General features: G+C 52.3%; 44 protein-coding genes and 3 pseudogenes. 18 read left to right on the top strand and 29 right to left on the bottom strand.

The window, feature by feature from the left end:
* Positions 1–29: 29 nt before the first annotated feature.
* Positions 30–2,336 (bottom strand): calcium-binding protein, encoded by a 2,307-nt coding sequence (locus tag H1D41_RS17625; RefSeq protein ID WP_228850161.1) that lies wholly within the window; start codon positions 2,334–2,336, stop codon positions 30–32.
* 467 nt (positions 2,337–2,803) lie between these two features.
* Here H1D41_RS17625 and H1D41_RS18525 point away from each other — a divergent pair, with 467 nt between their 5' ends.
* The 7 genes and pseudogenes from H1D41_RS18525 (at position 2,804) to H1D41_RS17590 (ending at position 7,462) form a co-directional block, all read left to right on the top strand.
* A complete protein-coding gene (locus H1D41_RS18525) occupies positions 2,804–3,055 on the top strand; it encodes a transposase (protein WP_394355423.1) in 252 nt (83 codons plus the stop codon).
* Positions 3,027–3,587 (top strand): annotated as a pseudogene (locus tag H1D41_RS17615) (IS3 family transposase); the annotation flags it as partial. The gene H1D41_RS18525 and the pseudogene H1D41_RS17615, both read left to right, overlap by 29 nt.
* Before the next feature lie 455 nt (positions 3,588–4,042).
* Positions 4,043–5,239, top strand: a complete 1,197-nt coding sequence (locus tag H1D41_RS17610) for a pyridoxal-phosphate-dependent aminotransferase family protein (protein ID WP_228850160.1) — start codon at positions 4,043–4,045, stop codon at positions 5,237–5,239.
* A complete protein-coding gene (locus H1D41_RS17605) occupies positions 5,236–6,003 on the top strand; it encodes a CDP-alcohol phosphatidyltransferase family protein (RefSeq protein WP_228850159.1) in 768 nt (255 codons plus the stop codon). Before H1D41_RS17610 ends, H1D41_RS17605 begins: the two co-directional genes overlap by 4 nt.
* 1 nt (position 6,004) lies before the next feature.
* Positions 6,005–6,844 (top strand): phosphocholine cytidylyltransferase family protein, encoded by an 840-nt coding sequence (locus H1D41_RS17600; RefSeq protein WP_228850158.1) that lies wholly within the window; start codon positions 6,005–6,007, stop codon positions 6,842–6,844.
* Positions 6,845–6,913: 69 nt separating this feature from the next.
* Positions 6,914–7,108, top strand: a complete 195-nt coding sequence (locus tag H1D41_RS17595) for a hypothetical protein (RefSeq protein ID WP_228850157.1) — start codon at positions 6,914–6,916, stop codon at positions 7,106–7,108.
* Positions 7,109–7,180: 72 nt separating this feature from the next.
* On the top strand, positions 7,181–7,462 hold the full coding sequence (locus H1D41_RS17590; protein WP_228850156.1) for a hypothetical protein: 282 nt from the start codon (positions 7,181–7,183) through the stop codon (positions 7,460–7,462).
* A gap of 312 nt (positions 7,463–7,774) precedes the next feature.
* Here H1D41_RS17590 and H1D41_RS17585 read toward each other — a convergent pair.
* Positions 7,775–8,002: pseudogene (locus H1D41_RS17585) on the bottom strand (transposase domain-containing protein); the annotation flags it as partial.
* 136 nt (positions 8,003–8,138) lie between these two features.
* Here H1D41_RS17585 and H1D41_RS17580 point away from each other — a divergent pair.
* Entirely contained in the window at positions 8,139–9,014 is an 876-nt protein-coding gene (locus tag H1D41_RS17580) for a lysophospholipid acyltransferase family protein (RefSeq protein ID WP_228850164.1), read from the top strand.
* A gap of 239 nt (positions 9,015–9,253) precedes the next feature.
* On the opposite strand, the gene H1D41_RS17575 is transcribed toward H1D41_RS17580, so the two are convergent.
* The 3 genes from H1D41_RS17575 to H1D41_RS17565 form a co-directional block, all read right to left on the bottom strand.
* Complete coding sequence (locus tag H1D41_RS17575) at positions 9,254–9,925, bottom strand: RES family NAD+ phosphorylase (RefSeq protein WP_228850155.1); 672 nt, start codon at positions 9,923–9,925, stop codon at positions 9,254–9,256.
* 52 nt (positions 9,926–9,977) lie between these two features.
* Positions 9,978–10,358, bottom strand: coding sequence for an antitoxin Xre/MbcA/ParS toxin-binding domain-containing protein (locus tag H1D41_RS17570; RefSeq protein ID WP_228850154.1), 381 nt, complete (start codon positions 10,356–10,358; stop codon positions 9,978–9,980).
* A 102-nt stretch (positions 10,359–10,460) separates the two neighbouring features.
* Positions 10,461–10,781 (bottom strand): SbcC/MukB-like Walker B domain-containing protein, encoded by a 321-nt coding sequence (locus H1D41_RS17565; protein WP_228850163.1) that lies wholly within the window; start codon positions 10,779–10,781, stop codon positions 10,461–10,463.
* Positions 10,782–10,946: 165 nt separating this feature from the next.
* On the opposite strand from H1D41_RS17565, the pseudogene H1D41_RS17560 reads away from it, so the two are divergent.
* Positions 10,947–11,582, top strand: a pseudogene (locus H1D41_RS17560) (IS3 family transposase); the annotation flags it as partial.
* Here the strand turns inward: H1D41_RS17560 and H1D41_RS17555 are convergent.
* The 14 genes from H1D41_RS17555 to H1D41_RS17495 all read right to left on the bottom strand — a co-directional run bounded on the left by H1D41_RS17555 (position 11,579) and on the right by H1D41_RS17495 (position 23,313).
* Complete coding sequence (locus H1D41_RS17555; protein ID WP_228850153.1) at positions 11,579–11,923, bottom strand: helix-turn-helix domain-containing protein; 345 nt, start codon at positions 11,921–11,923, stop codon at positions 11,579–11,581. The pseudogene H1D41_RS17560 and the gene H1D41_RS17555 sit on opposite strands and share 4 nt — an antisense overlap.
* A gap of 244 nt (positions 11,924–12,167) precedes the next feature.
* Positions 12,168–12,332, bottom strand: coding sequence for a hypothetical protein (locus H1D41_RS17550; protein ID WP_228850152.1), 165 nt, complete (start codon positions 12,330–12,332; stop codon positions 12,168–12,170).
* Between the two features lie 25 nt (positions 12,333–12,357).
* Positions 12,358–12,657: a HigA family addiction module antitoxin gene (locus tag H1D41_RS17545; protein ID WP_228850151.1), complete on the bottom strand. Its 300-nt coding sequence runs from the start codon at positions 12,655–12,657 to the stop codon at positions 12,358–12,360.
* Between the two features lie 9 nt (positions 12,658–12,666).
* Positions 12,667–12,942, bottom strand: coding sequence for a type II toxin-antitoxin system RelE/ParE family toxin (locus H1D41_RS18520; RefSeq protein WP_394355422.1), 276 nt, complete (start codon positions 12,940–12,942; stop codon positions 12,667–12,669).
* 209 nt (positions 12,943–13,151) lie between these two features.
* Positions 13,152–16,883, bottom strand: a complete 3,732-nt coding sequence (locus H1D41_RS17540; protein WP_228850150.1) for an AAA family ATPase — start codon at positions 16,881–16,883, stop codon at positions 13,152–13,154.
* A 1-nt stretch (position 16,884) separates the two neighbouring features.
* Positions 16,885–18,117, bottom strand: a complete 1,233-nt coding sequence (locus tag H1D41_RS17535; RefSeq protein ID WP_228850149.1) for an exonuclease SbcCD subunit D — start codon at positions 18,115–18,117, stop codon at positions 16,885–16,887.
* A 220-nt stretch (positions 18,118–18,337) separates the two neighbouring features.
* Positions 18,338–19,009: a L,D-transpeptidase gene (locus H1D41_RS17530; protein WP_228850148.1), complete on the bottom strand. Its 672-nt coding sequence runs from the start codon at positions 19,007–19,009 to the stop codon at positions 18,338–18,340.
* 54 nt (positions 19,010–19,063) lie between these two features.
* Positions 19,064–19,348, bottom strand: a complete 285-nt coding sequence (locus tag H1D41_RS17525) for a hypothetical protein (protein WP_228850147.1) — start codon at positions 19,346–19,348, stop codon at positions 19,064–19,066.
* Positions 19,345–20,544 carry a M23 family metallopeptidase gene (locus H1D41_RS17520; RefSeq protein WP_228850146.1) on the bottom strand — a complete coding sequence of 400 codons (1,200 nt, stop codon included), beginning with the start codon at positions 20,542–20,544 and terminating at the stop codon, positions 19,345–19,347. The genes H1D41_RS17525 and H1D41_RS17520 overlap by 4 nt, the downstream gene beginning before the upstream one ends.
* Positions 20,541–21,167, bottom strand: a complete 627-nt coding sequence (locus H1D41_RS17515; protein WP_228850162.1) for an SCO family protein — start codon at positions 21,165–21,167, stop codon at positions 20,541–20,543. The genes H1D41_RS17520 and H1D41_RS17515 overlap by 4 nt, the downstream gene beginning before the upstream one ends.
* Positions 21,167–21,631, bottom strand: a complete 465-nt coding sequence (locus H1D41_RS17510) for a copper chaperone PCu(A)C (RefSeq protein ID WP_228850145.1) — start codon at positions 21,629–21,631, stop codon at positions 21,167–21,169. Before H1D41_RS17510 ends, H1D41_RS17515 begins: the two co-directional genes overlap by 1 nt.
* A 5-nt stretch (positions 21,632–21,636) precedes the next feature.
* A complete protein-coding gene (locus tag H1D41_RS17505; RefSeq protein ID WP_228850144.1) occupies positions 21,637–22,302 on the bottom strand; it encodes a DsbA family protein in 666 nt (221 codons plus the stop codon).
* On the bottom strand, positions 22,292–22,720 hold the full coding sequence (locus tag H1D41_RS17500) for a disulfide bond formation protein B (RefSeq protein ID WP_228850143.1): 429 nt from the start codon (positions 22,718–22,720) through the stop codon (positions 22,292–22,294). The genes H1D41_RS17505 and H1D41_RS17500 overlap by 11 nt, the downstream gene beginning before the upstream one ends.
* The gene (locus H1D41_RS17495) at positions 22,714–23,313 is read right to left on the bottom strand and encodes an SCO family protein (RefSeq protein WP_228850142.1); all 600 of its coding nucleotides are present in this window, start codon (positions 23,311–23,313) and stop codon (positions 22,714–22,716) included. Before H1D41_RS17495 ends, H1D41_RS17500 begins: the two co-directional genes overlap by 7 nt.
* Before the next feature lie 176 nt (positions 23,314–23,489).
* Here H1D41_RS17495 and H1D41_RS17490 point away from each other — a divergent pair, with 176 nt between their 5' ends.
* Positions 23,490–23,918, top strand: coding sequence for a MerR family transcriptional regulator (locus tag H1D41_RS17490; protein WP_228850141.1), 429 nt, complete (start codon positions 23,490–23,492; stop codon positions 23,916–23,918).
* Here H1D41_RS17490 and mntR read toward each other — a convergent pair whose 3' ends face one another.
* A complete protein-coding gene (mntR, locus tag H1D41_RS17485) occupies positions 23,919–24,365 on the bottom strand; it encodes a manganese-binding transcriptional regulator MntR (RefSeq protein ID WP_228850140.1) in 447 nt (148 codons plus the stop codon).
* 110 nt (positions 24,366–24,475) lie between these two features.
* Between mntR and H1D41_RS17480 the strand changes: the two genes are divergently transcribed.
* From H1D41_RS17480 to phnE, 4 genes are read left to right on the top strand one after another with little or no spacing between them, the layout of a single operon-like run.
* Positions 24,476–26,329 (top strand): cytochrome c peroxidase, encoded by a 1,854-nt coding sequence (locus H1D41_RS17480; protein ID WP_228850139.1) that lies wholly within the window; start codon positions 24,476–24,478, stop codon positions 26,327–26,329.
* Positions 26,329–27,189, top strand: a complete 861-nt coding sequence (locus tag H1D41_RS17475) for a phosphate/phosphite/phosphonate ABC transporter substrate-binding protein (RefSeq protein ID WP_228850138.1) — start codon at positions 26,329–26,331, stop codon at positions 27,187–27,189. Before H1D41_RS17480 ends, H1D41_RS17475 begins: the two co-directional genes overlap by 1 nt.
* Positions 27,186–27,971 carry a phosphonate ABC transporter ATP-binding protein gene (locus tag H1D41_RS17470; protein WP_228850137.1) on the top strand — a complete coding sequence of 262 codons (786 nt, stop codon included), beginning with the start codon at positions 27,186–27,188 and terminating at the stop codon, positions 27,969–27,971. The genes H1D41_RS17475 and H1D41_RS17470 overlap by 4 nt, the downstream gene beginning before the upstream one ends.
* Positions 27,968–28,711, top strand: coding sequence for a phosphonate ABC transporter, permease protein PhnE (gene phnE / locus H1D41_RS17465; RefSeq protein ID WP_228850136.1), 744 nt, complete (start codon positions 27,968–27,970; stop codon positions 28,709–28,711). The genes H1D41_RS17470 and phnE overlap by 4 nt, the downstream gene beginning before the upstream one ends.
* Before the next feature lie 801 nt (positions 28,712–29,512).
* Here the strand turns inward: phnE and H1D41_RS17460 are convergent.
* Positions 29,513–30,469, bottom strand: coding sequence for an AraC family transcriptional regulator (locus H1D41_RS17460; RefSeq protein ID WP_228850135.1), 957 nt, complete (start codon positions 30,467–30,469; stop codon positions 29,513–29,515).
* Positions 30,470–30,607: 138 nt separating this feature from the next.
* Between H1D41_RS17460 and H1D41_RS17455 the strand changes: the two genes are divergently transcribed.
* Positions 30,608–31,132 (top strand): DUF4142 domain-containing protein, encoded by a 525-nt coding sequence (locus H1D41_RS17455; protein WP_228850134.1) that lies wholly within the window; start codon positions 30,608–30,610, stop codon positions 31,130–31,132.
* A complete protein-coding gene (locus H1D41_RS17450; protein ID WP_228850133.1) occupies positions 31,129–31,473 on the top strand; it encodes a plastocyanin/azurin family copper-binding protein in 345 nt (114 codons plus the stop codon). Before H1D41_RS17455 ends, H1D41_RS17450 begins: the two co-directional genes overlap by 4 nt.
* A 312-nt stretch (positions 31,474–31,785) precedes the next feature.
* On the opposite strand, the gene H1D41_RS17445 is transcribed toward H1D41_RS17450, so the two are convergent.
* Genes H1D41_RS17445 through H1D41_RS17415 form a run of 7 tightly spaced genes read right to left on the bottom strand, consistent with a single transcriptional unit; the run spans position 31,786 to position 37,823 of the window.
* On the bottom strand, positions 31,786–32,130 hold the full coding sequence (locus tag H1D41_RS17445; RefSeq protein WP_228850132.1) for a RidA family protein: 345 nt from the start codon (positions 32,128–32,130) through the stop codon (positions 31,786–31,788).
* A gap of 12 nt (positions 32,131–32,142) precedes the next feature.
* Positions 32,143–33,258 (bottom strand): NAD(P)/FAD-dependent oxidoreductase, encoded by a 1,116-nt coding sequence (locus H1D41_RS17440; protein ID WP_228850131.1) that lies wholly within the window; start codon positions 33,256–33,258, stop codon positions 32,143–32,145.
* Positions 33,255–34,658, bottom strand: a complete 1,404-nt coding sequence (locus H1D41_RS17435; protein WP_228850130.1) for an FAD/NAD(P)-dependent oxidoreductase — start codon at positions 34,656–34,658, stop codon at positions 33,255–33,257. Before H1D41_RS17435 ends, H1D41_RS17440 begins: the two co-directional genes overlap by 4 nt.
* Positions 34,658–34,960 carry a (2Fe-2S)-binding protein gene (locus H1D41_RS17430; RefSeq protein WP_228850129.1) on the bottom strand — a complete coding sequence of 101 codons (303 nt, stop codon included), beginning with the start codon at positions 34,958–34,960 and terminating at the stop codon, positions 34,658–34,660. The genes H1D41_RS17435 and H1D41_RS17430 overlap by 1 nt, the downstream gene beginning before the upstream one ends.
* A 56-nt stretch (positions 34,961–35,016) precedes the next feature.
* On the bottom strand, positions 35,017–36,009 hold the full coding sequence (dctP, locus tag H1D41_RS17425; protein WP_228850128.1) for a TRAP transporter substrate-binding protein DctP: 993 nt from the start codon (positions 36,007–36,009) through the stop codon (positions 35,017–35,019).
* A gap of 40 nt (positions 36,010–36,049) precedes the next feature.
* Positions 36,050–37,348, bottom strand: coding sequence for a TRAP transporter large permease (locus tag H1D41_RS17420; protein WP_228850127.1), 1,299 nt, complete (start codon positions 37,346–37,348; stop codon positions 36,050–36,052).
* Entirely contained in the window at positions 37,341–37,823 is a 483-nt protein-coding gene (locus H1D41_RS17415; protein ID WP_228850126.1) for a TRAP transporter small permease, read from the bottom strand. Before H1D41_RS17415 ends, H1D41_RS17420 begins: the two co-directional genes overlap by 8 nt.
* A 136-nt stretch (positions 37,824–37,959) precedes the next feature.
* On the opposite strand from H1D41_RS17415, the gene H1D41_RS17410 reads away from it, so the two are divergent.
* Entirely contained in the window at positions 37,960–38,880 is a 921-nt protein-coding gene (locus H1D41_RS17410; protein WP_228850125.1) for a LysR substrate-binding domain-containing protein, read from the top strand.
* A gap of 107 nt (positions 38,881–38,987) precedes the next feature.
* Here the strand turns inward: H1D41_RS17410 and H1D41_RS17405 are convergent, their stop codons facing one another.
* Positions 38,988–39,947: a LysR family transcriptional regulator gene (locus H1D41_RS17405; RefSeq protein WP_228850124.1), complete on the bottom strand. Its 960-nt coding sequence runs from the start codon at positions 39,945–39,947 to the stop codon at positions 38,988–38,990.
* 653 nt (positions 39,948–40,600) lie between these two features.
* Here H1D41_RS17405 and H1D41_RS17400 point away from each other — a divergent pair.
* Positions 40,601–42,193, top strand: a complete 1,593-nt coding sequence (locus H1D41_RS17400; protein ID WP_228850123.1) for a Hint domain-containing protein — start codon at positions 40,601–40,603, stop codon at positions 42,191–42,193.
* Positions 42,194–43,207 lie beyond the last annotated feature (1,014 nt).

Genomic DNA, 43,207 nt, shown 5'->3' with positions numbered 1-43,207 from the left:
ACCCGCTGGTCGTCGCTATGCGAACCGCATCACGTCTGAACTCGTCGCTGTATCTTGGTGCCATGTCTTGTCTCCTTCATTGCGAATATCGCTCGAAAGAGGCCGGAACTAAATCGGGACAAGACCAATGTGCCATCTGCAAAACACATCACATTTGTGTTGTCCGACGTCAGCGCACTGCCCGTTACAGCCACACCCGCATTCAGCAATGTTAGGTCAACACCACCAATCTCAGCTGAATAATCCGTCCCATTGATGATCCCATCAACCTGACCATCGGCTGCATCCGCCCGCAGCATAGCCAACTCATGGGTGAAATCATTCGCAGTGTCTGAATCAGATCCATTAACACTGGCCAGTGTCGTTGCGTTGTAAAATGCGCTTAGGTCCACAAAGTCATTGTTGGCCTGATCACCATCATCAATCGAACCCGAGTTTCCAGTGCCAAAATCCTCAATCGTATCAGCGCCATCACCTGCGACTTCGACGAAAATATCGTCGCCTTCGCCACCATTCAGCGTATCATCCCCTGCCCCGCCGGTGATCCTGTCATCCCCGACCATGCCGTAAACCACATCATCGCCATCGCCACCATCAATAACATCATCACTGCTGACAATCGGGGTAACTACTTCGTCGTCCAGTTCTCCGGGTCCGAAAGAATACCCTGTGGTCGCCCCTCGTGCAGCCGCCGTGAAGGTTATCGAATCTTGGTTCTCAAAATAGGCTGTTAGCCAGGCGTTTTGATCCGTAGGAACGGAGTTCGTTGTCCCGGAGATCACCGTAGAACCATTTGATGACGAAATGTTCAGCGTGTTTGAATCCGTCACCCCGAATGCGCTGAAACTGTCATCAGGAAGAGTCAAAACTTCTGTGCCATTAGGGGTCTGGTCAACATCCGTAAAAACCGAATGCCCATTCAAGGAAATGGGTTGATCCGTCGCAGTATCAAAAAAACTCAGCTTAAAGGTCGCGGTTTCTCCGGCGACAGAAGGGTTATTGATACCGTTCAAGCGAATATCAAGAAATTGGTTTCCGACGAGATCTACCGTCAGGTTGGGGTCAGATTTTTCGACCAATTCCAGCTTGCCATAAATGACGCGCCCATCTTCCGTGACGCCAATATTGTCAAAAATGACCGTGTCACCTGCGACGGCTTGGTTCACGCCAGATTGTGTCGCAGACCCGCTGCGAACATCCATGTAGCCAATGTCAATTAGACCGGCATTCACCCCGACGCCACTTTCTGGCAACTCATCGCCATAAATGATATCGTTGTTGTCACCCCCGGAAATTGTATCCGAACCAGCACCACCAGCAATTGTATCATTCCCTGCGCCGCCCAAGATGGTGTCATCCCCGCCCCGACCATTGATCAGGTCATCACCGGTACGCCCTTCAAGGATATTGCTTTCATCTGTGCCGCTGATCTGGTCATTTCCCTGGCTACCGATTACGTTCTCAAAACCAATCACTGTTTCGGTGCCTGAGACACCTCCATTCAGCGCCGCAACATTATTCAAAAGATCAACATTTACAAATTCAGATGAACTGCCGAAGGATTGCTGAAAACTGACGGTATCATTACCTTCACCACCATTCAGTGTGTCCAACCCAAAGCCACCATCGATAAGATCGTCTCCTTTACCCCCATCAACGATGTCCGCCCCCAAACCAGCGTGGATGGTGTCATTCCCGCCATTGCCGTTGATCACATCATTCAGCCCGTCAGGCCCGTCAATGATATCGCCGCCGCCATTGATCGCCTGCCCGCTATCATTGTAGCCAGGCCCCATAGTATCATCGGTATTTTCACCATCCACGACCCCATCCGGGATCGCGCTTGCCAAAAGCGTGTCGTCATAAGCAGCAAGTGGCAGCGTGTGCATCACGGGCGTAATAACGGCAGCATCAAGGTTAATTGTTTCAACCGGTTTGTTGAAATGACTTTGCTGGCTTTCCGGAACAAGCAAAAAAGTATCACCATCAATGGTCTGTATAAGCTGGAGCGTCAGGCCCAAAGTTGCCGATCCGTCACTATAGGTAATTGAACCTTGATATGATGCAATTCCGTCCGCAGTATTGGCAATGGGACCAGCACCCGTGTCATATGAAATCGATGAACTGCCTGAAGCAATCGGATTATGATCCGTTGTCAATTGACTTATTCCACTGCCAAGCACCTCAACCTGTGCTTGACTGTTATACAGAGGGGAAGCCACTGTACCATAAGTTCCCAATACGCCGAATATGTTTTCATTCGCGCCAGTCGCCCCGTTTTCCACAGGGTCAATAATTGCAAGGTTTCCAAGATAGAACGTATTCAGAATGGTCATTGAGAGACACCCCGTTTCGGCAGTTTGTTGGGAAGAAAAAGAGCTACTGGCACCACACCCCAGTTTCCCCATATGGAGAAAACAATTGGGATTTCATTTCCGGAGGTTGTGCAATTTTCATTCCCCAAGAACAAATGAGATTTATTTTTGAAAAGATGAAATTTACTTCAGCTGAATTGAGCAGATGGAATAACAATTATCCCAAATTCTGCGGCGACCAAGGTTTCATGCTGCATATGAGTACTCCGGTTTAAATGAAGGGTATGATCAGGCCCACTGCTGAGTGAAGCTGGTTTATACAAACAAAATAGAAACTCAGAGCGTTCTGAAAATAGGCGCTGGCGCAATGTTTTGTTTCAAGGGAGTAGGCCGCAGAGGGCATGACGTTGGTCCGTGAACTTACGCCAGCCAATTTGAAGTTAAAGGCATATTCTGACAGCTGAAGTGGTCCGGTAAATTTTAACAGCATGCTAAGGTGTATCCAACATGATAGAATGGATACGGGAATGACGAAGCGACGGAATTTTTCAGACACGTTTAAGGCAACCGTGGCGCTTGAAGCGTTGCATGGCGGCAAGACGGTGCAGGAGATCGCAGAGAAGTACCAGCTCCATCCTACGCAGGTTACACCAGATACGGCATGGGTTTCCCCCTCTCGCCAGGTTTTCTATGAAAATCGCCTGTCGGGCAACGGATACCACCTATATCAAAACCTATGAGAGGTTCTTGTATCTGGCTGTTGTCATCGACCTTTACTCTCGCCGTGTTGTTGCCCCCTCATGGTTTGTTTCAAACCATTGCCCGGTAACAGCTGGGCCACACAATCACGTCAGGCTACGGACCTTGTCTTGCAGGCTTTACTGATGGCGGTATGGCGACGAAAGCCAAGACAATCTGTCCTAATTCATACCGATCAGGGGGTGCAGTATACAAGCCGGGATTGGGCCGCATTTCTTCGAGCACACAACATCCAACACTCGATGAGCAGACGCGGAAATTGTCACCCCTCTTATGCATGTAAACATGCATTGCCGGGCAACGGATAACGCCGTTGCAGAAAGCTTCTTCAACCTGCTCAAACGCGAGCGCATTCGTCGTCGGGCTTACAAAACACGTGAACAAGCCAGGCAAGGCATCTTCGACTACATCGAAATGTTCTATAACCCGAAACGTAAACATGCGAGGAATGGGATGTTGTCGCCCATCGACTTCGAAAACAGACAACGAAATGTGAACCAAGAAGGTGTCTAGGAAACTAGGGGCTATTCACATTATAGATTTACCTTGCTATCGAACCTCTCGGTAGGTAGGAATGATCACGTACTCTGGGAGGTACTTAGAGTCGCGTGACTTCGACTTCGTCAACAAATTGAGCCACGAAGAGTGAAGTTACTTTTCGGAATTTTGGCTCAGTGTCAGCTTAAAGCAAAATCCTAAATCATCCAGACTATTAGTCTGGTGCGCATCTAGTATGCAAATCGCCGCCCACCATCTGTCATTTTTGGCATGGGGTTCAGAAGGGCTGCCTCATGTTTAAAATTATTATGTCAGATTATTTTTTTCGCAAAGAATACCCCAGTCGACCCCAATTTGGTGTTGCCCTACCCGTCGATAAACGTCCTCTCGACAATGCGGTTCAGATATCTGAACTGTAATTCTCATGGGCTCAAAACTTAGCAATCTACGCGCACGGCAAAGTGGCGTAGATGGAAAGATACATCGTTTTGAACGCGCAGTTTTTATTCACACCCGGCCCTGTAAATGTGGCGGAGAACCTTCGTTCTGCGGTCATAAAATCCGATATTTGCCATCGCGAGCTGGAGTTCGACACCCTTTTGAGCAATATCGAACATAAGATTCTTTCATTATTTCAGATCGAAAAACGTAACCGATATAGAGTAGTTGTGATCACTGGGTCCGGGACTGCAGCAAATGAATCGATGTTATCGTCAGTTGCTGGTCAGGGTGACGTACTGATCTTATCTAATGGTGAGTTTGGGGAGCGGCTGGCAAATACATCGAAAATTCACAATGCCCATACCCATGTGATCGAGAAACCTTGGGGCAAAGGATTTGACCTGTCACAAATTGAGGCATTTCTAGATGCGCACAAGGTTTCGGTAATCGCGATGGTTCATCATGAAACCTGTTCTGGGATGTTGAATCCTTTGCATTTGATTGGTGCGCTAGCACAGAAGCACGGGGCCTTGTTCATCGTTGATGGAGTTAGTTCTGTTGGGGCGGAACCTGTAGATATGGAAGGTTGCAATATTGCTTTTTGTTCTAGCTCAAGTTCAAAGGCGATAGGGTCTTATCCGGGCCTGTCGTTTGTCATCGGACAAACAATACAGTTTGAGAAATTGAAGCATCATAAACCCAAAACGACCTACCTAGATTTGGCACTTTTTTACAGATTTCTAACCACGACTGGTCAGACACCAAACACACCTGCAATACCTTTGTTTTTTGCTTTGGATCAGGCGCTTACAAATATATTGTCCGAAGGTGTGGTGAAGCGATTTGATGTTATCCGACAGCGCGCAAACGATCTGCGACGCGGAATGCTTAAATTGAACCTGAAGTTTTTGATCGACGAAAAAGATATGTGCTCAATTTTGACAACTGTGCATGTGCCATGGTCCGTCAATGTTTCCGACTTGCGTCGAAGGCTGCGTGAAAACGGGATCATCATTTATGAAGGCAAAGGGTGTTTCAAAGATAAGGTCTTTCAAGTCGGGAATATCGGCGAGATGACCGACCTAGACATCATTTTTTTCTTGCAGAATCTTGAGGTTGCCCTGTTGAAGTGCCAAGCTGGTGGTAATGACGACGTCGATCCAATTCGAAAAAGTTGGCCAACTTTAAAGCTCCTCGATCAATCAGAAGAGCCGGCAATTTCATGAATGAGAAGTTCAAAAATCTTTGGGAAACCAAAACAAAAAATGATGAATGGTGGTCCTCATTCGTAACGGCACCTTTGGGCATTGTGTTGAACTATATTGCGGTTGAATACAAATGTATCACGCCTAACCGAATTACACTGGCGTCATTTCTAGTAGCCATAACGGCGGCCATTTGCGTTGTGGCGGGCGGTTCGTGGAACTTCGTTATCGGGGCAATTCTCATTCACTTCAGCCATGTTTTAGACTGCATGGATGGGCAAATAGCGCGTTATAGGAAAGTATCCTCAAGCGTCGGGAGCTATTTCGACAGGCTGACAGATCAAATTCAAGTGATCATTTGGTTTGGGGCTGCTGGCTATTCGGCCTCTGTTCAGTCAGGCAATGCCATGCCGATTTATCTCTCGTTTATCGGCGTCACTTTTTACAGTCTGCGCGGCTACGCCAAATATGTCGCAATTGAAATTGAAACCGCTAATGACCCAAGTTTTCCAACAAAAATGGCACAGGTCACAAACCAACCAGCAACAGCCGGTCTAGGGTTCAGCGCAAAAGAAAACCTCATCTGGTTTGCAAGAGAACAACCTAAAATCCTCGCATTTAATGAAGGGGTGTTCATCTTCATGCTGAGTGCCGGGTTGGTACTGGATGCTTTGACACCAATGCTTTGGATCTTTGCCCTGAGCCAACTTGCCCACGGTCTGTTCCGTCCCCTTCAACACGGGTGCCAGATTAGTAAAAACTCCAAATCCCCCGTCAGGAAATAATATGAAAAAACAACCTCCCAAAACTGCCCCCAACATTCCCAAAGTTATCATCCTTGCTGCTGGTGTTGGGTCACGCATTCGTCCGCTCACCAACGATTGTCCCAAAAGCCTGTTGAAGGTGGCTGGCACACCTATTCTTGAAAGAATGATCACTAATTGTCAGGCTTGTGGGTTGACCGAATTCGTTATCGTTCTGGGGTATTTGGAAAACAAAATCCGAGCGTTTGTTCAAAATCGTTTTCCCCAACTGAATGTGACGTTTATCGTCAACGATCAGTATGAAACCACCAACACGGGTTATTCTTTGATGTTGGCGATCAATGCGAACTCTGGCGCAGGCTTTATTAAATTTGATGCCGATGTAGTGTTCGATCAAAAGGTTCTACAACGTTTGATGGCCCACAATGCCGAAAACACCTTGTGTATTGACCGCATCATCAAGTTGGAGGCCGAAGAGGTCAAAGTCGTATTCGACATGGACCAACGTGTGCAGCAAGCCAGCAAAACGGTCGATCTCAAATCCGCGATGGGTGAATCTATTGGCATCGAAAAGATAAGCGCTCAAACCTCTATGCTGCTAGTGGCCGAACTCGAAACCATGATGCGGGAAGAGGCACATAGACAGGATTACTATGAAGCAGCCTACGAGCGTCTTATCGCTCATGGTGTGGCGTTCCACATTACGGATATCACCGATTTGGATTGGGTTGAAATCGATACACACGACGATTTCGAGGCGGCAAATTCAATGTTCGGAAAATCAGCTAAACGGGCCATGCGTCCCCCGTCATACTTGCACCTATCGGATGCAGGTTCCATCCAAAGTTTTAGACGAAAATAAACTTCCCGCAACAGAAGGAAACGAAATGTCCAAAGGTAACAAACGCGGTAACAAAGAAGGAGACGCCAATTGGTGAAGCTCACAAAAAAGAATGTGTTTAAAGCTTATGACGCTAAACCAGAGACCCCAATGGATAAGACCACGCGTATTGTCAGAACGATGGTTGATGAAGAAGCGGAAGAGCGGCAAGCCAAAATTACCAGGCTTCGCAAGGCCCGTCTCGAAAGAGAAGCGAACACACCGCCAGGAACCACAGCTCAATAGCACGCAAAACGCGTTGATCTTAGGCTGCTCGTCAATTTTCTTATCGCCTTCGCTGCCTCTTAGGATAAATCCATGACAAACTCAGAGCAAACCGCAGAAAAAATTCACTACATCTGCCAGACATATATTGAAACGAAGGCTGGGCGCGATGGGCAGGTGGGTCTCAAAATTGCTAAGCAATTTGAATATTCCACAGCGTCGGAAGCGAAAAACAGAGCCGAACGAGAAGCTTTATCCGAGGATTGCTCGGGTGCCGACGCATATATGGTCAGTGAAGACCCTAAAAGTGGAGAAGTTGGAACACCAAATTTCCTTATAAGACTGGGCAATGTTCCGGAATTCGACGATTTCTAGACTTCTAAATATCGCCATAACTTTTGTGGATGGCTCCTGCATAGCAAGTCATTTCTGGTGTGATTTATAATTGTCCGATGCGGTCATTTGCCTCGCCTGTTCGTGCGGGGCACATGACCATTGGCTTTGGTGGTGTCTACAAGCCAAGTCCCATCCTGTACATCTAGCAGTGAACGTTCCGGACAAAGTACGGTGTATATTGGTTCTCGAGCTGACTAAATTCCCATCAGTTCATCGGCTTTGCTATCTCTGTGTTTCGTTTAGTCTCAGATGGCTCTAACTTTGCAAGGTTCATTGTAAGCGGTGCTCCGATCACACGGATTTGGCGTGGTTCCACGGCAGCAGCGCAGTGATGTCGGATTGTTTGTGTCCGTCGGCAATGACGGTCAGCACCGCGGACTGATAGCGGTGGGGGGCGATCCCATTGAGTTTGCAGGTATCGATCAGGAACGCGATGACCGCCCAGTTCTGCGCCCCGGCATCATGGCCGGCGAAGAGAGCGTTTTTGCGGTTCAGGGCAATGGGGCGGATGGTGCGTTCGAAAAATGCCCGAAGGGCATGTTAACATACACGAGACAACGATGCAAGCAATTTTATGCGCCATGGCCACAGCAGCCTGCTTGCCTCGCTCACGTTTTCGATTGGTTTTTCTGCTGAGCTCGATCATACAGATGAGATGCTTACCTCATCTCTGAAGTCAATTTTTCATCTCGCCAGATACGTCCCCTTGTGGTCAGCGTTGACAGCTGTCCGATGGCGAACCTTTAATTTACGCTCTCGTGGATTGGGAACAACATTGGCAACGGTCATGCGTTGGTTTCCGCCGGCACGGATCCGATTTAATCGCGAGGCCAAGCGCGTTTTTCCTAACATGAAGCGCAGGGCGCGCGCGAAGCTTGGTCACGATATGGGGCGGCATATGGGGCGAACACTATTTGAAATTTATCACGGCACTGAATTTCAAAATCAGCACCATAAATTCATCGCTTCTGGCCCTGGCCTCACCGCGCTAAAAGAAGCTCAGGCCGCGGGCAAAGGCGTAATTATTGTTTCCGGTCATTTTGGACAGTGGGAAGCAGTTCGCGCTGTGATTAAAATGCACGGCCTAGAAAGCGGAGCAGTTTATCGACCTCATAAAAACAGCCATTACGAACGCCGCATTCGTGCTGGTATTGAGGCAGGAGGGAAGCCTATTTTGGCTACTGGCCGCGTGGGAACCAAAGCCCTTGTACGTCACCTACGTGATGGCGGCATTATCTCTATCTTGCTAGATGAAAAATATTCAGAGGGTGAACGGATACCGTTTCTTGGACATGACGCCTACACATCTCTCTCGGCGGCTCAGCTTGCTCTCAGATACGATCTTCCCATGATAGCTGCATACGGTATTCGTTCTGAAGATGGGAACGCGTTCCGTGTGGAATTCGAAGCCCCAATCCCACACACGAATACCATTACCATGACACGTGCTTTTAATGACAGTCTATCTGCACGGATCATGGCCAATCCAGAGCAGTGGTACTGGATGTTGCGACGTTGGGATATTGTGTGAGGGTACAGTAACAGCAAAGAATTTCTGGCACGGGGCAAAACATGGGAGGATAAAACACCCTTGCGGCAGGGGAACAATCTCTGTGCCCCGTTCGCCGAGTGACAAGAGGAGTTTTCAAAACTTCAAGCGCGATGTGAAAAGGGTATCGGAAATTTCTGCCACACCCTGAATCCTGAAAGGAAGGGATGAACTTCCACATCCAGCCATTATATTCAACATTAGAAAATTGAGCGCCGCTTTCAGCGCTCCCACGTCATTCCCTTCACCCTTGGGTCAAAATCAAATGCTTCACAGCCATATTCCATTCCTAAACGAGGATAGTCTCTAACAGCTTGTGCCCCAGATTTACTGATGCGGATACGCCAACTTTGACGGTCAACAGGGATTGCATCCTGAAACGCAGCACATGTCAGAACGGCCAGATTTGCACCACCTTCTGGATCGCGAACAGACTGAAAACGAATAGCTTCAGCCCCGGTTTTACGCGCAGTTCTAGCCAAGTCCTGACAGACAGAATAGTCTGTCGGATCGGTCCAAATCTTGTGATCTTCTGCAAGCGCACCATCAGTAAGGTCCAACGCAACTTCCGTTCCTACCCCTACACAAAACGCAGTGTAATCCGCCGGATTATCAGGGAATGAGGTTGCCGGGCTCTCTGCGTAAAACAGAAAGCGATAGAATACCATTTCAGCCACGGCAGTTTCTGGCTTCTCTGCCCCATACCACACCCCGGGCGTTAGACCTGCTTTACGAAACCGCGACCCATAAGGATAGGGCCGATAGCGAAACGGGGTACTGAGAAGATAATCAAGGTGCTGACATTCCACGGGAACCGGCGGTTTGCTCTCTTCTAGAATATCCTCAAGAAGATTTTGCTCGTCCAGATTATCGACTAGATTAAGTGTGGACACCACGTGCTGGGCCTCAACCAAGCGCCAAGCTGACGTGTGCAGAGGGCGCAGCTCAGATCGGAGCGCGTCTTGCGTCCAGATAGGTGACGACATCAGCAAGCCCCTGTATTGAAACCATTCTATCGATCGGGCGCGCGCCCAAAGCCGTGTTTTCAGATGTGATCCACGCCCTGGCAGCAGTTTCATCCCCTCCGACAATCCCATCAAGCGAGCGGAACACCCGCACCAACAGCGCCGCAAGTTCAAAGGCTTTGGTGTTTTCACCGAGATCAGCTTCGCCGTTGCGCATGCGCGAGACCTGCGCCTCAGAAAGGCCCAGAACATCCGAGAGCAACTTTCCCGATAAGCCAAGCCGTGCGCCCGCCCGCATGGCGGCTTTCGTTAAAACAGCCCCTCTGGCGGGAGCTGATTGATTGATCGCATGATTTGTCATGATTTCCTCCATTCACACAGAAACTATAGCTCAAGAATATTCCACAAGAAAGAATATTCTATAAACACCCCATTCTGGCCTCTTTGACACGGTATTTTACCTTTATGCTGCAGTGATCAGGGCCACAGTACTGGCCCCTGCCCCATGGCGACTGACGCGCACCTGCACCGGGATCCGGTCCTTCATCGCTTCAACGTGGCTGATAACCCCGATGGTGCGGCCCTGCGCCTGAAGGTTTTCAAGGGCATCCATGGCCATATCAAGACTTTCAGCATCAAGTGACCCAAATCCCTCATCAATAAACAGAGTGGCCGCCAGTCCGCCCTGCCCGCCCATGCCGGAAAAGGCCAGAGCCAGGGCAAGAGACACAAGGAAACGCTCTCCACCGGACAGAGATCTCGTGGACCTCACCTCATCGCCCATGTCCCGATCGATGATATGCCTGTTGGCGCGCTCCACAAGCAGTGACAAGGTTACGCTTTGCGCGATCTGCGCAAACTTGCCGCCCTGCCGGGATCCAACGGCCTCATTGACCGCAAGCCATGTATCCCGGACTTCAGATGCTGTGGAGATTTGTGCTAGAATAACCATCTGTGTGGCCGCCATCGCGTACGACGCCTGATGCGCCTCATGCGGTTGGTGCCGATCTATCAGGAGCCAAACACCAGTAAGAAGCACCCACAGCATAAGATCTGGCCATATCTGCTGCGCAATGCGGTGATCGACCGCCCGAACCAGGTCTGGTGCGCGGATATCACCTACATCCCTATGCGGCGCGGCTTTCTGTATCTCGTGGCGATCATGGATTGGCACAGTCGCAAAGTGCTTTCATGGAGGCTATCCAACAGCATGGATGCAGACTTTTGCGTCGAGGCCCTGAAAGAGGCTTTGGCCATGCACGGCACGCCGGAGATCTTCAACACCGATCAGGGCAGCCAATTTACCAGTGGCGCGTGGATCGACGTACTGACGGACGCAAAGATCAAGATCAGTATGGATGGCAAAGGCGCGTGGCGCGACAACCGGATGATTGAGCGGCTTGGGCGATCACTGAAGTATGAATGCGTTTATCTGAATGCCTTTGAGACAGGTTCAGAAATGCGGACTGGGATCGGCAAATGGCTGACCTACTACAACGCTGAACGCCCACATTCGACCCACGGCATATTGACCCCCGATGAGGCCTATGTCAGCAAAACAGAACCGATGAGGTTAGCAGCCTAAATGAAACCCTGATCCATCTTAACAAGGCTGCAAACTGGTCGAAAATCTAGGACCACCTCTGCAGCCAGAGTGGGGCCGAAATCGCGGTACTTCTCACGCACCAGATCCATCGCATAAGTACGCTTGGAAACCGCAACTTTGTTGTTGGGCGGCTTTCCACGCGCTTTGTGGCTTAGAGCTGAAGGCCCATCTTCGCGAAACCGGCGCAGAAGACGAAAGATCTGGCGCTTCGTTAGCGCCAGCATGTTTGCCGCGCATTCCGCAGTCAGGCGACCATCCACAATCTGCGAAATTACCTCAATTCGGTTTAAGTCGCGTTCACTCATCATAACCCATCCCATGCCAGTCCTCCGCGTTGCGTCAACAGCGACAGAGTGACACTTCTGCTTTGCCAATGGGTGACATTATAGCTTTGCGGCTACAACCTATATTCCTATGAATTTCGTTATGTTGTAATGAGGGAAACCGTACTGGCCCCTGCCCCATGGCGACTGACGCGCACCTGAATCGGGATCCGACCTTAGATTTAGAGGAGTTGTTCCAACGCTGACCTGCTAATGTAGCTTTGGCTTCACGGATCAAAGTTTACCCAACTTGAATAGCGTATTCGGGAGACACAAAGGTAAATGTTCCCCCTTCAGGATTGTTAATATCGAAGTCCAGGCACCCCTCCTTCTCAACAGCATGGCTTTCGATGCCAAACACAGTGATGCCATCTACATGAGGGATGTTTCGTAGATCATCTGTCATTGATCTGGACCTCTCTTGGACGTTTTCATTCAGCAGCGTGAAGAGTTGGAATGTTAGACACATCGACGTTACGGGTTGCGTTCCAAGCATCATATGCCCCTTGCAAACGCACCCAGAATAACGGGGCGTTACCAAACAGTTTTCCGAGTCTTACTGCGACCTCTGCGCTGACTGGCTTGCGCTCGGAAAGAATGTCGTAAAGGTGCTGTCGCGAAATGCCCAGCATCCGTGCCACTTCAGCCTTCGGCTTTGCGGTAGCTGGAATTACATCTTCGCGAAGAATTTCACCAGGATGCGCAGGGCAGCGATCTGTAAAGCGGGTCATCTGTCTCTCCTAATGGTATTGCTCGAAATCCAAAACATGGGCGTTGCCATCCCGGAACTCGAATGTGATGCACCAAGGGCCATTTACATGAACCGTAAAGCGCGTTGGTGTATAGCCTCGCAAAGGGTGGAAGTCGAAACCTGGAAGGTTCATATCTTCTGGTTTGGTTGCCGCATCCAAAGCATCAAGCCTTCGGAAAATTCGACTGTGCATTCTGGCGTCAATTCTCGACTTTCCAGTTTCCCAAAGTGCTTTTAGCTGTTTGTGTGCGAAGCTTTCTATCATTCATTACGTGTAAGCTATACGCCTTCATATGTCAACACTTAGCTTACACACCGATGTAAGCTAATCCGCACCTTTTTTGGAAGTTTCACTATGGCCCACTGAAATCTACTGACAGGGTGTCTTAGCTCCGTTGAAACTTCAACTCCAAATGCAGGTTGTGAGGTCAGTGCTCAAAAATCAGCATTAGGAGTTACTTTCTCAGCTTACCTTTATGCTGCCGTAATGAGGGAAACCGTACTGGCCCCTGCCCCATGGCGACTGACGCGCACCTGCACCGGGATCCGGTCCTTCATCGCTTCAACGTGGCTGATAACCCCGATGGTGCGGCCCTGCGCCTGAAGGTTTTCAAGGGCATCCATGGCCACATCAAGACTTTCAGCGTCAAGAGACCCAAAGCCTTCATCGATAAACAGAGTGGCCGCCAGTCCGCCCTGCCCGCCCATACCGGACAAGGCCAGAGCCAGGGCAAGAGACACAAGGAAACGCTCTCCACCGGACAGAGACCTTGTGGACCTCACCTCATCGCCCATGTCCCGATCGACAATATGCAGGGAAAGATCATCACCACCCTGAGAAAGCCTGTACCTGGGCTTGAGATCGACGAGATGTCTGTTGGCGCGCTCCACAAGCAGTGACAAGGTTACGCTTTGCGCGATCTGCGCAAACTTGCCGCCCTGCCGGGATCCAACGGCCTCATTGACCGCAAGCCATGTATCCCGGACTTCAGATGCTGTGGAGATTTGTGCTAGAATACCCTTCAGCCGCTCGCGAATGACATCATCAGCGTTCAGTTGGCCGGTAATTGCCCCTGTTCTTTCACGCTTTTCATCCCGATGGCCTTCAAATTCTGCAAGATTGTCTCTGAGATCCTGCTCTTCCTTATCCGGAATACCGTCTGCCATGACTTTTTGAAGGTCGATCTCACGTTGCCGGACTGCTGATTGACTTGCCACAGCGGCGTCATCGATTAACTTCAACCTCGTTTTAATGCGCGCAGCTTCATCCCGGCCCTGCGCCAGGAGCTCTGTCAGCATGATGTGAGACAGCCCGGCTGCTTCGAGTTTCTCCTGAAGATCGCTTCGGGCGCTTTCCTCTTCGCTGATAGCCGCGCCATTGGCCGCATTCAGATCTGCAATCCGGGCCTTCAGCGCGCTGAGGGATGATGTGCAATCAGACAATGCCTTCTGGGCCAGCTCCTGCGCCTCTTTGCTTTTCAGGCGCTCATTATTGTGCCGTGTGCGATGCGTCTCTGTGTTCTCACCCCCAAGAAGCTGAGATCTCTTATCAAGAACATCCTGATGGGAATTCCGCCGTTCCTGCAGCGCAGTTTCGCTTTTCTTCACATCCTCATCTGCGGCCGACAGATCTGACCGCGCCGCGCTTATCTCAGGCGCGATATTCCGGAGCTTCAGATCCGCTTCATCCCGGCGCCTGATTTCAGCGCGCCAAGCTTCAACAGCCTGCGAGAGCTTCTCGATGACATCGCCGGGCTGTTCATCCAATTGATCCAGAGAAACCTTAACACCTTCAAGGGTATCTTTGATTTTTGCATCGATATTCAGAATTTGTTTTTCAGACTGACTTATAATTTGTTCTGACAACCCGATTTTCTTTTCAGCATCAGACAGGCGCGCCCGCAGGGCTTCCCGCTCAGCTTCCCGCGCGCCGATAGTCCCGCGCAGAACATCAATTGCCTGACGATCTGCTGTGATGCTGCGCGCAAGATCATCCTTTTCCTGAATAAGGAGCTCGATCTCACCTTTTCGGGTCTCAATCTGCTGTAGCAGCACATCAAGATCATCCCCGGCGTCCATCGCGTTGACAGGCAGGTTTTTCAGGCCGGTGCTTTCAGCTTTTGATCTGGCTTCCGTGAATTCAATTTGTGCATCCTTAATTTGTTGGCGCGCGGCCTGAAGGCCGCTTTCATCAGATTTGATCGAGATGTCAGCCGCATCGATCTCCCGCTCAAGGGAGGACTTGCGCTTGCAGGCCTCTTCCACCCCCGCGCGCGCGGCCTCCAGCTGCGCTTTCAGATCCCGGGCCATTCTGGCCAGGGCTTCATCCGCAGCCACCGGGTGCTCCGTTGCCCCGCATACGGGACAAGGGCATTCTGGTTCGAGCCTGCGTCTGAGATTTGCTGCTGCCTCAGAGGCTGCAGCGGCAGCCTGATCCGCAGGAGAAGTAAGAGCAGATACGGCAGCTTCTGCCTTAATGATGTCTTGCTGCGCGACATCAAGATTTGAGAGAGATTTTGTTTTTTGTTCTTTTGTTTTATTGATTTTATTGGTTATTTTTGAATCGGATTCAGAGAGAGCACTCGTGTGGCGGACGAGGCGTGACATTTCCATAATGTATTTCTGACCAGTATGAAGATTATCAAGCCTTTTCCCAGGATCTCTTTCCAGAATTTCAGCCTGCCTTTTCTCTAATGCTGAGATTTTCTCTTCTTTTTCTTGGATGGTACCCCGGTCTTCCAGATCAAGCTTATCAAGCCCTTCTTTTCTGCCAGTCTCACTGATCATGGCATTGCGCGCGCCCTGGAGTTCAGCTTCACCACTGGCCACCGCCTGACGCAACCCGCTCCGCTCTTCGATCGCCGGGCCGACCTGGCTCCAGTTTTCTGCCAACACCTCAACACCACCGGCCCGGCCGAGCCGCTCAACTGCCAAATCATAGGCGCCCCGGGCCTCTCCCTCAGCGGCCTTTTTCAGAGCCAGAGCGCTCTGCGCTGCTGACCGCTTCGATCCGGATGCCTTGAGAGCATCCTCAGCCGTGTTCACCTCAACTGCTGTGCTCTGCACCAGACCATCCAGACGGGTTGCTTCACTCCACTGAGGACCAAGCAGCTTGAAGGCATCCTCAGCGTCTTGTGCGGCCCGCTCTGCCAGTTGATGAGCCTGTGTTCTGTCATTCAGATCAGATGTAAGTTTCACCTCCCGGGCCTGAAGTTCATCCGTATCTTTTTTGATCCTCACCAATTCTCTTGATGCAGCGTTCAGCCGGTCATTTTCAGACCGGAGATTGAGCGCCGCCTCAATGTTTTGCAGCGTCGCTCTTTCGCCATGACAGCCGGCCTGTGCCATCTTTGCCTTTGCATCCGCATCCTTTGCGGCCGCCAGCTGTACCTGCGCAGCCTTCAGGGCTTCAATCTTTTTGATGTCCTGCGACAGGGAGGAGATTTCCTGCAGAAGTGCTTTGATTTCCCGGCCCAGTTCATCCTGTTCTTCAGCCAGGACCTCCCGTTCATCATCCGTCAGGGACGGCGTTGCCTCGCGGATCTGATTGAGGCGCTCAACTTCGGCTTTTGCCTCTTCATGGCGCGCATAAATTCGCTTGGAAATCTCACGGTAGATTTCAGTGCCGGTGACCTTTTCCAGAAGAGCCGCACGATCTGTCGTATTGGCGCGCAGAAAGGCATCAAAATCCCCCTGTGCAAGAAGGCCTGTCCGGCGGAACTCATCATATGTCAGACCCGAAATTTCTGTAACCCGGTCGCGAACGGCGTTGATCTGGCTTTCCAGCACAACACCGGTATCCATACGGATCAGGGATCGGTCGACACTTTGCAGTCTTCCTTCCGCTCGACCCCGGGCCCGGCGGATCGCCCAGGTTGACTTGTAGATCAGCCCGTCTGGTGCTTTAAATTCCACCTCGGCATGTGCGGATGCGGTGCCGCGGCGCAGGATTGCACGCGGGTCACGTGATTTGATGGCATCCCCTGCCACATCAGGCACATCATCATTCACCCCCGCCCCACTCAATCGGGGACAATCACCATATAAAGCCAGGCACATGGCATCAAGGATGGTCGACTTGCCGGCGCCGGTTTCCCCCGTGATGGCAAACAGCCCAGCCGATCGCAAAGGTTCAGAGGTGAGGTCGATCTCAAAATTATCAGACAGGCTGGCGAGATTTGATCCGCGAATAGCTAAAATCTGCATTTCACTCTCCAATCATCGCTTCACGGAAGGCAGCCGTATGCCGCGCCCCCGGTGTCACGCCATTGGCTTTCACGAAAGCATCGTTAAACAGATCTTCAGGCGTTGTTTCTGATAGTGATTGAGGAGGTTCTTCATGTCGCTCAGTCACCTGACGCCGGACGCGCACCCCGGCTGTACGAAGCGGATATTTAGCAAGTAGTTTTTCTGCTTCAGCCAGAAGAACAGAAGCCGGGCCTTCCGCAGTGAGATTGACATAGACAAATGTCTGAAGATCACCGGGCAGCTCAGGATCAAGATCAAGGGCATCCAGTGCCTCTTCAAGCCGTGCAATATCCATTGCGCCCTCTGCGGGCAGGCGGACCATCGGAACTGGCCGATCTATTGAATGATGTCTGAGCTGATATTCCCCGCCCTCAAGATCAATAAGCGTGACGCCGTGATCATAAGAAACTTCAGCAGCGGACAGCGGGAAACAGGAGCCTGAATACCGGATCCTGCCGCCGCCCAATGTCTGAGGCCTGTGCAAATGCCCCAGCGCAACATAGTTGAACTCTTCCGGAAAGACGTCTTCCGGCAGCGCGTGTTCACCACCAATCAGAATGCGGCGCTCGGCGCTAACTTCACCAAGGGCGCTTTCAGTCGCGCCATGACAATGTAAATGCCCCATCGCCAGTATCGGGAGATCGCCTGCATGTTCCCGCGCTTTTCGCGCAATATCCAGATGGAACCGGCGCGCCGCATCCACAATCGGAGATCCTCGACCTTCACTTTGATTGAAGTTCAGATCCGGAAGATCTGCCGACCTCAGGAAAGGGATCGCGCAGACCCATGCCTGATGACTTCCGTTTTCATCCGGAATTGGAAACATATGGGATGCAATATCAATCTCGTCCTCAATCCGGCGAACACTTGCAACCACATGAACGTCCAGCCCCTCAAGGATTGCAGCGGGCGCTTCCAACCGGCCGGCGGGATCGTGGTTTCCAGATGTGATAAAGGTGAGCAAACCCGGGCGCGCGTCCTTGAATTTACGAAGGGCCGTGTAAAGAATGTGCTGGGACGCCCCTGAAGGATTGACCCCGTCATACACATCCCCGGCAACCAGAAGAACATCGATCTGTTCCTGCACGAGAACATGGGCCAGTTTATCAAGCCACGCCTGATGTTCCCCATCCCGGGCCCAGCCATTTAAGGTCTGCCCGATGTGCCAATCAGCCGTGTGCAATATGCGCATAAAATCCTGCCCAACTTATAAAAAATCAAAGAAGTCCTTTAAAAAATATATGGAACGTAAATACTAAGATTACCAGTGCCTGACCTGCCGCACTTAAACGCTATCTGTACTATCTCTTTGCCCCCGCGACATACAAATCCGAAAAAACAATATCGTTCGCAAAAGAATTCTGCCGACAATGAGTAGGGACGGCAGAACTTTTACTTTTTCAACAGATCATTCAGCTGTTGGCCGCTAAAGGTCCGTCGCCACCAGCAGGGTAAAGATAAGCGGTTACACCTGTACTGACCCGATCATAGAGATCATTGATATGTGGCATGATCATGCGCACGCATCCGGAACTGGCACGGGTGCCAATAGACCGTGGACTAGGAGTGCCATGAATGCGCAGATAAGTATCACGATTGCCAACATACAGATACAGCGCACGTGATCCCAGCGCGTTACGCGGACCCGGGGGCATACCATCTTCATATTGCTTATAAGCTGCGGGTTCCCGGCGGATCATATCCGGTGTCGGGGTCCAGCTTGGCCATTGTACTTTCCGGCGGATCTTATAGGTGCCAGGTTCATACAGACCGCTGCGCCCGATCGCCACGCCGTAACGCATGGCGGTGCCCCCTTCTTCAATCAGATAAAGATAGCGGGCAACGGCGTCCACGTGGATGTCTCCGGGTGTCAGCCCTGCGCGGGCTTCGACCCGTTGTGGCAGAAGCCGCGGATGTATGCCCCAGGGGTTGGTTGTAGCAAGGTCAAAATCAGGCGGTGTCACCTGCGCATCCCAGACCGAGCGCTGTGAAGCACTGGGCCGGGGCAAGGCAAATGTTGCGCCAGGAATGGCAGCGGAAAACATTGCAGTTGAAGTCGCAATAAAATGGCGTCGGGTCAGCATTGGAAAAATCCTGTTTACTTGTTACGGGCGATTGGCCCGCTGAAAAATCATAAGTCAGCTTGTGACAGGCGTCGCATCATCGCGCTGTACGCAGATCTTACCACCTCTGACACTGCGCAGAGGAATCATCGTCGCCTCAACCGGGCCCTGGTGGCGATACCAGTAACAGCTGTCTTCCGGGTTCAGGCGTACCATTGTCAGATCCTGCCAGGGTGCTGCCAGCGCAGTCACCTGTTCAGGCAACTCCCGGATATACCCGGCTTCCGTCAGAGGCCCCTCGGTCATGGTGCAGGCACTCAGTACAAATGGAACCGATAGTATGGAAAAAAAACGTTTCATGATTCAGAGGGTGTCCTTTGTGTTGGGCTCTGGTCCGTCATTAACTGTTGCAGGTCAGCCCGTGCCCTGACAAGGCGTTCCTGCGCTATTTCACCAGACTGTGTTGTCCGGGATATAGCAATATTCTGATCCTCCGACAAAGGATCTGTCGGGCGCCCGTTAACGCGCACCTCATAGTGCAGGTTCGGGCCGGTTGCGGTTCCGCTTGAACCCACGCTGCCTATTCTGTCACCTGCTGCGACCTGCTGCCCCTCACGCACCCCTTCAGGTATTGCGTTCAGATGGGCATAGCGGGTCATTGTTGATGAACCATGTGATATTTCAACCGTGCGCCCGTAACCGCCGCGCCGGCCAATAAAGCGGATACGTCCGGGTGCCGTTGCATAGACCGGCGTACCACGGGCGGCCGCGAAATCTACACCACTGTGCATCCGGATATCGCCGTAAACCGGATGCCTGCGCCGCCCATAAACAGAACTGACCCGCGCCCCTTCAACAGGCTGCGCAACCACGCGCATCACCTCGCCATTGCGATAAAGTGTTGCCGAGCCTGATGCCGCATCCGGCCATGTAACTTCGAACAGCGTGTCGTCAATCTTGAGTGCGGCAAAGGTCAGCTCAAAGTGGCCGATGCTTTCACCGTCTATCCGGGTTTCACGCCACATCATCTGCAGGGTTTCACCCCCGCTCAGATCCCGGCGAAAATCAACGGTGCCACCCAGAACTTCCGCCAGTTTCACCGCGAAACGTGACGGCACACCCGCCTCTTCCAATGCGACAAAGACCGATGTGTTGATCTGTAAACTGGCAGCACGCTGCAAAACCTCAGGTTCTGGCGCAATGACACGGGTGGCGGTATCCACACCAAAGCTGATCTCGATGCGCACCCCTTCGCTGACGCGCAACTCCGCCTGCTGCACCGTGCCACCAGGTGTCATATCAATCCGGAGTTCATGGCCGGGGCGCAATTTTCGCAAATCATATTCCGCCCCGAAGGCAAAAGCGATCTCCTGTCGTTCTGCTGCCCCAATGCCTGCCTGTGCCAGAAGCAGATCAAGGGTCTGCCCGGACGCAATTTCAAGCGTCTGTGTCTGTATCACAGGGAACTCAGCCGGTTGCGCCCGGGCGTTTAGAGTCAGGGAAAGGCAAAACGCAGCCCCCAACATAAGTGCTGCAAAACGGGTTGGAATAGTCATGTTCTTTCCTCTGTCACAGGTGTCAGAACGCGGCGGATCTTTGGCACGGCGAACTCCCGTGGTTCATGGTAATCAATAAGCGTGGCAAACCGGCCAGTTTCATCAAACAGAAAAACACCGGCTGTATGGTTCATCGTGTAATCCCCGCCGCCAAGGGGGACTTTTTCATACCGCACCCGGAAATCCCCTGCGGCACGGGCGATCTGATCGGGCGTCCCAGTCCAGCCCTGAACCAGGGGATGAAAATACCCGACATAATCGCGCATAATCGGAACCGTATCGCGTTCGGGATCAACGGTGATAAAGACCACATTCAGTTGTTCGGCCTCTGGCCCAAGTTCATGCAGCCAGTCCGCGATATCAGCCAGAGTGGTCGGACAGATATCCGGGCAATAGGTGAAGCCGAAAAAGACCATGGCCGGACGCCCTACAAGTTGTTCGGGGCCTGTGGGCGCGCCGTCATGACGTGTCAGGTTGAACGACATCTGATCAAGCGGCAAAGGCAGAACATCCTGTGCCTCGGGTGTTGTGCCCGGGTCCGTCAGGAACCTGCGCCCCAGAACACCGGCACCGGCGGCCAGAACCGCCACCGCGCCATATTTCAATGCGGCCCGTCTGCGCATCATTCAAGCGGCCCCCGCGCAGCCAAACCAAGCACCGGCACATCAGCGGTGACAGTGCCCCCATCGGAAAATTCAAAGGTCAGAGGAAAGCTTTCACCTTCCTGCATGGGTGTCTGAAGCTGCATCAGCATCGTATGCAGACCACCCGGTTCCAGAGAGACGCTTTCACCAGCGGCAATCGTGATGTCACCCGCGCGGCGCATGGAACTGATACCTTCGGCATTGGTGCTGGTCAGGTGAATTTCAGGACGCAATGCAAGAGGTGTTGTCACCCCCGTCAACGTGACGTCATCCTGCCCAGTATTGTGCAATGTCAGATAGGCCGCACCCGGGCGGTTCACTCCAATGCTGGCCCGGGCCCAGGGATCCGTCACACGCACGTCCTCAGCCCCGGCAAACCCGGGCGTCGCCGTCAGTAACAGGACAGCACACAGGGCGAGCGGTCGGAAATAACAAGTTTTCATCCGGGTCACTCCCCTGCCTGCGCAAGCGCAACTTCCTGCGCCACAAGCGCGCGCAATTCTGCATCACCAAAGGTTTCAAGCGGCTTGCCATTCACATAAAACGTCGGCGTCTGGCGCACCCCCATGGTTTCCACATCGGCACTGTCTTGGTTCACAACCGCCAGTACCGCAGGTGCCAGCATCTGTGTTGCAGCCGCCTCGGTATCCAGGCCGGCATTGCCTGCAATTTCAAGGATCAGCCCCGGTTCCGGCGCGCCATGTGAGGCCCAGCGGGGCTGTTCGCTCAGCAGAGCTTCCAGGACCGGTTCAAACACACCCTGCATCCGGGCGACTTCCAGAATGCGGATGGCCTCAAGTGACCCCTCGCCGTGGAATGGCGTATATCGGATCATAACCCGCACCGCATCCCCGTGTTCTGCCATGATACTTTTCACCACCGGGTAAAATGCGCGGCAGGCCTCGCAGGCCGGATCGAAGAACTCAACGATCGTAACCGGTGCTTCTTCGTTGCCAAGGATCGGGGAATAGCTGCGCATCAAAGCTTCAGACTGCATGGTCGCAGGAACAGCTGTTGCAACCTGCGGCGCGGGCTGACTGACATACCAGCTGGCAGAGGCGAACCCGACCAGACCAATGGCCAATACGGAAAGCAGAAGCGGTTTACGTGTCATGTGAATTGTCCTTCAGTGAAAGCGCCGACAGAGCCGTGATAAGGATGAAGGCAAGCAAAGAAAAAAGCGGAATGGGCAGGCCCAGGATGCGTTGGTTGTCATCGGTGCAGGAGGGGCCAGTTGCCGTGCAGGGCTGGATGGGTTCCGGAATGATCCCGACAAACAACCCCATATGCCAAAGCGCCACGGCCGCCCCCATCAGACCAAGCACCACGCCATAACGCCCGGCCTTCGGGTCATTCCACCACAACCCAAAGCCCAGGATAATCGCCAGCGGGAACATAAACGCCCGTTGATACCAGCACAGAAGACAGGGCATCTGGCCCAGAACCTCGCCAATAAACAAAACCGCCAGGGAAGAGGTCAGCGCCAGGACCCAGGCCCCGATCAGTGCCGGTTCACCACGTAGATTTACCATTGTTCCATCTGCTCCTTCAGGTCCGCCAGGATTTCCTCTGCCGGGGTGCCATATTGCCAGGATTTCGCGTAAACGGCAGAGGGGTCGAACAGGAACAACTGCGAAGAATGTCCCATCGTGTATCCCCCCGGGGCTGCGGCCTCTTCGATCTTCTCATAGAAAATATGAAACCCCTGCCCGGTCTGCTCAATCTGCTGCGTTGTGCCCGTCAGCCCGGTGATGCCGGCACCAAACAATGGCACATATTCCGCCAGGGCCTCTGGTGTGTCACGCTCCGGATCAATTGAGATGAACAACGGTGCGACTTCGGCCGCATCCGGGCCAAGGCCGTCCATGACTGCGGCAACCTCAGCAAGAGTGGTCGGGCAGACATCCGGGCAGTTGCTGAACCCGAAAAACACCAGCATCCAGCGACCGGTAAAATCTGCCTGCGTTCGCGTGATCCCCTGGTGATCCGTCAGTTCAAAACGCGCGGTAAATTGCGTCTCTGCGGTGGTTTTCTGATTTTCCGGCCACCAGATCAGCAGGCCATAAGCCAGCGAAGCCGCAAGGGCGAGCGCCCATAAAATCAGCTGTATCGTCCTGAGTCTCAATCCACTTTCCTCGGATTCGTGTCAATTTGGGGGCGGGATACATGCTCTAGCAGCTAGAGGTTCAAGAGGTTTTTTTCCGCTTATTTCACCTTCACAGAGATGTGATATGTGGCGGTTGATCCTTGAAGCCGGGGATTGCAGAACCTACAGTCTATGTAGATTTCAGGAGAGACAAAATGCTGACGATAGGCGCATTGGCAAAGAAAACCGGCACGAAGGTGCAGACGGTCCGCTATTATGAACAGATCGGCCTGATGCCCGAACCCGGACGCACAGAAGGCGGGCAAAGACGGTATCACACGGCGGAACTTGATCGTTTGTCCTTCATACGCCATTCGCGCCAGCTGGGCTTTACCTTGGATGCGATCCGGGAATTGCTGAAACTGTCTGACCAACCCGATAAATCCTGTCATGAAGCGGATGAGATCGCCCAACGGCAGCTGAACCAAGTTGAACAACGCATTTCACGCCTAGAGGCCTTGCGCAAAGAACTGAAACGCATGGTGAAGGAATGCAGCGGTGGCCATACGGGGGATTGCCGGGTGCTGGAAGTGTTGCGGGATCATTCAGAATGCCTGACAGATCACAATGAAATTGGAGCCTAATCAGGGTTTCTTGTCGTGGGTGAAAGCCCGAAACACGCGCAGTGTTTCATCACTGACGTGATGTTCGATCCCTTCGGCGTCGTGTTCCGCAACGCTAGGTGAAATCCCCAAGGCAATCAGGAACTCAACGACGGTGCGATGCCGCTTTCGGCAGGAACTGGCAAGCTGACGCCCCTCTTCGGTCAGCTGAATAGAACGGTAAGGTTCATGCAGAATTAGCTTTTCGCGTTTCAACCGGGCAAGGTTTTTCGTCACAGTTGGCTGCGCCACGCCAAAACGTTCGGCGATATCCTTTGGGCGGGCCGACCCGGTCAGATGGATCAGATCCGCGATCAGTTCGACGTAATCTTCGACCATTTCGCTTTGATGCGCAGTGCGCACGGATTCAAACTGGCGCACCTGTTCTTGGACCGAACGCGGGGCAGAATTGAAAGGTGGGTTGGTCATTGGATTTGGTCGCTTATGTTACTGAAGTTCTCTATGCCCGCAAAACGAGTGCTTGACAATATATTAGCCACGGCTAAGTAATTTAGCCAAAGCTAACTTTGAGTCTCCATATGAAACGATTTCTCGCTACAACGGCCCTGTGCCTGTTGCCCGCCATGGCTCAGGCCACTGCTTTAGAAGACGCGCCCTGGGCGCCGCGCGCCGCCGCCTATCGGTTGACATTGTTTCTGGGGAACCTTGATCCAATGCCATGGGACCTTCTGGACAGCAGCTGGACAACGCCGGTTGCAGGCAGCGCCCGGGATATTGCGGCCTTTGAAAACATGACCGAGTCTGAAACCCGCGGCATATCCCAGGCCCTGGAAGATCAGGACCGCCAGGCTCTGTTTCTGGCTGCAACCGATGTGATTGAAAACGGAATTCTGCGGTCTCTGGCAAAGGCTTCTGACAATTTGGGCACGCCCGAAGCCGCACAGCATATTGCGCGGGCGGAAACCTTATACCGGGCATTTGCGGATGGCATTCAGGCGGCAGATCGCAGTGGTTTTCACCAGAACGGTCGGGCTTGGCTTGCCCTAAATTCAGCCGTCGGCAGCGCGGGCTTGTCCCAGGCCGGTGCCCTTGAGGCGGATCGCGATGCTTTCAATGCCGCGCGAGAAACCATTGAAACATACCTGATGCAGAACTACACCGCTGCGGATTTCATGCCACGAAGCACGCTAACGACCGTGCCCGAAACAATTCATAGCAGTGGGGCTGAGATCGAAGTGCCTGTTGCCTTGCCGCCTGGATCAAACATTGCGGATCAACGTGAACTTCCCCGGCTTGTTCTGCAGTTTGAAGAAGCCGGTCTTGACGAAGCTGACATGCCCTTGGTGGCGTATGGCGATATGCTGTTTGACAGCCCGGAAATCTTTGGCGGCCCCGCCCGCGATCTGGGTATGGCCTGTTCGACCTGTCATAATCGATCCGATGTGAACCGCGATTTCTTTATTCCCGGCCTGTCCAGCCATGCAGGCGGGATGGATGTGGACGGGTCATTCTTCAACTCGATGTTCAATGATCGCACCGATGATCACCTGGACACGCCCTCCATGCGCGGCATTCGTTTTACCGCGCCTTACGGGCGGGATGGGCGCGAATCCAGCCTGCGCCGCTTCACCCGCAACGTCATCGTGACAGAATTTGCGGGCAAAGAACCGACGCCATTTCAGCTGGATGCGCTGATTGCCTATATGCGCCAGTTTGATTTCCTGCCGAACCCCAAGATTGATGATGCAGGTCGTTTAACCGACTTAGCGTCTGAGGCTGCAAAGCGTGGCGAAGCCCTGTTCAATACGCCTTTTGAGGGCCTGAACGGCCGCGCCTGCGCCACCTGCCACACACCGGATCGGAATTTCCGCGACGGGATGACCTATGATATTGGCAGCTCTGAGGCGCCCTTTGAAGGCGGCACGGTCACGCAATTTGACACACCCACTCTGCGCAATATTAACTTTTCCGCCCCCTATATGCATGATGGTTCCCTGCCGACCCTGGAAAGCGTCGTGGATTGGTTCAATGACAGCAAATCCCTTGGCCTTGATGACGCTGAGCGCGGCGATCTGACCGCCTATCTTTATGCGGTTGGGGATGGGGAAGACCCCTATCAGGTCTTTAAAGGTCGCGAGACCACCTTCCGGCTGGCATGGGAAGAACTAACAACCTTTGCTTCCACCCTGAACACGCTGATCCCAATGCAGGACGCTGAAAACATTGCGCTTCTGGTGGATACTGTTGCTGCGGACCTTGCTGCGGATGCCTCAACCATGGTGAACCAGGCCGCAAAAGCCGATGTTTACCGCCTGTCCTCCCTTCTGAGAGCCGCAGGTGATGCCAGCGCCGGTGACAACTGGGCGGAAGCCGCCGCGGCCTGGGACGCTTTCAAAACCCTGCAATCCGAACTTGATGAGGCGATGTACTGATGCTGAACCGTCGTAACCTTTTGGCGGGCCTCGCGGCCCTGGCCCTGTCCGCCCCCGCAGCTCTGGCGCAGGACGCTTTGAAAATCGCCTTCATCCCACAGGAAAACCCGGAAAAACTATTGGGTGATATTGATGTCATCACCGCCTGGATGGGCGAACAGATGGGGCTGTCCGTGCAGGGTTTTATAACCTTTGATCACGCGGCAGCCGTGGAAGCCCTGCGCAATGGGGACGCGGATATTTCCTTTATGGGCGCCCTGCCCTTTGTGCTGGCCGAAGCGCAAATCGGGGCGGAGCCCTTGCTGTCTGAAGTGTATAAAGGCGCGCCCAGCTATGCGGGACGTATCTTTGTGCGTCGGGACAGCGGCATTGAAACGCTGGCAGACCTGCAGGGCCGCGATATTGCTTTTGCCGACCCGGTCTCTGAATCCGGCTATCTTTATCCGCTGGATTTATTTGTCGAACAGGGGCTGTTCACCGGCACGGATGGCGCTGCGGATTTCTTTGGCAACAGTTTCTTTGCCGGGGGCTATCAGCAGGCGATGCAGGCCATGGCGAACGGTCTGGTCGATGCAGCCGGGGCCAGTCAATATGCAGATCTTCTGTTGTCACCCGAACAACAGGCTGAAATCCGGGTTCTGGCAGAATCCGTGCAGATCCCCAGCCACGCAATCATTGCCCGCCCGGATCTGGATGCAGGGATTAAGGCGCAATTCACAGAGGTGATGCTGACCCTCAATGAAGCTGAAAACAACCACCTTTTGGCTTATCTCTATGGGCCGGATGGCTATGTCAGGGCAGACTTGGCAGCGTATGATGGCGTACGCGATATGGCGACGAAATACGGGCTGCTCGAATGAATCATGCTGTCGCCCTTTCAGGTGTGTCCCATGCTTTTGCTGATAGTATCGCTCTGCGCAGTATTGATTTAACCGTGTCTGAAGGCGTGCGCATCGCATTGCTTGGCCCATCGGGTGCTGGGAAATCCACATTGCTGGCTCTGCTGGATCGGCGCTTGAGCCCCAAAGGCGGACAGGCATATATTCTGGACAAGCCCCTGGTTCAAAAAGAGAAAACCAGCCGATCAGATCATGCAGATGTCGGTTTTATCTTTCAGGAATTCGCCCTGCTTGATCGCTTAAGCGTATATCAGAACGTGATGAATGGGCGGCTTGGGCGCACAAAGGGCTGGTCGTCACACTGGCTGTCTCTGCGGGGACGGTTTGATGCACAGGATCACCTGATCGTGGCCCGCGCGCTTGCAGATACAGGCCTGTCTGATTTGGCCCATCGCCGCGCCGATCAGCTGTCCGGCGGCCAACGCCAGCGCGTGGCCATTGCCCGCTGTCTGGCCCAGGAACCCCGTCTAATCCTGGCAGATGAACCCGTCAGCAATCTTGACCCGACCCGTGCAGCAGACCTTCTGGCCCTGATCACATCCCGGGCAACACAGGACAAAACCACCGTGATCTTCAGCTCACATCAGCCTGACCTTGCACAAAGATTTTCTGATCGCGTGATCGGGTTGCGTGACGGAGCCATTCTGTTTGACCGCCCCGGCAGCCAGGTGACCGCAAGTGATGTCAGCCAGCTGTATGACGGGTTCCCCCCTGAAACCAACCTGCGCGTGGTTGGCGCATGACACGCCATCTGATCTGGGTGCTGATCGGCGGTGCCATCCTCTGGGCCGGGTTCAGTGCGGATATTGGCACCGATAAACTGGGGTCGGCTGCACCGCGCCTTGGCAATTTTCTGGCACGGATGTTTCCCCCAGATTGGAGCGTCTGGCCAGAGATCCTGAAAGGCCTGCTGGAGACATTGCGCATCGCTATTCTCGGCACCTTCTTTGCCGTGCTTCTGTCCGCAGTTCTTGGTGTTTTAGCCGCTGAAGCACTGTTCCCCGGATATATCTGGCGGCCTGTGCGGTCTGGCCTTGCGATCATCCGCGCCATTCCTCTGATCGTGGTTGCCATGCTGATGGTCGGGTCTGTTGGCCTGGGCCCCCTGCCCGGTATTCTGGCGATCACCTTCCATGCCACCGGAATGCTTGCGAAGTTTTACGCCGAGGCCATCGACAATGTTGCGTCAGGCCCGGTGACAGCACTGCAAAGCGTCGGGGCGTCGCGCGCCCAGCAACTGCGCTGGGGCATCTGGCCGCAAATGGCGCCGGTGATCCTGCGCGATACGATGTTCCGCTTTGAACTGAACCTGCGGGAAAGCCTTGTCCTTGGGATCGTGGGTGCCGGCGGAATTGGCCTGTATGTGCAAACCTATGTGCGTTCGTTTCAATATGACAAAGCGGCGGCTGTGACGGTGGCAATCATCGTGCTTGTCCTGCTGTCCGAGGCCATTTCTGTAAAGTTACAGAACAAGATGAAATGACCCGCTGACCATGCTGTGACCTCATGCAATAGACTGGGTAGCCATGACGCTTCATGGAAAATCAGCCGTATTTAGTACGTGCGTAAAGTCCTAGCCAACGTGAACAATCCAAAATGGTCCTCCATCAAATGTATGGAACGTAAGCATTCAGATTACCAGTGTCAGATCTACCGCACTTACAAGCTATTTTGAACTCAGAGATTGCATTTTCATTGGTTACACACCAAGTTACACCAAAGGTTACACAAATCTCACTTCGGCTGACGAAAGACGGAAATTTATCACATGAAATCAATGCGGTACGAGAAGTCTAAAAATCACCCTCGATCCCTACCGCCGGAGCCAATCACACCGCAAGGCGTTGATTTACAACGAAAAAGGCACCCAATCGGGTGTCTTTTTCGATTCTGGGCACTTTTGGTGCACTCCGCTCGTCACAAACTCGTCACACGAGAGAAAAGAGTCGGAGCATGAAACCATCATCCAAGCTTCCCCACCTTGAATACCGCCGCAGCGGCTTCTACTGGCGCCGCAGAATTCCAAAGCGGGATTCAAACCATCAATCCAACCATTTTTTTGTTTTTTCACTCCGAACGCACTTCCCCTCCGATGCGAGGGCTCTTCCCTGCGAGTGAGCGTGACTTCTTGAACGCCGTTAGGCGTGGATGGATTTGGTAATGAAGCGTGGAAACATGACTGGGCTTTCTCTGTTTGCGCCGATTGTCAGCGTCGATAGAGTAAATCCAACCAGTCAACCCCAACCATCCCATGCGCTGATGTTTTCAAAATCATGTAGATCGTTCAGAATTGCGAATGAACGGTACTTTCAAGTTTCCTGAATTCGGCCGGTGATTGCCCGGTTTCTTTTTTGAAAGCTCGGGTAAACGCTGAATCTGACGCATAGCCGGCACTTTCGGCGGCATCGGTTAATGACGCCCCGGCCTGCAGCAAGACCTTCTTTGCGACTTCCATCCGCCAGGTTGTGACGTATTCCATCGGGGACATCTGCATCAGTTTCTGGAACTGAACAGCAAAACCTGTGCGTGACATTCCCGCCGCATGGGCAAGGGTTTCAACCGTCCATCGTTCTGCCGGGGCTTTGTGGAAGGCATCAATGGCCCGGCTGAGGTTCTTGTCGGAAAAGGCGGTTAGGGCAGTGTCGCGTGCATCATCACTTTCGATGTAACTACGAATGGCCTGTGCTAAAATCGCCTCTGACATTTTAAGGGCAATCAGATCCCCGCCCATTTTTTGCCCGCCGGCTTCTTCACCGATGACGCGCAATGTCGCCTCCATCCAGCGTCCGGCAGTTTCACCATAATTCGTCAGGTGGATGAACGGGGGAAGGCGTTCCATCAAAATATGCCGGGACTTCGGATTAAATGAAAAATGACCACAGATGAGCTGGGTTTCACTTTGCGGCTCATCCCCTCCGAACACCAGAACGCCAGATCCATCAAAACCGGATTTTTCCAACACGGCATCCAGTGGCATAATGGTGTGTTCGGGTTCGTGGCCACAATACAGATCATGAGATGCGCCATGTGGAATGATGATCAGATCCCCCTGCGCAAGCGTGATCGGATCTGAGACGCCATCGACTTTTACCAAACAGCTGCCACGATGGGCGAAGTGGAACCGTGCCACATTTTCATAACTGGGCACGGCAACGCCCCAGGGTTTTGTGAAAGACGTGCGAAAGTACAATGTCCCGCGCATAGACAGGTTGGTGAGGATGTCACTGAGTAGATCAAGCATACACTCACAATACCGCAATCAGTCCATCTGTACATATATTAGAACGATCTGCATGAAATTTGGAACGAACAGGCATATATCGCTGGCAATGAATGGACTTACCCTTTGTGCAGTTAACCACACATCTGGAGTTCTCAAATGAAGAAACTGATTTCTGCCCTTGCTATCACCCTGTCCATGACAGGTGTTCAGGCGTCCGCCCAGGACGTTGCTGCGATGAACGACCTTGAATATGCACATATCGCCTACACCGCAGACAACATCGACATTCGTTATGCGCATCTGGCCCTGGCTTTATCTACAAATCCAGAGATCCACGCCTTTGCCAACACGATGATCCGCGATCACACCGCAGTAAACGAAGCGGCTTTGGGGCTGCTGGATAAGTTGGGTGCATCTGCACAGGACAATGCCTTCAGCCAGACCCTGAACGCAAATGCAGAAGAAATCATCAGTGGTTTTGTTGAACTGCGCGGTGCGGAATTTGATATGGCTTACGCCGCCAATGAGCTTGCTTACCACCAGGCGGTTAATGATCTGGTTGAAAACACCATGATCCCCAATATTGACAACGCCGAAGTGAAAGCACTGTTTCAGCAGGGCCTGGAGATCTTCAAAGCGCATGAAGGACATGCTGAAATGATGGTTGAGGCACTACAGTGACCAGTGGTCGTTTTTCACGCCGTCAGGTGATCGGTGGGGCGGCTGCAACAGCAGCTGCCCTGACGACAACTTCACTGCGTTCGGATGTGCCCATTGTGCATGAAGTGGCCATTTTGACGTTCAAATTTGAGCCCCAGCATCTACGGGTTCACGTCGGAGACACGATCCGCTGGACCAATCATGACCTTGCCCCACACACAGCCACTGCCGACCAGTTCGGCTGGGATACAGGGGAGATCGCCAAAGATGAGATCGCCGAAGTTATCGTCACCGCTGGGATGGAAACATCTTATTTTTGCGCCTTTCATCCGCATATGAAAGGCACCATCGAAATCTTATAGCTGCCTAAGAATGAAAATACATGAGCTATAGCTTAAGCCATCGAAATTTAAACGATCATGGCATTCAAAGACAAGCCATTTCTGACCCTGCCAGTTCTACAATATGTGTATTGCAGTAGCATTAGATCTTCGATTTGGGGACGGATGATACTGTTGATCAAGGGTCAGAATGGACCTGATTTTTGATACTTATGTGATGAGACCAGCCCAGAGAGTTCACAGCCTTCCTAATTGGGAAGGCTGAAAATTTACGATTTAATGCTGGTTATGAACAGGGCAGTTGAAAAACTATGCTCAGATCCCGGTGTGTGTTTAATCACAGGCAGCAGTAACCAACAGCTCCACCTTCAGGGCTTCACGTGCAAGTTTTGCTTCACCGCAGGCACGTGCCGGGGCGTGACCTTCTGGCACCCAGGCATCCCAAACGGCGTTCATCTCTGCGAAATCTGTCATATCTGCAAGCCAGATCACACATTGCAGGATGCGGGTATTATCAGAGCCAGCTTGTTCCAGCAAAGCATCGACTTTGGCCAGGCATTCACGGGTTTGATCCGCCACGGTTTCAGCACCTGAGGTCTGGCCACAAAGGTAGGCGACACCGTTGTGTTTTACGATTTTGCTCATGCGTTGGTTGGTTTCGATGCGGGTGATTGTCATGGATGTCTCCTGTTAAAGAACGGTACGGTCGTAGCGATTGATACGTAGAGGGTTGAGATCAAAGTCGGATTTTCCGTGCAGTACCAGATCAGCCATAACCTTGCCAACAACCGGACCCATCTGGAAACCGTGGGCAGAAAACCCAAAGGCGTGATAAGCGTTTTGCGCATTCACCGCAGGGCCAATTACAGGCAGATTATCGGGCATATAGGCCTCCAGCCCGGCCCACATACGATTGACAGAAGCCCCGGCCATAATCGGAAAAAACTCAATTGAGATACGTGACGCCTGTGCAAGTTTCGCATAGTCAAGATCCGTGCGATTGTTGGCACGATCGGCAAAACCTTTGGCTCCGCCCCCGATCAGAACTGTACCGTTTTCAAACTGTTTGAAGCTGAGCTGCCGACTAACACCCCCAACCACCGGGCCGGCAAAATGCGGCATCCGCGCCGTGATCATCAACATCGGCGCGGCATGAGACAGAGGCACATTATCCCCGATCATCAGCGCAATTCGATCCGCCCAGGCCCCGCCACAATTCACGACTTTTCCCGCTTCAATCCTGCCCGCGCTACTATCGGCAAGCCAGTGGTCACCGAATTGCCGCAGATGGGTTAACTCAGTCCCCTCTAAGATCTGCGCACCACGGGCTTCGGCGGCAAAACGAAAGGCATTGGTCGATTTGTAAGGGATTGCATGGCCATCAATATCGGACATCACTCCACCAACACATTTGTCGTTCACATGGGGCAGACGTTCGCGCAATTCGTCGCGATCAATAATGCGTTCATGGTGGTATCCGGCGGCGTGCATATTGGTTTCACGTGCGCGCATGGTTTCCAAATCAGCTTCGTCCACGGCAATGTTGATCAGGCCAGTTGCGCGAAACCCGGTGTCGCCTTGCAGTTCATCATCAAGGCCAGGCCACATCTGCATTGAGGCTTTGGACAAAGCGACTTCTGCCATTCCCCGACCCAGCAAACGCACGCCACCAGCATTCACACCTGATGCGTGACGCGCAATGTAATCCTTTTCTAATAAGATCACGGATACGCCTTGTTTCGCAAGGTTATAGGCAATCGCGCAGCCTTGGATACCGCCGCCAATGATCAAAACATCTGTTTTCATTTGACGCGCTCCTTACCTGGGGTGACGGTCTTGAAACGGCTAAATTCTTCAAGGCTGAGCAGACGTTGTGGGCTGCGCAGACGGTAATAACCGACGTCTTCTATTGGCTCTTGGCGCCAATCGCTTAACAGTTGGCTGACCATCGGGCCACATTGCCGCCCCTGACACGGCCCCATACCGCAACGTGTCAAACTCTTAAGGGCATTTGGATCTTTCGCACCGGTTTCAAAACCGTTGCGTAAATCTGCAAGACTGCGTTCTTCGCAACGACAGACCAAGGTGTTCTCAACCTGGGGAACGCGCAAAGATTTTAACGGACGGTATAGGCGATCAATAAATCTCCGGAATTTGGCGAGTTTGCGAAGCGTATTCAAATCGGGTGCGGCCAATTGATCACGCTCTTTCTCAGAGATACGCCCAAGGCGCGCGAGGATGCCCAAAGCGGTCAATCGCCCTTCACACCGCGCGCCATCAGCACCCGTAATTCCAGCCCCGTCACCAGCCACAGACACATGCGACATAGATGATGATTGTCCAAAATCGTCACGTTTCACATGCCAGGTCAGCTGTTCTTCATTCCAGATGTGTTCCAACCCCAAAGCGCGGGTCATATTTGCATTTGGCATAACGCCGTGATGCAGAAATACGGTGTCTGCTTCCAGCTCCACAGCTCCCCTGGGCGTTTGGATCCGCAAGCCTTCAGCGCGGGTTTCCCCGATCACCTCAAGCTGGCTGATATTGCGGTAAACGGGCACGCCCGCGCGGCGAATTTCATTCAGCAGCGAGAGGCCTTTTTTCAACATGGAAGGTGCCGCCAAAGCGCCCGCGATCAGCGGGGCGGCTTGCCTATAATTTTCGCGCGGCGTCGTGTCGACCAAGGCACGCACCTTCACGCCAAGACGCAAATATTGCGCGACGATCAGGTATAACAACGGCCCAGACCCGGCAAAAACCGCACCCTCAGCCACCATTGCATCGGATTTCAACATGACCTGCGCCGCACCAGCTGTCATCACGCCGGGCAAGGTCCAACCCGGGATCGGCATGGGGCGTTCCATGGCACCTGGGCACAGCAGAAATTCACGCGCTTGGGCTTGGCAGGTTTCACCATCTTGCGAAAACATCACTTCGCCATCTTGGCCGATATGCCAGACATCTGCGCCCGCGATATGTTCGGCCTTACATTTCTCATATGCGGTGATCAAATCCGCGCCTGCCGTGTAATCCGGCCCAAGAACACTGACGTCTGGCAGCGGAGATTGGGCCGCAGCACGATAAATCTGCCCACCTGCCCGTAGACCGCGATCCAGAACCAAGAGGGTAACGCCAAATTTATCCAACATCAATGCGGCAGACATACCAGCAGGGCCTGCGCCCGCGATCACGCAATCATACACCATTACAGATCTGCTTTCGTATTCTCAGTAATGACTTGGGTGGAAATATGCATACCATCCGCCACTTGACGCAAACACGCTTGCTGATTGGATTGGCCATCAATTTCCACAAGGCATTCAAAACAAACACCCATCGCACAATAAGCGCTGCGATCTTGTCCACTTAGGGCGGCTTTACGAGTGGATGTTTGCCCGGATAAGGCCAAAGCCGACCATACAGTTTGCCCCAGTGGCACCTCTACCACCTGTCCATTCACGGTCACGCTGACCTGTGGATCGGTGTCGGTTTTAAGAGATCTGAACATTGGTGCCTCCTTTCGGGTTGAATGGGGGAAACAGGTGTCTCCCCCAAACGATTGCCTTAGTTACCGATTTGATCAAGGATCGCTTGACCCCATTCTTGGCCAACATCGTTCAGGACTTCTGGCCAAACCAATTCACGTACATGTGCAGCGGTAGTTGCAAGTTCTTCGTCGCTGAGGGCAACAATCGTTGCGCCATTGTCTGCCAAACGCTGTTCAAACGCGCCCTGATCTGCTTCTGCGGTTTCCCAACGTGTCGCTTCAAATTCAAGCGCCGCCGCTTCCAAAGCTGCGCGATCTGTGTCGCTCAGGTCTGCCAGAGATTCAGAATTGATGATCATGTACCATACTTCAAAGTGTGTGTTTACAGGCACATAAGTCGTAGTCACATCACGGAAAGATGCGTAATACCCTTCGGCACCGGACCCAACAACGCCATCAACAACACCGGTTTGAACGGCAGTGAACGCTTCTGAGAACGGGATGGGGGAGCTGATGTAACCCAAAGCATCTGCGGTCAGCTGGAAGCTTTTGATGCCAGGAACGCGTACTTTGATACCCTTGGCGGCAGTTGGGTCACCTGGATTTACCGCATCAGTGTTCAGGGCAACGCCACCGAAATACACGGGATATGCCGCCAACATGGTGATGTCTTGCTCAGCATAAAGGTCTTTCATCGCCGCGTGGATTGCGCCACCTGGGCCGTAGATCGCCTGTGCTTCGGCCCAGCTTGCCGCAACATATGGGAAAGCAGAAATCTGCATACGACGGTCAACAGCGGTCGCCGCAGGTTGCACAGCCATGTCGATCGCGCCAACAGAAATGCGTTCCTGAACAGAGGTGTAATCGCCCAAAGCAGAGGCTGGGAACAGGTTCAGTTCAAGTGAGCCATCCGTCGCGGCGGACAGGTTTTGCGCAAACGCACGCAGTTCATTGTCGATGGTCGCGCCTTGTGGGCGGATGTGGCTGACTTTCAGCGTGTCAGCGGTTGCAACGCCAGCGGTGACCAATACGGCCGCAGCCAGACATGTGGACTTAAGGTAATTCATCATTTTATTCTCCTCCTGGGATGATGATGGTGATTGGATTTGCTCAGTAGCCAAAGAAACGCGGCAACCCGAGCGACAGGTCAGGCCAGAAACTGGTCAAAAACACGACCGGCAGATAGCCCAACAAAATCAGTGTCATAGCAGGACGAATGACCTGGGTGACTGGCACCTGACCAATGCGCGCGCCGAGATATAGGATCGATGCATAGGGTGGGGTCACCCCGCCCATTGCGGTGTTCACGCCCATGATCGCTGCGAATTGGATCGGGCTGATGCCGATGGCTTGCATCAAGGGCAAAAGCAGCGGTGCAATCAGGATAATCGCGGTCACATCGTTCACAACCATGCCCACCAGGAACAACAGGATGTTGATCAAGATCAGCAGTAAAATCTTGTTTTCTGTGATCGAAAAGATCGCTTCAACCAGGGCTTGCGGCACGCTTTCCAATACGAACATTTGGCTCAGGATCATGGAAAACAGGATCATCAACATGATCGCGCCCACAGATGTCGCCGCCTCACGCCCTGCGCCAAAGAAGGTCGAAACATTCAGACCTTTGTAGATCAGGAACCCAACCGGGATCGCGTAGATCACCGCCACGGCCGCCGCCTCTGTTGGGGTCATGATGCCGCCGTAAATCCCGCCCAGAATGATCACAGGCATCAACAAGGCCGGCGTCGCTTTGAAGCCGCGAGACGTGGCTTCGGCAACGAATGCTTTGCCTTTCAAAGGTTCGTCCAGCTTCAGCGGAAATTTACGTGCCATGCGAATGTTCACAATGGAAAAGCTGGTCATGATCAACAGGCCTGGCCCAAGTGTCGCGAGGAAACAGGCAAGGATGGAAGTATCTGTCACCCAGCCGTAAACAATCATCGTTACGGATGGCGGGATCAACAGGCCCAGAAGGGATGCGTTCGCGATCAAGGCTGTTGCATATGCGCGCGGATACCCTTGCTTTTCCATCTCTGGGATCAACAGGGGACCAATTGCTGCAACACCCGTCAGGCCTGAACCTGAAATCGCACCGATCAGCGCACAAGACACGGTCGCAACCACGCCCAAACCGCCGCGCAAATGGCCGATAAAGATGTTCACGAAGTTCAGCAAAGCCGCCGCAATGCCCGACACAGACATGATCGTCCCCGCCAGCACAAACAACGGAATCGCCAGCAAAACAGGGTTACCAAGCTGCTGAACCCCCCAAAGCATATTGCCCTTCATGACAACATCACCAAGGAAATACATCACCATCAACCCGCCACCAAAACAGTAAGGCAGTGGCACGCCCAAAGTCAGAAGGATCACGAGAACCGCAACCGCAAGAAGTGCAATTTCAACCATTTTGGGTCTCCGAAGATGGGGTGATTAAGGTGCGCAGGCTGATCAAAAGATGCCAGGCGGTGAAGATCATCATCAAAACCAAGCCGACCATCAACGAGATATCGACATAGAATGTCGGCAGGTACAGGGTTGGGCTTTCGCGCCAGACACGGATGGAATATTGCGTGAAATCCCAGGCCCAGCTGGTCAGCCACAGGCCAATCACGATGCTGATCGTGTGACTGATGACCGCCAAAAACTGCTGCTGTTTTTCGGTGCTTAGGAAGATCTCAAGCACATTTGCGCTGATGTGCGTGTTCTCCCGCGAGGCATTCACCGCCCCCAACATATACAGCCACATCGTTGGATAGAGCAGGCTCTCTTCCAATCCCATGACCGGTATTTCCAAGACATATCTGGTGATCACCTGAACAAATTGACCCAACGCAACCACGCAGATCAACACCGTCAGAATGACACTGGCTATCCGATCCATTTTTCCCTCCCCCACCGCAATTGATGCGGCCCAAGTTGCCGGAAAGCATGGCGACAGTGGGGTAAAGGGTCAAAGCAATTAAATTGATTATGAAATAAGGTTACCTTATAGTCTGGCAAAAAAATGTGGTAAAACAATGCTTAACAACATCAGCTTTCGCCAACTCCAAGCCTTCAGAGAGGTCATGCGCAGTGGTTCTGCGTCTGATGCCGCGCGAATCCTTAACAGAACACAACCTGCTGTCAGCGCTCTGATCGCCAACCTGGAAAGCGAACTGGGGCTGACGTTATTTCGCCGCCAAAAAGGCCGGATGGTCCCTACCCCCGAAGCGCAGTTCTTTTTAAACGACGCAGAAGCCATCCTTGATCGCCTCGCCCTTTCGACCCGAACGATGCATGAAATTGGTAACCTGACCAAAGGGCGCCTGAACATCGCATGTATGCCAGCCGCCGCTGATATGCTGATGCCACAACTGCTTGGGGATTTCCTTCAGGGGCGTCCCCAGGTGGACGCGTCTTTGATGATGCGCGCCTCATCTGTGGTGACGGAATGGGTGGCCTCGCAACAATATGACATCGGCCTGGCTGAAACCTCTGCCGCCAATCCCGGGATACAGACACGCGACTTTAAGCTTAAATGTCTCTGCGCCATTCCCCGGCATGATCCCCTTGCACAAAAGGAGTGTATCGAAGCAAGGGACCTGAACGGAAAACCCATGGCGGCCCTGCAAGGTGGGCACCCCAATCTGATTGCCACACGGGCGGCCTTTGCAAAACAAAGGGCAAAATTTGTACATCGTTTTGAGCTAAGAACATTTCAGCCGGCGCTCATGATGGTTGAACGGTCTTTGTGCTATTGCATTTGCGATCCGATCTCTGCCGCCGGCTACGCCCGTCTCGCACCCGAACCCCGTCCTGTCGTTTTCCGTCCCTTCCAACCAGGTGTGTTTCTTGAAGTATCCATCCTACAACCAGCCCACCGCCCTGCATCCGTCCTTGCAGCGGAATTCGCAGAACGCCTTTCACATGAATTGGAAAAGCTTGAAAAACATGTATGAATATCGACCAGGCCACATGCACCCTGCCCTGTTGGGCCGGGATACACCCTAATTAGATGGTCAAAAGCCACAAATTTTGAGATACCTAAGTGTCGGTTTTCGTCACATTATACTTGCGTTGTCAGATATCTCTGACAATCCAGCTTTTCAGTCGGATTGGAAATGATCGCTTTAATGCACGAAAGTACATATTCAATAAAATATTCTGCAGGCTCAGAGAGAGAAGCCCCTTTTGTGCGCATGAATAATGACGGTAAATAAATTTCCGGAATGAATTTTTTGAAGATCAGATTGTTCTGCTGTGCGTTATTCAAAAGATATCCCTGTACTGTCATTGCGTCACAACATGCACAGATTTTTCCCGCGCGCACAAACGGCAATGCGGACTGATACGTTGTGACTTCGGAAGCAATTTCAATACCCTCCCCACTGCTTCGCAGAGCTTCATGTATCAGCTGTCCATGCAGATGCCGTCTGGGTTGTAAAACGATCTTACGCATTTGCAGTTGCCTTGGAATGATCACATCTTCAGTTGCAAGCGGATCATCTTTTGCAAGGGCAATCAAAGTTGGCAGTTCAAAATTGGTACTGTTTACAAAAGACGTGTCAGCGGCGGCTTCTGAAAACCCATAATGATATTGCCCGGTTGCCATAGTTTCCACTATGTTCTGCCAGTGAAGTGTGGATATATCGAAAGCAGTTTCCCTGTACTTATCTGAATAGATCGATACCAAATGCGGCAAAAAAGAAGCCGTAAACGCTGGCATTCCAGCGATCTTAGTCTTTTCAGTTTCTTCAGATTTGTCATTTTTCGCGTCGTCCCAGAAGACTTCGAACGATTTTAAAATAGATTGCGCTTTGGGTAGCAGAGATATTGAATGACTGGTTGGGCGCAGGTGTCCCTGGACAGAAATAAACAACTCTTTTTGAAGTTGATTTTCAAGTTCCTTAATTGCACGGCTAATTGAAGGTTGTGTCCGTCCAAGGTTGTCGGCTGCGGATATCATGGAACCGGTGACCATGACTTCGATAAAGCAACGTAAATGACGTAAGTTTAAATTCAACATCTCACCTTCCCATTATGAGAGATTTAATATTGAATATTACCGCTTCAAAATGCGGCCTGCTACCTACCAGGATACTGAATATCGAAGCCAATAGCTCGTGCCCCAAAGCACTGCGATGGACACAAACTACAGGAAATCGTTTCAATAACAACAATTCTGTAAATCACCTTCATGGCGCTGATCTTAAAAGGATATTTAAACTCAAGCCTCAATTGAAATCCAAATTTGCAACGTTATTTTAAACACCCTTCTCACATAAATTTAAACCTCGTGAGCAGGGTTTCTAAATGCACGTTTTAAGAAACCTGTGAAACAGCACAATCGCCTGATTGGATTACCTTCGAACTTTGCACGATTCTGTTCAGCCCGAAGGTAGGTCGCGAAGAAAAATATGAGGGATCAAAATGGTGAATATTCAAGTTTTCTTTCTTGGCAATCTGCCAATCATCGATCCTATTGAGGGGACTTCGACTGGACCCAATGAAAATTCCTCGGCACTTGTAGGCAGTTCAGGCAGCCCACTATCGAGCGACGTGAGCACAATCGACATTCCCAGTGCTTCAGCAATTCTTTTAACAACAGATCACAATCCATCAGGTCTGGGTTCGTCTCAAATACAATATGATGCTGGCTCAAGAAATGGTTCTGCGACTGTGGATGCAATTCAGGCTGTGACAACCACGGTTACTTTTGCAGATGGTTCGACAAATAATCTCAACTTAAACGTTTTTCAAACCACCTCTGACGATACATTCCTTGCAATTCCAGATGCTTTGCAAAATCAATTCAATCAGGGCGTGACATCCGTTTCGGTAAATAGCATTCCCCTTACGAGTGTTCGGGCACTCGGAATATCGTCCTATGATGATATTAATCTGACAGGCGAAACACCCTCTGATGGTATCGTCGATGGTGAAGATACCGGCGAAGTCATGGGCGTTGGATATGATGACTCTGGTCAGGCTACCGACAATGGCGGCGACATTATCGACGGCGCAGATGGTCCCAATGATATCATTCATGGGAACAGGGGCGATGACACAATCAACGCCAGCGTCGGCACGGATACTGTTGACGGCGGATCCGGCAATGACACGATTGATGGCGGTTTTGGAACAGACAATCTGGATGGTGGCACCGGGATCGATACGGTTTCCTATGAAACCTCGTTTGGAAGCTCCAGTGAATTTGTCGAACTGGATCTGGAAGCCGAAACTGCCCTGCTAAATGGCAATGCAGGTGCGACGGAAACGGTTGCCAATTTCGAGAATGCAATTGGCAGTGCCGGCAATGATACAATCAATGGTACGTCCGGGGACAACATCCTTGAAGGGGCCGGTGGCGCAGATACAATTTCCGGTCGGGATGGCGACGACACAATCGATGGCGGGCTTGGGAGCGATACGATTGAGGGCAACGCAGGTGATGACACGATCACCGGGGGCGATGGCGACGATACGTTCATCTACAACGCAGGTGATGGCATCGACACAATCACCGACTTTGGTGCGGATTCAACCAATGCGGATGACGGTGACAACAGCAACAATGATTTCATCAACCTTGCCCCCTTTTATACCAACCAGGCAGAGTTCGAATCCGACCTTGCAGATGACGGGATCTTAAACCAGTCCGACGACAGCGATTATTCCGATAACACTGCATTGGCCAGGGGGGCGATCACCGGGCTTTCCTCTCTCAACGGGATCTCTGCATCTTCGCTTCTTGAGCAGACCGGCATTGTTTGTTTCACATCAGATACCCGAATTAGAACCCCTGACGGAGAGGTTGCGATTCAAGATCTTGCCGTGGATGACATTGTAAATACGTCCGGAAGTACCGCAAAACTGCGCTGGATTGACCACCGCAAAGTCACTCAGGCAGAACTTCTTGACGACCCCAAACTGCGCCCTGTCCGGATCATGGCGGGTGCCCTGGGGAACAACCGTTCCGTTCGTGATCTTCTTGTATCGCGGCAGCATCGCATGCTGGTGTCCTCTAAGATTACCCAACGCATGTTCAACCAGGACTCCGTGCTTGTCGCAGCAATCAAACTGACAGGCCTTCCTGGTATTTTTGTGGACGACTGTGTTGAGGAGGTAGAATATATCCACCTTCTGTTCGACAAACATGAAGTCATCTTTGCGGAAAGCGCCCCCAGCGAAAGCCTTTACACAGGAACCGAAGCCCTGAAATCGATTGCACCAGAGGCGCGTGACGAAATCTTCACCTTTTCCCGGAACTGAAAAGCCAGACGGCCCCACCCGCACCAGCCCGGCCATTGCCGTCAGGCCGCGAGCAAAAACAACTCATCGCACGCCACATAAAAAACCAAAAACTTATCTTGCGGGACGTGCCCTGCACCGGAATCTTCCCTCAGGCGCTTGCATAGAAATTCTTCGGGAAAGGAAGGGTCATGTAGATCGTCAAAGGCTTGCTACTGTCATGTAAGCCCGAAAGCCCGTCATATTTGACCAGAGAACTGCAAGTCACTGCGCTTCCCCCGCAGAGCGGGCTGTGAGAACACGGGAAATGGCAATGACAGTTTGTGTTTCACAGGTTTAATCACGGTCGGACAGTTCACAAAGTTTCTCGAAAAAAGTCAGCGTTACGCGAACCACAGCCCCTGAAATGTGTCGATTATTTTGCCGGCGAGAAATTTGAAGCTGTCGAGCACCCTGCCGAAGTTACTCGGTATGATGCGCTTACATATGCCCTTTGGCGCAGGGATGTGAAAAACCGGTATTGCCGCAGTTTTCCGCATCTCGAAGGCCGAGTGAACGGCGAAACCAACTTCCTGATAAACGCTCCAATCCCCCATCACTTTCAAATTTAATTTTTACGATAATTTTCAAATATTTACCACCCCTACTTAATCTTATTTTCTTGTCGCATGCGCAGAGATTCTGATCAATTGGAAGCAAAAAATACATCTGTAGGTGTACTGGTCAAAGTGCCGCCTTACCTGCATCGGTGCAGAAAAAGTTCACCTGAATCTTTCGGTCCAAACTGCGACGTTTCCATTTCCTTTCCATCAATAAAGGAACATGAAATTGCAATACAACCACACCAAACTTCACATCTCTGCCTACGTTGGCAAGCTCATCAAACTGGTGGTACTCAGCTCTATTCTCCCCCGGTATAATCCCCGGGGGAGTTTTTTGTTCAGAACTTGGCGATTATGTTAATGAATGCGCCTTTGTCGTCCTGTGTGATGTCTGCGAGGTCATCAGAGAAGCGGCCGAAGTTATAGCCGAGGC

Origin of the sequence: Halocynthiibacter styelae, assembly GCF_016123485.1 — a bacterium.
GTDB lineage: Bacteria > Pseudomonadota > Alphaproteobacteria > Rhodobacterales > Rhodobacteraceae > Halocynthiibacter > Halocynthiibacter styelae.
The sequence above is the reverse complement of the archived record's forward strand: the minus strand, read 5'-3'. Positions and strand labels throughout refer to the sequence as shown.

Bases quoted from the DNA above. Each gene is read 5' to 3' on its own strand.
- H1D41_RS17625 (WP_228850161.1), bottom strand. From the start codon at position 2,336: ATGACCATTCTGAATACGTTCTATCTTGGAAACCTTGCAATTATTGAC.
- mntR (WP_228850140.1), bottom strand. From the start codon at position 24,365: ATGACCAACCCACCTTTCAATTCTGCCCCGCGTTCGGTCCAAGAACAG.
- H1D41_RS17565 (WP_228850163.1), bottom strand. From the start codon at position 10,781: ATGGGCGATGAGGTGAGGTCCACGAGATCTCTGTCCGGTGGAGAGCGT.
- H1D41_RS17420 (WP_228850127.1), bottom strand. From the start codon at position 37,348: ATGGTTGAAATTGCACTTCTTGCGGTTGCGGTTCTCGTGATCCTTCTG.
- H1D41_RS17600 (WP_228850158.1), top strand. From the start codon at position 6,005: ATGAAAAAACAACCTCCCAAAACTGCCCCCAACATTCCCAAAGTTATC.
- H1D41_RS17460 (WP_228850135.1), bottom strand. From the start codon at position 30,469: ATGCTTGATCTACTCAGTGACATCCTCACCAACCTGTCTATGCGCGGG.
- H1D41_RS18525 (WP_394355423.1), top strand. From the start codon at position 2,804: ATGCTAAGGTGTATCCAACATGATAGAATGGATACGGGAATGACGAAG.
- H1D41_RS17480 (WP_228850139.1), top strand. From the start codon at position 24,476: ATGAAACGATTTCTCGCTACAACGGCCCTGTGCCTGTTGCCCGCCATG.
- H1D41_RS17570 (WP_228850154.1), bottom strand. From the start codon at position 10,358: ATGACAAATCATGCGATCAATCAATCAGCTCCCGCCAGAGGGGCTGTT.
- H1D41_RS17435 (WP_228850130.1), bottom strand. From the start codon at position 34,658: ATGGTGTATGATTGCGTGATCGCGGGCGCAGGCCCTGCTGGTATGTCT.
- H1D41_RS17530 (WP_228850148.1), bottom strand. From the start codon at position 19,009: ATGCTGACCCGACGCCATTTTATTGCGACTTCAACTGCAATGTTTTCC.
- H1D41_RS17610 (WP_228850160.1), top strand. From the start codon at position 4,043: ATGGAAAGATACATCGTTTTGAACGCGCAGTTTTTATTCACACCCGGC.
- H1D41_RS17590 (WP_228850156.1), top strand. From the start codon at position 7,181: ATGACAAACTCAGAGCAAACCGCAGAAAAAATTCACTACATCTGCCAG.
- H1D41_RS17535 (WP_228850149.1), bottom strand. From the start codon at position 18,117: ATGCGCATATTGCACACGGCTGATTGGCACATCGGGCAGACCTTAAAT.
- H1D41_RS17430 (WP_228850129.1), bottom strand. From the start codon at position 34,960: ATGTTCAGATCTCTTAAAACCGACACCGATCCACAGGTCAGCGTGACC.
- H1D41_RS17410 (WP_228850125.1), top strand. From the start codon at position 37,960: ATGCTTAACAACATCAGCTTTCGCCAACTCCAAGCCTTCAGAGAGGTC.
- H1D41_RS17540 (WP_228850150.1), bottom strand. From the start codon at position 16,883: ATGCAGATTTTAGCTATTCGCGGATCAAATCTCGCCAGCCTGTCTGAT.
- H1D41_RS17445 (WP_228850132.1), bottom strand. From the start codon at position 32,130: ATGACAATCACCCGCATCGAAACCAACCAACGCATGAGCAAAATCGTA.
- H1D41_RS17580 (WP_228850164.1), top strand. From the start codon at position 8,139: ATGCTTACCTCATCTCTGAAGTCAATTTTTCATCTCGCCAGATACGTC.
- H1D41_RS17490 (WP_228850141.1), top strand. From the start codon at position 23,490: ATGCTGACGATAGGCGCATTGGCAAAGAAAACCGGCACGAAGGTGCAG.
- H1D41_RS17510 (WP_228850145.1), bottom strand. From the start codon at position 21,631: ATGAAAACTTGTTATTTCCGACCGCTCGCCCTGTGTGCTGTCCTGTTA.
- H1D41_RS18520 (WP_394355422.1), bottom strand. From the start codon at position 12,942: ATGATAGAAAGCTTCGCACACAAACAGCTAAAAGCACTTTGGGAAACT.
- H1D41_RS17455 (WP_228850134.1), top strand. From the start codon at position 30,608: ATGAAGAAACTGATTTCTGCCCTTGCTATCACCCTGTCCATGACAGGT.
- H1D41_RS17405 (WP_228850124.1), bottom strand. From the start codon at position 39,947: ATGTTGAATTTAAACTTACGTCATTTACGTTGCTTTATCGAAGTCATG.
- H1D41_RS17555 (WP_228850153.1), bottom strand. From the start codon at position 11,923: ATGGGATGGGTTATGATGAGTGAACGCGACTTAAACCGAATTGAGGTA.
- H1D41_RS17520 (WP_228850146.1), bottom strand. From the start codon at position 20,544: ATGACTATTCCAACCCGTTTTGCAGCACTTATGTTGGGGGCTGCGTTT.
- H1D41_RS17470 (WP_228850137.1), top strand. From the start codon at position 27,186: ATGAATCATGCTGTCGCCCTTTCAGGTGTGTCCCATGCTTTTGCTGAT.
- phnE (WP_228850136.1), top strand. From the start codon at position 27,968: ATGACACGCCATCTGATCTGGGTGCTGATCGGCGGTGCCATCCTCTGG.
- H1D41_RS17605 (WP_228850159.1), top strand. From the start codon at position 5,236: ATGAATGAGAAGTTCAAAAATCTTTGGGAAACCAAAACAAAAAATGAT.
- H1D41_RS17415 (WP_228850126.1), bottom strand. From the start codon at position 37,823: ATGGATCGGATAGCCAGTGTCATTCTGACGGTGTTGATCTGCGTGGTT.
- H1D41_RS17545 (WP_228850151.1), bottom strand. From the start codon at position 12,657: ATGACCCGCTTTACAGATCGCTGCCCTGCGCATCCTGGTGAAATTCTT.
- H1D41_RS17500 (WP_228850143.1), bottom strand. From the start codon at position 22,720: ATGGTAAATCTACGTGGTGAACCGGCACTGATCGGGGCCTGGGTCCTG.
- H1D41_RS17525 (WP_228850147.1), bottom strand. From the start codon at position 19,348: ATGAAACGTTTTTTTTCCATACTATCGGTTCCATTTGTACTGAGTGCC.
- H1D41_RS17505 (WP_228850144.1), bottom strand. From the start codon at position 22,302: ATGACACGTAAACCGCTTCTGCTTTCCGTATTGGCCATTGGTCTGGTC.
- H1D41_RS17515 (WP_228850162.1), bottom strand. From the start codon at position 21,167: ATGCGCAGACGGGCCGCATTGAAATATGGCGCGGTGGCGGTTCTGGCC.
- H1D41_RS17475 (WP_228850138.1), top strand. From the start codon at position 26,329: ATGCTGAACCGTCGTAACCTTTTGGCGGGCCTCGCGGCCCTGGCCCTG.
- H1D41_RS17440 (WP_228850131.1), bottom strand. From the start codon at position 33,258: ATGAAAACAGATGTTTTGATCATTGGCGGCGGTATCCAAGGCTGCGCG.
- H1D41_RS17550 (WP_228850152.1), bottom strand. From the start codon at position 12,332: ATGACAGATGATCTACGAAACATCCCTCATGTAGATGGCATCACTGTG.
- dctP (WP_228850128.1), bottom strand. From the start codon at position 36,009: ATGATGAATTACCTTAAGTCCACATGTCTGGCTGCGGCCGTATTGGTC.